The organism is Actinomyces sp. HMT897 (genome assembly GCF_016626125.1).
Classification (GTDB): Bacteria; Actinomycetota; Actinomycetes; order Actinomycetales; family Actinomycetaceae; genus Actinomyces.
In genome coordinates, this window is the sequence record NZ_CP067336.1 from 2,820,278 (window position 1) to 2,876,142 (window position 55,865).

The following is a 55,865-nucleotide window of genomic DNA, read 5'->3' on the forward strand; positions in this document are numbered from 1 at the left end:
CACACTTTCCTCGCTCGTGCGCGCCACCGCCGCCGAGCAGGCCGCTGCCCTCGCCTCCGGCGAGGTCTCCTCCCACGAGCTGACCCAGGCGCACCTGGACCGTGTGTCCGCCGTTGACGACGCCGTGCACGCCTTCCTGGACGTGGACGCCTCTAGGGCCCTGGCCGACGCCGACGCCGCCGACGCCGTACGGCGCCAGGGGGCGGCCGGTGAGCTCACCGGGGTACCCGTGGCCGTCAAGGACCTCATCTGCACCAGGGGACAGGTGACCACCGCGGCCTCACGGATCCTCGCTGGCTGGGTCCCGCCCTACGACGCCACCCTGGTGACCAACCTGCGTGCCGCCCACCTACCGGTCCTGGGCAAGACCAACCTGGACGAGTTCGCCATGGGCGGCTCCACCGAGCACTCGGCCTTCGGCCGGACCTCCAACCCCTGGGACCTGGGGCGGATCCCCGGGGGCTCCTCGGGCGGCTCGGCGGCGGCCCTGGGGGCCTTTGAGGCGCCCCTGGCGGTGGGCACCGACACAGGTGGCTCCATCCGCCAGCCCGCCGCCGTCACCGGCACCGTGGGGGTCAAGCCCACCTACGGCACGGTCTCGCGCTTTGGCGTCATCGCCATGGCCTCCTCCCTGGACACCCCCGGCCCCATGGCCCGCACCGTCCTGGACACCGCCCTGCTGCACGACGTCATCGCCTCCTACGACCCCCTGGACTCCACCTCGCTGAGTGACGCCCCCCGGGGTATGGCCGCCGTCGTGCGCGCCGCACGGGCCGGGCGCGACCTCAGCGGGCTGCGCGTGGGTGTGGTCCGCGAGCTCGACGGCGGCGAGGGCTACCAGCCCGGCGTCGTGGACTCCTTCCACGCGGCTCTGCACCTGCTGGAGGAGGCCGGGGCCCAGGTCGAGACGGTCTGCCTGCCGCACCTGGAGTACGCCCTGGACGCCTACTACCTCATTATGCCCGCCGAGGCCTCCTCCAACCTGGCCCGCTACGACGGCATGCGCTACGGCCTGCGGGTGGAGCCTGCGCAGGGCCCCGTCACCGCCGAGACCGTCATGGCTGCCACCCGCGGCGCCGGCTTCGGTGACGAGGTCAAGCGCCGCATTATCCTGGGCACCCACGTGCTGAGCGCCGGCTACTACGACGCCTACTACGGGAGCGCCCAGAAGGTGCGCACGCTCGTCCAGCGCGACTTCGCCGCCGCCTGGGACGAGGCGGACGTCCTGGTCTCACCCACCGCGCCGGTGACGGCCTACAGGTTCGGGGAGAAGGACGACCCGCTGACCATGTACAAGCTGGACGTCACCACGATCCCGGCGAACCTGGCCGGTGTCCCGGGGATGAGCCTGCCCTCGGGTCTGGTCGACGGCCTGCCGGTCGGCTTCCAGATCCTGGCCCCGCAGCGTGCCGACGACCGCCTCTACCGCGTGGGCGCCGTCCTGGAGGCCGCCCTGGAGGACAGGTGGGGCGCCCCCCTGCTCTCCCAGGCCCCCGCCCTGCCCGAGGCCGCCCCCGGCCAGGGCGCCGTATCTGAGGAGGAGAACTGATGGACGAGCTCATGGACTACGACGAGGCGGTGCGCCGCTACGACCCGGTCCTGGGGCTGGAGGTGCACGTCGAGCTGGGCACCGCCACCAAGATGTTCGACGCCGCCCCCAACGTCTTCGGGGCGCGACCCAACACCATGGTCACCCCCACCAGCGTGGGGCTTCCCGGCTCACTGCCCGTGGTCAACGGCAAGGGGGTGGAGTACGCCATCCGTATCGGCCTGGCCCTGGGCTGCCAGATCGCCGAGTCCTGCCGATTCGCGAGGAAGAACTACTTCTACCCAGACCTGGCCAAGGACTTCCAGACCTCCCAGTCCGACGAGCCCATCGCCTACGACGGAGCCCTGGAGGTCGAGCTGGAGGACGGTACCTTCTTCACCGTCCCCATTGAGCGGGCCCACATGGAGGAGGACGCCGGGAAGAACACCCACGTGGGTGGGGCTGACGGCCGTATCGAGGGCGCCAGCCACTCCCTGGTGGACTACAACCGTGCCGGCGTGCCCCTGGTGGAGATCGTCACCCGCCCTATCGAGGGCGCGGGCGAGCGGGCCCCTGAGGTCGCGGCCACCTACGTGAGGACCCTGCGCGACATCTTCCGGGCCCTGGGGGTCTCCGAGGCGCGTATGGAGCGTGGCAACGTGCGTGCTGACGTCAACGTCTCCCTGCGTGAGTCCCCCGACGCCCCCCTGGGTACCCGTACCGAGACCAAGAACGTCAACACCTTCCGCGGTATTGAGCAGGTTGTCCGCTACGAGATCCGGCGTCAGGCGGCGGTCCTCGCCTCCGGGGGGACGGTGCTGCAGGAGACCCGCCACGGCCAGGCCGACGGCACCACCCGCCCCGGTCGCGTCAAGTCCGATGCGGACGACTACCGCTACTTCCCTGAGCCCGACCTCGTCCCCGTGGCCCCCAGTCGTCAGTGGGTCGAGGAGATCCGGGCCGCCCTGCCCGAGATGCCCGCTGCCAGGCGGCGGCGTCTGAAGGCCGAGTGGTCCCTGTCCGACTCCGAGATGCGTGACGTGGTCAACGCCGGTGCGTTGGAGCTGGTCGAGGCCACCACGGCTGCCGGTACGAGTGGCCAGGCTGCCCGTAAGTGGTGGATGGGGGAGCTCTCCCGCGCCGCCAAGGAGCGTGGGGTCACGCTGGAGGACCTGCCCGTCACCCCGGCGCAGGTCGCCCAGCTCCAGTCCCTGGTGGACAGCGGACGCCTTACCGACAAACTGGCACGTCAGGTCCTGGAGGGTGTCCTGGCCGGGGAGGGTGACCCCGAGGCCGTGTCCGCCGCCCGGGGCCTGGAGGTGGTCTCCGACGACGGCGCCCTGCTGGCTGCGGTTGACCAGGCCCTGGCCGACAACCCCGACGTCGCGGAGAAGATCCGTGGCGGCAAGGTCCAGGCCGCGGGTGCCATTGTCGGCGCGGTCATGAGGGCCACCCGGGGCCAGGCCAATGCCAGGCGGGTACGTGAGCTCATTATGGAGCGGGTGAGTGCCTGAGCTGACGTCCGCAGGCTTATTCAAGGAGTGGTGTCCGGTCCGGGGGGAGGCGTGGACTCACCCCGGACCAGGGGAGAGGGGCCACGTCGTCCGGGGTGGAGGCGTGGAGGGTTGCCATAATCCTCTCGGAGCGTGCGTCGTGGCCCCGTCCGGGTCGGGGGTCTGGAGCCCCGACCGCCGTGGGGCCTGCGTCGAGGCGGCTGCTGGGCCGGACGGACATTGCGCCCGGGTCAGCTTGCGGACCCGCAGACGTCGGAAGGACGGCTCTGCCGCGCGGGTATCACTCATGCACGGGCTCCGCTGGCCCGGGGAAAACTGCGTGTCCCTCTACCTGGGGACTGCCGCGACGACGAGCCCAGCTGACCCAGGGAGGACCAGCCCCTCGAGCTCAGGTCCAGGTTGGCGCGGGTCTGGACGTGCCGGGCCGGGGGACCGGCCCCGTAGCCCAGGGGAGGACCTCCAGGGGAGGATCTTCTGAGCCGTGTAGCAGGTGCCGACGCGGCGCAACCTGGGGTGGAAGGACCGCCCCACAGAAGGCGGACGACACGTGCGATAAGGGCGCACAGGCTCCCGGCCCCGGGTCTGCCGGTGCTCTCACGGGCTGGTGGTGCAAGACACCTCCTGCGCCGCCAGCCCGTCGCTACCGGGACGGCTTGAGGCGGATGACCGTGGAGGTCAGGAGCCGTAGAGGGTTGATGTAGCTCTTCCGACCGGTGCGCGCACCCCAGTGAAGGGCGTCCACCCCGTCGGTACGGTGGCCAGCCAGGAGCGTGCCGATCACCTGCCCGGCCTCCACGTGGTCCCCGGCCTGCACGCAGGGCTCTACCGGCTCGTAGGTGGTACGGATTCCGTCGGCGTGGTCGATCGAGACCACCGGCCGCCCGGCCACGGGCCCGGAGAAGGCCACCGTCCCTGCTGCCGCGGCACGTACCGGGGAGCCTGCGGCCAGGGCCAGATCCACTCCCCGGTGCCCGCGCAGCCAGTCGTGGGCGGGCGGGTCAAAGGAGGCTAGGACGGCGACCGGGCCCCCTGTCGGCCAGGTGTAGCGCACCCGGGGTGAGCGCTGGGGGAGGGGCGCCGGGTCACCCTGACCGCTCCCTGGGACCGATACCCCCGCGGCGTCCGGCATGAGCCAGGTGGCGTCTGAGACCGTCAGCCCTGACGCAGGAACCGCCTGGCCGTGTGCGAGGACGGTGGGGTGGGCGCCAGCTGTCGTTCCCGTGACGGGCGTGCTCCCCGGGACCGGGGGCGGCTCGGGGGCCGTGGGCCGGGGCGGGCTGGCCAGCTCCGTCGGACCAACCGGCTCCGCCGGGCCAGCAGGAACCGGTGGGTTGGCCAGCTCCGTCCGGCTTGCCGGGTCGGGTGGGACAGTGAGGGTGGCTGGAGCGGACGTCCCCTGGGAGGCCGTGCCGGCTAGGGTGGGGCCAGCGGGAGCGGGAGAAGTACCCAGGTCGGGAGCACCGGGGCCAGCAGGAACCGGTGGGCTGGCCGGGCCGGGCGCGTCAACGGAGACGGTCGGGTCGCCGGGGACAACCGGGGCGGGCACCGGGGAGGACGCCAAGGACACCGTGGTGGAGTAAGGGAAACGGCCCTGGGTGGGGGTGGTCGGGGGCTGGGGCCCTGGGGCCGGGGCGATGACGTCGTGTCCGCCGCCCGGGATCATGGTCCTCTCGGCCGGGGCGGGTCGAGGCCCTACCTGTCCGGGTGGCGGATCCGGGCTGGTGGACCTGGAGTGAGGGGACGCCGCCGGTGCCGAGGACGAGAGCAGGAGCAGGGCGGCGGCCAGGAGCACCAGGCCGGAGACCCTCCGGGCGCGGGCGGGCTGGACTGGCTGAAGAATATGTGTGAAGTGTGTCATGACCATATGCTGTGCCTAGCGCGTCCCACGTTTCACCTGCGATGCCTCTACCCTGTGGACAAAGAGTTGTCCACAGGCTGAGGGCGCCGAGTGACGCCGCATGATTCCGCGGTTCCTGCCTCTAAGGGGCGCTCTTATCGAGGAGGCGAGGGGTCTGGTCGGCACTGCGGCAGGGCCTGGTAGGCGGTCGCAGGCGCCGTCCTGAGAGGCTGTGATACCCTCACGCCGCAGCGTGCTGCCTGTCATCTTGGATCGACAGGTCCCAGTGCGTTGACTACGCGTGCCCGCACCTGCGAGGGCCACCAGTACCTGGTGGGCCTGACAGGACGTCCTCTCGGATGACGCAGTCGTGGTCCCGGCCCAGCCGGGTGGCTGCGCGTCGCAGGCACCAGGCCCGTACCCGGTACCGCCCCGTCGGCGTCGGGGTCGTCCCACCTGTCCCGCACGGGTGACGGCAGGGAAGAAACCAGCCCCCGGACCCCGGCGTCAGGTCCCCGCCACGGGACGGCGGCGCCGTCGGTCCCAGAGAGACCGTGGCCCGGGCAACCTCCCGGGACCACACGAAAGGACCGTCATGGCAGTCGTGACCATGCGCCAGCTCCTCGAGAGCGGTGTCCACTTCGGGCACCAGACCCGCCGCTGGAACCCTAAGATGAAGCGCTTCATCCTCACCGAGCGCAACGGCATCTACATTATCGACCTTCAGCAGTCGGTGGACGGCATTAACGCCGCCTATGACTTTGTCAAGGAGATCGTCGCCCGTGGGGGGAACATCCTCTTCGTGGGCACCAAGAAGCAGGCGCAAGCCGCCGTGGCCGAGCAGGCCCAGCGAGTGGGTATGCCGTACGTGAACCAGCGCTGGCTGGGCGGTATGCTCACCAACTTCTCCACCGTGCACGCCCGCCTGGACCGCATGAAGGAGCTTGAGCAGATCGACTTTGACGACGTGGCCGGCTCCGGCCGCACCAAGAAGGAGCTGCTCATGATGCGTCGGGAGAAGGACAAGCTCTCCCGCACCCTGGGCGGAATCCGCGACATGGCCAAGCTGCCCGCCGCCGTCTGGGTGGTGGACACCAAGAAGGAGCACCTGGCCGTTGCCGAGGCCAAGAAGCTGGGAATCCCGGTCATCGCGATCCTCGACACCAACTGCGACCCTGACGAGGTCACCTACGGCATCCCCGGCAACGACGACGCCATCCGCTCCGTTGAGCTGCTGACCCGCGTGGTGGCCGAGGCCGTGGCGGCCGGGCTGCTTGACCCCGCCGCGGGCCGGGGCCGCACGGGCGCCAAGGAGTCCGCCGGGACCCCCGAGGACGAGCCCCTGCCCGAGTGGGAGGCCGAGCTCCTCTCCGGTACCTCCGAGGCCACGGAGAAGGCCGCCTCCGAGCAGGCCTGAGCCCCAATACTTCGTCCGTCAACTCCACGATCACCAGGAGATATCCATGGCGAACTACACCACTGCTGACATTAAGGCGCTGCGCGAGAAGACCGGCGCCGGCATGCTCGACGTCAAGAAGGCGCTCGACGAGGCCGACGGCGACATTGAGAAGGCCATTGAGATTATCCGCGTCAAGGGACTCAAGGGCATTGCCAAGCGCGAGGGCCGCTCCGCCTCCGCCGGGCTCATTGTCGCCAAGGTCGTCGATGAGGCCCAGGGCCAGGTGGGCGTCCTTGTCGAGATCAACGCCGAGACCGACTTCGTGGCCAAGAACCAGAAGTTCCTGGACTACGCCGACAAGGTCCTCGCCGCCGCCCTGGCCTCCGACGCCCAGAGCGCCGAGGCGCTGGCCGAGGTCGAGGTCGACGGCACCAGCGTCAAGGACCTCACCGACTCCATGCAGGCCGTCATCGGCGAGAAGATCGTCGTGCGCCGCCTGGCCCGCCTGACCGCGCCGCAGGTGGAGCTCTACCTGCACCGCACCAACCCCGACCTGCCCGCCCAGGTGGGCGTGCTGGTGGGCACCGACGCCGCGGCCGCCAAGGTGGCCCACGACGTCGCCATGCACGTCGCCGCCTACTCCCCGGCCTACCTCAGCCGCCAGGACGTCCCGGCTGAGATCGTGGACAAGGAGCGCTCCATCGCCGAGGAGGTCACCCGCGCCGAGGGCAAGCCCGAGAAGGCCATCGCCAGGATCGTCGAGGGACGCCTGAACGGCTTCTTCAAGGAGAACGTCCTGCTGGACCAGGCCTACGCCAAGGACCCCAAGACCACGGTCGGCAAGGTCGTCAAGGCTACCGGCGGTGAGCTGACCGGTTTCGTGCGCTTCCGCGTGGGTGCCTGAGGGCGGTCCCCTAATACCGGCCCCGAGACGGGGCGTGCCTGTGGGCGGTGCGTGACAGCGCCGCCCACAGGCACGTTCACGAGGTGGGGGACGTTCCCGTGGGCAGTCTGGTGACCTCCTGGCGGGCCCCCCGGATCTCGCGTGCTAGATCCCCTCGTGGACGATCTTCTTAATAGTCTTCTCGTCCATGCCGGTGATGTTCTCGTCGCCGCTCTCACCCTCGGGGGAGAGGAGCCACCAGGCCGCCATGGAGCCGGCGATGACGAGCAGGGCGATACCGGCCCACAGGTTGGCGTTGACCCCGCCGGTCTTGGCGTTCTCGTCAGGACCGTTGAGGAAGGCTGAGCACAGGAGCAGGTACACGCCGATAATGCCGAGCACGGCGGCGATGACGGTGCGGATGTCCGCGAGGACCTTGAGGAACGTGTTCATAGCTGTCTCCCTGGTCAGTGGAAGATGGTGTTGAGGAGGAGGACGAGGGCGGCCGAGCAGATCGCCAGGGGGACCGGCCGGCGGAACCAGGCGAGCTCGGCGCTCTTGGGGTCGGCGCGGTGCTCCTTGGGGGTCAGGGAGTAGACGAAGCCGACGAGCTCGGAGTCGGGCTTGGGCCTGGTGGCCAGCGAGACCACCACCGTCACCACCAGGTCCGTGGTGAAGGCCGCACCTGCCGCCAGGAAGGCCAGGCCCTGGCCCGGGAGGTTCAGCAGGTGCGTCCAGTGCAGGATATTGAGGGTCAGCGCCGCCAGGGTCCCTGAGACCAGGCCGATCCAGCCCGCGGTCGCCGTTGCCCGCTTCCAGAGCATGCCGACGATAAAGGTCGCGAAGAGCGGGGCGTTGAACATGGAGAACAGCTGCTGGAGGTAGTCCATGAGGTTCTCGAACTTGGAGGCGATGAACGCCGTGAGGATGGCGGTGACGGTGGCGAACGCCGTCGCGAGGTGCCCGATCCTCAGGTAGGTGGCGTCATCGGCCTTCTTGTTGATGTAGCCCTCGTAGAGATCCACGGTGAACACCGTGTTGAAGGCGGAGATATTGGCTGCCATACCGGCCATGAAGGAGGCCAGCAGGCCGGTGATCGCCAGGCCCAGGAGCCCGTTGGGCAGCACGTCACGCATGAGCAGCAGGACGGCGTCGTTGTAGGTGGCGCTGCCTGCCGGGGCCTCGGTGCCCGCGATGGTCAGCTGCTTGAGGTCGATGACCTCCCTGACCAGGACGGCGGCCACCATACCGGGGATGATCACCAGGAACGGGACCAGCATCTTGGCGAAGGTGCCGATGATCGGGGCCGAGCGCGCCGAGGAGATGGAGTCCGCCGCCATGGCACGCTGCACCTCCACGAAGTTGGTGGTCCAGTAGCCGAAGGAGAGCACGAAGCCCAGGCCGAAGACGATGCCGATCACCGACAGGACGGGGGAGCCGAAGCCGGACAGGAGCAGACCGGGCCAGGAGTGGAGCTGGGCGGCGGGGTCGGCGTAGGTGCCCTGGGCCCCGGACACCGCCTGGGTGACCTTCTCGGTGAGCCCCTCCCACCAGCCCACCCGGTGCAGGCCCAGCAGGGTCAGGGGGAGCAGGGCCACGATAATGACGAAGAACTGCAGGACCTCGTTGTAGATGGCCGCCGACAGCCCGCCCAGGCTGATGTAGGAGAAGACGATGACGGCGGCCACGACCAGCGCCACCCACAGCGGCCAGCCCAGCAGGCGGTTGATGATCGAGCCCAGCAGGAAGAGGTTGACCCCGGCGATGAGCAGCTGGGCCAGGGCGAAGGCGATCGCGTTGATCAGGTGCGCCGTGCTGCCGTAGCGCTTGAGCATGAACTCCGGCACGGAGCGGACCTTGGAGCCGTAGTAGAAGGGCATCATGACCAGCCCCAGGAACAGCATGGCCGGGATGGCGCCGATCCAGAAGTAGTGGAAGGTCGGCAGGCCGTACTTCGCCCCGTTGGCGGACATGCCCATGATCTCCACGGCGCCGAGGTTGGCCGAGACGAAGGCGATGCCGGTCACCCAGGCGGGCAGGGAACGGCCCGAGGTGAGGAACTCGTTGGAGGAGGAGGTTCGCATCTTGGCCATGAAGCCCACGGCGATGACGAAGCCGAAGTAGATGACGATGGGGAAGTAGTCGTACCAGCGGGCGTCCAGGCGGATGGAGGATGCTGCTGGCAGCAGTAAGGGGTAGAGGGTCATGGGTAGGCTCCTGCGGTGGGGACGGCGCTCGACTGTGAGTGTCTTCACGTAGCCTAGTGGCTGGCTGGGGTTTCATCCACCGGTTCGGGGGACCTCCTTCGGCCAGACGACGGGTGGCCTCCCGTCCGTGATGACGGCGGTCAACCAGGTAGTCTCTGACAGGTAGTGCGAGCGCGAGCGTGCGCGCGACCGTACCCCAGGCCGCGGACTGACGTAAGGAGACCCGTCATGACTCAGACCCCCCAGACCGATACGTCGCGCCGTCCGCGTCGTGTCCTGCTCAAGCTCTCTGGTGAGGTCTTCGGAGGCGGCAGCGTGGGGCTGGACGCCGATGTCGTCTCCGACGCCGCCCGGCAGATCGCCCAGGCCGTGCTCCAGGGGGTCCAGGTGGCTGTCGTCGTCGGCGGAGGCAACTTCTTCCGCGGTGCCGAGCTCTCCTCCCGGGGGATGGACCGCGCCCGGGCTGACTACATGGGCATGCTCGGCACCGTCATGAACGCCCTGGCTCTGCAGGACTTCATTGAGCAGGCAGGCGTGCCCGCCCGGGTCCAGACCGCGATCGCCATGGGGCAGGTCGCCGAGTCCTACATCCCGCTACGTGCCATCCGTCACATGGAGAAGGGGCGTGTGGTGGTCTTCGGGGCGGGGGCGGGCCTGCCCTACTTCTCCACCGACACCGTCTCGGCCCAGCGCGCCCTGGAGACCCACTGCGAGGAGCTCCTGGTAGGCAAGAACGGGGTGGACGGGGTCTACACCGCCGACCCGCGTACCCACCCCGACGCCGTCAGGCTGGAGCGTCTCTCCTACGACCGGGCCCTGAGCGAGGGGCTCCAGGTCCTGGACGCCTCCGCCTTCGCCCTGTGCCGCGACAACGGCCTGACCATGCGGGTGTTCGGCATGGGCGGACGTGGGAACATCACCCGGGCCCTGCTCGGGGAGAAGATCGGTACCCTCGTGTCGGTCACCGGCGAGGCCTGAGCCCCGACCTCGGTGGCCCCACCGGCCACCACCCTCAACTTCCCGCGCCCGGCGCGGTCCCACCTACCAACCACCAGTGCAAGGAAGACCAATGATCGAAGACGTCATGCTTGAGGCCGAGGACAAGATGGAGCGTGCCCTGGAGGCCGCCAGGGGCGAGCTCGCCGCCATCCGCACCGGTCGCGCCAACCCTGCCATGTTCAACGGCATTATGGTGGACTACTACGGCGCCCCCACACCCCTCCAGCAGCTGGCCTCCCTGACCATCCCCGAGGCCCGCACCGTGCTCGTCAGCCCCTTCGACCGCTCGGCCATGAAGGCTATCACCACCGCCATCCGCGAGTCGGACCTGGGGGTCAACCCCACTGACGACGGTACCGTCATCCGCGTCACCCTGCCGGCGCTCACCGAGGAGCGTCGTAAGGACTACGTCAAGCTGGCCCGGACCCGGGCCGAGGAGTCCCGGGTCCAGATCCGCGGTATCCGGGGCAAGGCCAAGAAGGAGCTTGAGACCATCAAGAAGGACGGGGAGGCCGGTGAGGACGACGTCAAGCGCGCCGGGCACGAGCTGGACTCCCTGACGAGGCGCTTCGTCGAGCAGGTCGACGCCGCCCTGGCCGCCAAGGAGGCCGAGCTCCTAGAGGTCTGAGCCCCGCCGCTGCCCCCGCCCCGACCCCCTGCTGCCGACCGTGACCGTCCTGAGAACGCTGCTGACCCCGCCGCCGACACGCAACCACGCCCCCCTGCCCTCCACCGGGCGGGCAGGGCGCAACCTGCCTGCCGCCGTCGGGGTAGCCGCGCTGCTTATCTCCGTGATCCTGGCCTCGCTGCTCATCAACAAGGTCTTCTTCGTCGGCCTGGTGGTGGTCGCGGTCTGTGCCGCCCTGTGGGAGCTGGCCGGGGCCCTGGCCCGCAAACGCATCCGCCTGCCCCTGGCCCCTCTGTGGCTGGGCACGGTCGGCTCAGCCGTCTGCGCCTGGAACGTCGGGGCGGAGGCGGCCCTCGGCGCCTACCTGGCCACCGCCGGGGCCTGCGTCCTGTGGTGCTTCCTGGACCAGGCGGAGGCTGAGACCGGTACCGTGCTGGAGGTCCCCGGGCACGACGTCCCTCGTACCGACGCGCACGACGCCGTCCGCCGTGCGCGCTCGGTAGCCGCCTCCGCCTCCGTCCTGGCCGCCACCTACCTGCCGCTCCTGGCCTCATTCGCCCTGCTGCTGGTACGCCAGGACCACGGGGTCGGCAAGGTCATTACGCTCTTCGCTCTTCCGGTGGCCAATGACACCGGCGGGTGGTTGGCTGGTATCACCTTTGGCCGGCACCCCATGGCCCCATCGGTCTCGCCCAAGAAGTCGTGGGAGGGCTTCACGGGCTCCATGGTGGCCACGGTCGCCGTGGGCGTGCTGTGCGTGTGGGTACTGGACGGGCCACCGTGGGCGGGCGCCGTCCTGGGTGCCTGCGTGGTGGTGGTGGCCACCCTGGGGGACCTGGGGGAGTCGCTCCTCAAGCGAGACCTGGGACTCAAGGACATGGGTACCCTGCTGCCCGGCCACGGTGGCATCCTGGACCGGTTGGACTCGATCCTGGTGACCGCGCCCCTCGTCTACCTTTTCAGCCTCGCCGCCTGGTGAGCGCTCCGCCGCCCCTGGCAGGGCAGGATCCGTCCTCCCCGCCGCTTCAAGCGCCTCTTAACTGGAAGGAACCTACCGCCCGTGAGCACCTTCTCCGCACGCCGCGGCCCCCAGGGCCTCGTGCTGCGCCGCCCCGTGCCCGATGGGGTGCAGGTCATGCCCACGGACCAGCCGCCGGAAGGGGCCAGGAGTCCCGACGCCAGACCAAGGCTCTCCCTCGCCGTACCCCCTGCCCGGGGCAAGGCCCCCAGGCACCTGGCGGACCTGGACCTGGCTGGGCGCAAGTCGGCCCTGCGGGCCGTGGGCCTGCCGGCCTTCCGCGCTGACCAGCTGTCGCGCCACTACTTCACCCGGTTCACGCGGGACCCCGCTGACATGACGGACCTGCCCGCCGCCCAGCGCGGGCAGCTGGCCGCCGAGCTCCTGCCCGACCTCATCCACGAGGTGGTCGCACTCAAGGCTGACGGGGGGCGCACCGTCAAGGAGCTGTGGGAGCTGCATGACGGCGTGCGGGTGGAGTCGGTCCTCATGGGCTACCGGGACCGCACCACCCTGTGCGTCTCCAGCCAGGTGGGCTGCGGCATGGCCTGCCCCTTCTGCGCCACCGGCCAGATGGGGCTGACCCGCAACCTGTCCACTGCCGAGATCGTGGAGCAGGTGCGCCACGCCGCCCAGGTCTCGGCCGCCGGGGGGCTGGGGGGCAGGCCCTCCCGCCTGTCCAACGTGGTCTTTATGGGCATGGGTGAGCCCCTGGTCAACTACAGGAACGTCATCGCCGCCCTCCACCGGCTCATCGACCCTGCTCCTGAGGGGTTCGGGATGAGCGCCCGCAGCATCACCGTCTCCACCGTGGGCCTGGTCCCCCTCATCAGGCGTCTGGCGGGGGAGGGGATGCCGGTGACCCTGGCGGTGTCCCTGCACGCCCCGGACGACGAGCTACGTGACGCCCTCATCCCGGTCAACTTCAGGTGGAAGGTCGGTCAGCTCCTGGACGCCGCCTACGGCTACTTCCAGGCCACCGGGCGGCGGGTCTCCATCGAGTACGCCCTCATCAAGGACATGAACGACCACGCCTGGCGCGCTCAGCTCCTAGCCGACGAGCTGGGCCGCCGGGGCAGGGGGTGGGCGCACGTCAATCCCATCCCGCTCAACCCCACCCCGGGCTCTATCTGGACGGCCTCCACCCCGGCGGCGCAGGAGACCTTCGTGGAGACCTTGCGGGCCGCGGGCGTTACCACCACCGTGCGGGACACGCGCGGCAGCGACATCGACGGCGCCTGCGGCCAGCTGGCCACCGAGGCGCTCAACCAGAAAAGTTCCAGGAGGAGCAGATGAGCGACATGTTCCCCAGGGCCTCACGCCTGCGGCCGGGGTACCAGCGTGAGCAGGTGGACCGCTACTTCACGACCGCCCACGAGATCTACGACGCCGGGGAGTTCGAGGAGATGGACTCCGAGGGCGTACGGACCGTCGCCTTCGACATTGTGCGCGGGGGCTACGACCCCGACGCCGTGGACGCCGCCCTGGACCGCCTGGAGACCGCCTTCCTCCAGCGCAAACGCCAGAACTTCGTGGCCAACGAGGGGCGCGAGGCCTGGATGAGCCAGGTGGCCCAGCTCGCCACCACCCTCTACCCCCGCCTCCTGCGTCCGGCCGGGGAACGGTTCGCCCCCGCCAAGGACGGTTACAGCCGTGAGGAGGTCGACGACCTCATGGAGCGTGTCGCCGCCTACTTCGACTCGGAGGCCAAGCTCACCTCCACGGAGGTCCGGGGGGCTACCTTCACCCGGGCCCGTGGACGGAACGCCTACGACGAGGCCAGTGTGGACCGCTACCTGGCCCGTGTCGTCGAGGTCCTCCTGTCGGTGGAGTGAGAGGGGCTGTCATGAGTAGTCGCACCAGGGAGGGCGCGGAGGTGGGGACGCGCCGTCTGGTCCTCCTGGGCTCTACCGGCTCGATCGGTACCCAGGCCCTGGAGGTGGTCGAGCGCCTGGCGGCTGACGGCCTCGCTCCCCAGGTGGCAGGCCTGGCGGCTGGCGGAGGACGCCTTCCTCTCCTGGCGGAGCAGGCGGTTCGTCTCGGGGTTCCTGCCCTCGCCGTCGCCTCGCAGGCCGACGACGTAGCGGAGCGTCTCCGCCACGAGCTCGCCCACGCGGCGCTACGGCTAGGACGACCGGATCCGGTTCGCACTGTCCTGACCGGACCGCAGGCTGCCGCCGAGCTCGTCGAGGCCACCGGGGTGGGGCAGGAAGGGGACACGGTCCTCAACGGGGTCACCGGCTCCGTGGGCCTGGGACCGACCCTGGCGGCCCTGCGCAGCGGGGCCCGCCTGGCCCTGGCCAACAAGGAGTCCCTGGTGGTGGGCGGGGCCCTGGTCAGGGCGGCACTGGCTCGCCCCGGGCAGGTGGTCCCGGTGGACTCCGAGCACTCGGCGATCGCCCAGGCCCTGGCCAGCGGCCGCCACGAGAAGGGACTTACCAGCCCCACCGTCACCGGTCGTTCCGAGGTACGGCGCCTGGTCCTGACCGCCTCAGGGGGCCCTTTCCGCGGGCGCGGCCGAGCCGACCTGGCGGGGGTCACCGCCGCCCAGGCGCTGAGCCACCCCACCTGGGCCATGGGCCCGGTCGTCACCGTCAACTCCTCCACCCTGGTCAACAAGGGCCTGGAGCTCATTGAGGCCCACCTGCTCTTTGACGTCCCTGCCGACGACATCGTCGTGGTGGTCCACCCCCAGTCCGTCGTCCACTCCATGGTGGAGTTCACCGACGGCGCCACCATCGCCCAGGCATCCCCGCCGGACATGCGCCTACCGATCGCCCTGGGGCTGACCTGGCCCGAGCGTCCCGACCTGGGTGGCCTGGTCACCCCCAACAGCTGGGCGGCTCCTCTCTCTTGGGACTTTGAGCCCCTGGACGAGGAGACCTTCCCGGCCGTGTCCCTGGCCCGGCAGGCCGTGCGCGCCTCCGCCACCCACCCCGCCGTCCTCAACGCGGCCAACGAGCAGGCCGTGGCGGCCTTCCTGGCGGGGCGTCTGGAGTGGCTGGATATCGTGGAGGTGGACGCCTCCGTCGTCAATGAGCACGAGGGGCTGACCGACCCGGATCTTGAGGACGTCCTGTCCGTGGAGCGGTGGGCCCGTCAGCGCGCCGAGGAGATTATCGCCCGCCGTAGCAGCACCCCCGTCAGACAGGAGATGACCACGTGAACCTCGCCTACGTCCTCGGGATCGTTGTCCTCATTATCGGGATCGGCCTGTCCGTGGCCCTCCATGAGCTGGGGCACATGATCCCGGCCAAGTGCTTCGGGGTCAAGGTCCCCGAGTACTTCATCGGCTTCGGGCCCAGGCTGTGGTCCTTCCGCCGCGGTGAGACGGAGTACGGCATCAAGGCCATCTGGCTGGGTGGGTACGTCAAGCTCGTGGGCATGCTGCCTCCGGAGAACCCGGCCCGTCCTGACAGGCGTCGCAAGGACGGCAGCCCGGGCATGGTGGCCGAGTCGCGTGCCGAGGCCCTGGAGGAGATCACCCCCGGTGAGGAGGACCGGGCCTTCTACCGTCTGAGCGTGCCCCGCAAGCTCACGGTCATGGCGGGGGGCATCCTGACCAACCTCGTCCTGGGGATCCTCCTGCTGGCCGTGTCCCTGGGCGTCGTGGGCCAGATGGGCTACACCACCACGGTCTCCACGGTGGCGCAGTGCCTGCCCGCCAACGTGGAGACCACGGACCAGTGCCTGGCGAGTGACCCCACCAGCCCCGCCCTGGCGGCCGGGATACAGGTCGGGGACACGATCCGGTCGTGGAACGGTACCCCGGTACGTACCTGGAAGGACGTCCAGGCCCAGATCGCGGCCTCCGGTACCGCCCCGACCACCGTGGTGGTCGAGCGTGACGGCAAGGAGGTCCCCCTCCAGGTCACCGCCACTCAGGTGGAGCGGACCGTCTACGACGCCTCCGGACGGGCGGTGACCAACGCTGACGGGGCCCCTGTGACCCGGCTACGGCCCTACGTAGGGATCTCGCCGACCGCCGGGAGGGTGCGGGTGGCACCCTCCGAGCTGCCGGGGGTCCTGGCCGGGGCCGTCACCAGCACCGTCAAGGCCATTGTCACCCTCCCTTCAGGGCTCTACCACGCGGTATCCGCCGGGCTGGGGCACGAGCAGCGCAGCACCAACGGCGTGGTCGGCGTGGTGGGCATGGGCCGGATCGCGGGGGAGGTCTCCAGCGCGGGTCCCGCCACCGTGCCCCTGTCGGTGCGTATCTCCTCCATGCTCGGCCTGCTGGGCTCGCTCAACCTGGCCCTCTTCGCCTTCAACCTCATCCCCCTCCTGCCGCTTGACGGCGGGCACGTGGCGGGGGCCCTGTGGGAGGGGGCCCGCCGGCGCTGGGCGCTGGCCCACGGGCGCCCTGACCCCGGGCCGGTGGACACCGCCCGGCTCCTGCCCATTGGCCAGGTGGTCTTCGGGCTCCTCATTGTCATGGCGGTGGTCCTCGTCTGGGTGGATATTGTCGCGCCCGTCTAGACTCCGCGACGCACTCCCTGGCCCCACGGCGGCCGGGATGGTCTCGCTGCGGTCCGGGTGACGAGGGTGTCGCGCGCCCTGGTCCCGCCCTCCCGCCTGGTCCCGAGGCAGGGGCCCGGGGCATCAAGATCAACGCCCAGGGGTGGCGCCCTCCCGCCTGGTCCCGGGGCAGGGAGCAGGCGGCAGGGCGGGAGGTGGTGCGTTGGCCCCGGGCGCCTGCACGCTGCTGGTCTGGGAGGTACTGGTGCCGCGGGCCTGTGCCAGCGGTCACCATGGCACTATGATTATGGGCACCACACCGGTCCCGTCCCAGAGGTTCGCATGACGCTCGTGTTCATCTGTCTTCTCGCGACAGGCCTAGGCCTCCTGGTGCTCACCAGCATCCTGGACGACTTCCTGAGCTTCCTCTTCGACGGGGTCACCCCGGCCCTGGCCACAGGACTGGGTGCCACCGGAGCCATTGGCCTGATCGGGGTCTCCCTGACCGGTCTGACTGACTCCGTCCTCATGGCCGTTGCCGCCTCGGTGGGGCTGGCCAGCGCCGTCGGGACCGTCTGGGGGTGGCACCGTCTGCGGCGGGTGGCCACCGCCGTACGCGCCCTGCCCCAGACCGAGGAGCTCATTGGGGCCGACGCCCGTGTCCTGTGGTGGCGCGGCACCACAGGCAAGGTCCTGGTCGTCTCCCCCCGCGGGGACCAGTACCAGCTCACTGCCACCGGTGAGACGGACCTGAGGTCCGGCGCCATGGTCACGGTGACCGCCACGGCCCAGGACGGCGTCGTCGTGACCAATCTGAGGGCCCTGCCCTCCTAGGGGCCTCTCTTGTACCTCGTGGTCGGGAACCTGATCGTGTCAGAGGGCCCTGTCCTCCTCGGGGCCTCTTCCTTTCCGAGCGGCTCCGCTCCTCGGCCTCTTTCAAGTGCCACAGACCCTGGCCCCTGTTGCGGTGTCCCGCGACGCACGCGGTACGACCTTATGACGTCAGTGTCCCGGCCACGGGGGCGGAGCGGTCTCCCGCGACACACACTGCGGCCCCTACCCTTATTGCTCGTCGGTTGCTAGAATACGACTCTCATCACACAAGGAGCACACATGGAGTCTATTGGAACACTCTTTTTCGGCGGGCTTGGTATTGTCCTCCTCGTCCTCCTCCTGTCGTGGTTCGTCGCCTCACGCTTCGTGGTCATCCAGTCCAACGAGGTGGGACTGGTCTCCGGTAGCGCCAAGACAGGGGACGTGACCATTATCCTGCCTGGTGGTCGGGACTTCGTCTGGCCGATCTTCCAGCGTATCCAGTTCCTGCCCATGACCCAGCAGACCGTGGCGCTGTCGGTCACCGGTGAGGACGCCAATAAGATCAATGTCTCGGTAGGGGCCGTCGCCGCTATCAAGGTCGGGGACAACGAGGCCGCGATCCGGGCGGCCGCCCAGCGCTTCCTGGGCGTGGCCCAGGCCGACGCCGCCATCGCCCGGGCCGCCACCGAGGCCCTGGAGGGGACGCTGCGCTCCATCGTCGGCAATATGACGGTCTCCGACCTCATCTCCGACCGGGCTCTTCTTCAGCAGCAGGTCCTGGAGGGCGCCGAGTCGGCCCTCGCGGTCATGGGCCTGGTCATTGACACCTTGCAGGTCAACCGCATTGAGGACGACCGGGGCTACATCGCCGCCCTGGGCCAGCCTGAGCAGGAGCGTGTCCTGCAGGAGGCGCGGGTGGCCAAGGCCCGTAACGACCGTATTGCCAACGAGGCCGAGGCCACCAGCAAGAAGGCTATCGCGGAGGCCAACCGTGACCTGGAGGTGGCCAAGGCCGCCCTGAAGAAGGAGATGGACACCGCCGCCGCCGAGGCCCAGGCCGCCGCGCCCCTGGCCAAGGCCCGCAAGGACCGTGAGATCGCCGAGGAGAAGCGCGCCACCGCCCAGGCCGAGGCCGAGCTGCGTGAGCGTGAGCTGGACACTGAGGTCCGCAAGCCTGCTGACGCCGCCCGCTACCAGCGTGAGCAGGCCGCGGCGGCGACCAGAACCGAGCAGGTCGCTGCCGCCCAGGCCGCGGCCGAGCGAGTGCGTCTGGAGGCCCAGGCCGCGGCCGAACGGGTGCGCCTGGAGGCCCAGGCCGGGTCTGAGCGGGTGCGCCTGGACGCCGCCGCCCGCGCCGAGGCCACGGCCCTGACCGCCCGCGCCGAGGCCGATGCCGTGGAGGCCCGAGGTAAGGCCGAGGCGGCTGCGACCGCCGCCAAGGGTGCCGCCGAGGCCGGGGCCACCAAGGCGATGGCCGAGGCCATGGAGCTCTACGGTGAGGCCGCCAAGGCCAAGCAGGCCCTGGACATCCTGCCCGACGTGGTGCGCGCCTACGCGGAGCCCATGAGCGCTATTGACGGCCTGACCGTGGTCTCCACTGATGGTGCGGGCAAGGTCACCCAGATGGGTGCCTCGGTCCTGCCCCAGGTGGACGCCCTGGTCAAGACCTTCCTGGGGAAGTCCGTCTCCGAGCTGGTCACCGGTCAGGCCCAGGACGAGGCCGGTAGCGACGGCGCCTGATCCGCTCGACGGCGGGGCCGGGTGGCACAGTGCCACCCGGCCCCGCCGGCTGCAGGCGCCGTGCCGTCAGCCGAGCTGCTCCAGGCTCCGCACCCAGGCGGAGCGGACAGGGTTGGCGTCGGCCATGAGGACGTCGAAGCGCTCGTCGGCGATGTCAATGACCTCGCCCAGGGCCACCCTGGCCTCGCGGGCGGGTGAGGACTCCACCCTGGCCCAGCCCCGCGCCATGAGCGTCTCGCGGTTGGCCACCCGTGAGACGCACATGACCAGCGGGCGGGAGAACCTCTCGTGGTAGGCGGACCCCAGGGCGCGCAGCTCGGCCGCCTGGGCGTCGTCGAGCTCCCCCAGGGCCAGGGAGGCGGTGTCCATATGCGCCTGCTGGTCGCCCCCGGGGGCGACATCCTGGCTCAGGAGGAGGTCCACAATGTCGGTGTAGCCGGCCATGAGGGCCTCCTGCTCGGTGGGGGAGGCGGTCAGGACCACGTCCTCGAAGGCCTGGCGCAGCTCGGCCACGGAGGTGAAGGGACGCTGCCCGGCCACGCGCTCAGCTGGCCAGGTGGCGCCCACGTACATGCTGCCGAAGGCCTCCACGAAGGTGGCCTGGTCCATGGCGTTGACCTCCTCCAGGCTCACCGCCCGGCCCTTGACCACGGCCACGTCCGGTCCCGCCTGGCGACCGACGTGGAAGAAGATCAGGTTGAGCACAATGGCGGTGATGGAGCCGATGGTCACCCCCGAGCCGAACAGGATGGCCAGCCAGTCGGGGACCATGGTGGCCATGTCCGGCTTGAAGGTCACCAGCAGGGCCAGGCCGATGGAGGTGGACACGATCGTGGCGTTGCGGTTGTCGTGCAGGTCGACCTTGGCCAGGGTCTGGAGGCCCACGACGGCGACGTTGGCGAACATCACCAGGCTCGCCCCGCCAATGACCGGTGTGGGGATGGCGGCGACGACGGCACCGGCCTTGGGCAGCACTCCCAGGACGATCATAATGGCGCCCGCGGCGGTGACCACCCAGCGGGACTTGACCTGCGTGAGGCGCACCAGGCCCACGTTCTGCGCGAAGCAGGTGTAGGGGAAGGAGTTCAGCACCCCGCCGAGCACGGTGGACAGCCCGTCGGCACGCAGGGCGGCGGCAATGTGCCGTGAGGTAATGCGCCTGCCCACGATCTCGCCGGTGGCGAACACGTCCCCGGTGGTCTCCACAGCCGTGACTGCCATCACAATGAGCATGGAGACAATGCCGGTCAGGGGGAAGGCCGGCGCGCCGAAGAAGAAGGGTGTGGTCACGCTCACGGAGTCGGCCTGGGACACCTGGGAGAAGTCGGTGTCTCCCAGCGCCCAGGCCACGGTGGTGGCGGCGACCAGGCCGACGAGGACCGAGATGGTCCCCATGAACCCCTTGAAGACCCTCTGGACGAGGACGATCGTGGCAATGGTGCCCAGGGCGTACAGGAGGCCCTTAATGGTCAACCAGGCGACGTCGGACTCGCTGGAGCCCTGGGGGGCGTAGGTGCCCCAGTTGACAATGTCCCCGGCGGAGACGCTCAGCAGCGTGGTGCCCATGACGGTCAGGAGGGTGCCGGTGACCACCGGGGGGAAGAAGCGCAGCAGCCTGGCGAAGAAGGGCGCCGCGAGGAAAGTCGCCAGGCCGGCGACAATAATCGAGCCGTACATGGCGGCCAGGCCCTCGGTCCCACCCGCTCCTGGGGAGGCCGCCAGGCCGATGGCGATGAGCGGGGAAACGGCGGTGAAGGTGACGCCCTGGATGAGGGGCAGCCGCACCCCGATCCTGGGGCCGAGCCCGGCGGACTGGATGATGGTGGCAATGCCGCAGGTGAACAGGTCGGCGTTAATGAGGTGGATCGTGGTGGCGTCGTCCAGGCCCAGCCCCTGGGAGATGACCAGGGGGACGATCACGGCCCCGGCGTAGAAGGCCAGGACGTGCTGGACGGACAGGACCGCAAGACGCTTGACCGACGGGACGGCGTCGACCGGATCCTTGACGGCGGGGGCCGCGGTGGGACGAGACATAGGGCTTCCTTGTGGAGGAGCAGGAGGTTGACCACCGCATTCTCACCCTTGCGTGTGCTGTGGGTGAAGTCGTCGGCGCCGGGTGGGTGCGGACGGGCGCCGTGCGGGCCCTGCCGCAGGTCGGCGACCAGCTCGCGGTAGCCCTCTCCGCCCGTGGGCACCGTGCGGGCCCTGCCGCGGGGGCGGGGCCTGGGATTGAGGAGGCCTACTGCGAGCTGGCGGCCCGGCGGATCCTGTCGGGGCGGGGCCTGGGCCGCGAGGCGGTCCGCCGTCGACACGGGCCCGGCTACGTGGACGGGGATCCGGGGGTGCGGCTCGAGCCCTCCTCGGGTGCCGAGCCCCCGGCTACGTGGACGGGATCCGGTAAGGCCCCGTCGTGGGGACGGGGCCCCTAAGGACGGCGACGCCGGGGCCTGGCGCGGGCCCGCGGTGGGGGAGGGGGAGCCAGGGGTGTGCCATAGTTCCCCTGTGTCTGGTACCCCGGTACGTCCTACCCGCGACGACCTGCCCCGTCCTCCCTACGACAGCGCGACCGCCGCGGTCCTGGCCGCGCTCGAGCCGCTGGGCTTCTGGCGCGAGATGACCGTGGACAACCTCCCGACCTGGCGCTCCCCCGTGGAGGACTCCCGGGCCGCCTTCCGCAGCGCCCACCCCGGGACCGACCTGACCGAGGACCACCTGACCTCCTTTGACGGCGTCGAGATCCCGGTAGCCGTCCTGTGCGACGGGGCGCGGGAGGCCGACGACGGGGCCCAGGGGGAGGGCCCGGCTACCGGCCGCCGCGGTGACCCCGGGCACGGTGGCGACTCCAGGCACGGTGACCCCGGGCGCCGTGACGGCCTGCCGGCCCACAGGCCCGGTGACGGCCCACTGGCCCAGGATCCCGGTGGTGACGAGCCCGGTGACGGCCTGCCGGCCCAGGGGCCCGGTGACGGCCTGCCGGCCCAGGAGCCCGGCCCGCTCTTTGTCTCCCTCCACGGGGGTGGGCTGGTCATGGGCAGCCGCTACAGCGGCCTGCGCACGGTGGTGCCCTGGATGCGCCGCTACGGGGGCGTCGTCGTCAGCCCGGAGTACCGCCTGGCCCCCGAGTCCCCGTCCCCGACCGCGGTGGAGGACTGCTACGCCACCGTGTGCTGGGCCGTGGACAACGCCGCCGCCCTGGGAGCCGACCCTGGGCGGGTCGTCCTGGTGGGGGCCAGCGCGGGCGGGGGGCTGGCACTGGGGGTCCTCCTCATGGCGCGCGACCGCCACGGGCCCCAGGTCCTGGGGGCCCTGGCTGACTACCCCATGCTGGACGACCGCACCGGCCAGGAGGACGGGTCGGTCTCCGGGCTCCAGTACCTGCACCAGGGCACCTGGCCCTCGGCCTACAACAACGTCGCCTGGGAGGCGGCCCTGGGCCAGCGGCGGGGGACCGGGGCCGTCAGTCCCTACGAGGCCCCGGCCCGGGCCACCTGGCTCGGCGACCTGCCGCCGGTCTTCCTGTCCGTGGCCTCGGCCGAGCCCTTCCGCGACGAGGTGGTGGCCCTGGCCAGCGCCCTGTGGCGTGACGGCGGGGTGGCTGAGCTCCACGTCTTCCCCGGTGGTACCCACGCCATGGAGGAGGTCAGTACCACCTGGCTCGCCCGGGGCCTGGGGGCGGCCCGTGACGCCTGGGTCGAGCGGCTCCTGGTCCCCGAGGATCCGGGGACCAACCTCCTGGCGGTGGCCCGGGCGGGGACCTACCCGGCCCTCAGCGAGCAGGTGCTGGCAGGGTCACCCCTCGCCCAGGGCCCGCTGGAGGGGCTCGAAGTGCTCCACCACGGCGCTGCGGTAGGCCTTGACGTCCCCTGACCGGGCGGCGTCGAGCATGGCCCGGTGGGCCCTGGCGGTGGTAATGATGTCAGCGGGGTGGGGGGCGTCCAGGAGGGGGATCGTCAGGGTGTGGACTGTCCAGAAGGCGTCCGAGAGGTGGCGGAACAGGTGGTTCTCCAAGGGGCTCAGGAGCTGGTTGTGGAAGGCCCGGTCCTGCTCGACGAAGGTGTGCCCGGCGGCGGCACGGTCCTCCATCTGGGTCACCAGGGACTCCAGGGCCTGGTCCTGGCGCCCCTTCCAGGCCTGCGTCACCCTCTCGGCGATGGCCAGGTCCAGGGTGAGGCGGACCTCGACGATGTCGCGCAGGCCCCGGTAGTCGTCACCGGGGTGCAGCAGCCCCCGGAAGACCAGGGACTCCACCATGGGGCGCATGGAGACGTCGCCGACGAACATGCCGTACCCGTGACGGACCTCGACAATGTCCAGGGCCACCAGGGTGCGCACCGCCTCGCGCACCGAGGAGCGTGACACGCCCAGGTCGGTGCACAGCTGGGACTCCGTGGGCAGGAAGTCCCCCGGCTGCAGGTGCGAGGTCAGGATGTAGTCCTTGATCGCCTGGATGGCGGTGTCCGCCTGGGTGGTGGGTGCATGCGTGAGCACGGTGTAGGCGCCGCCCGGTGTCTTCGTAGGGATCATGGTGATCGTAACTCCGTTGTTATACCGCGGTTTAAGGATGCGTCGGGTGTCGACGCGCCAAGCTCGTGTGATCTGAACCACTATCTGCTCAGGAGTATATGACAGGTGGTCAGACGTCCTCGGGCCTGCTACAGTCATCCTACCAACGTCAGACATAAGACGTCCGACTTCAGGAGAACTTCAATGACGATCTCACCTGCTTCCGCCTCCCGCCGTGACTTCCTCAAGGTATCGGGGGCCCTGGGCCTGGCGGCCGGGCTCGCCGCGACGCTGGCCGCCTGCGGTGGCAGCCAGAAGCCCACCGGCACCGGCACCGGGGCGGATCCCTCCAAGATCAACAAGGACGGCACCATCACCGCCGGTATCTCGTATGAGCTGGGCACCACCGGCTACGACCCCATGATCACCTCCGCGGCCCTGACCATCGCGGCCAACTGGCACACCCTGGAGGGGCTGACCGAGCTCCACCCCGCCACCCGCGAGGTCTACGCGGCCCTGGGCGCCGAGCTGCCCAAGAAGGTGGACGACACCACCTACGAGGTCACCCTGCGCGACGGCGCCAAGTTCTCCGACGGCACCGCGGTGACCACCGACGACGTCGTCTTCTCCTTCGAGCGCGTGCTCGAGCCCACCAACAAGTCCACCTACCTCCAGTTCCTGCAGTTCGTGGCCAAGGTCGAGGCCAAGGACGCCACCACGGTCACCATTAAGCTCAACTACCCCTTCTCGCTGGTGGCCGAGCGCCTCAGCGTGGTCAAGATCGTCCCCAAGGCCGTCGTCGAGGCCGACGCCAAGGCCTTCGACCTCATGCCCACCGGCTCGGGCCCCTACAAGATGACGGACAACAGCGCCGCCTCCCAGAACATCGTCTTCGAGCGCAACGACCACTACAACGGTCCCCACCCGGCCCTGGCCAAGACCATGACCTGGAAGATCATGCCCGACGACACCACCCGCACCAACGCCATGACCTCGAGCAAGGTGCAGGCCATTGACGCCGTGCCCGCGGCCAACCTCAAGCAGATGAAGGCCCCGGTGACCGTGGCCGCCCAGCAGGGCTTCAGCCTCCTGTTCGCCATGTTCAACCACTCCACCTTCTCCGACCCCAAGGCCCGTCAGGCGGTGATGTACGCCCTGGACTACGTCAAGATCTGCGAGACCGGCATGTCCGGGCTGGCCACCCCCGCCACCTGCTTCGTCCAGGACGGACACCCCGCCTTCAAGCAGGCCAAGACGGTCTACAGCTACGACGCGGCCAGGGCCAAGTCCCTCCTGTCCGAGGCCGGGGTGACGAGCCTCAGCCTGCTGTGCACCAACCACGGCTGGTTCTCCTCGGCCCGCCCGATCATCAAGGAGAACCTGGAGGCCCTGGGGGTGAGCGTCGCCTACGACGAGAGGAAGTCCGCGGACGCCTACCAGCTCATTGACGGCAGCCAGGGGCCCTGGGACGTCCTCATCGCCCCGGGTGACCCCTCGGTGTTCGGCAACGACGCGGACCTGCTCATGCGCTGGTGGTACGGCACCGACCTGTGGACCGAGACCCGTATGCACTGGAAGGGCTCGGAGTCCTACACGGCCATCCAGGCCCTGCTGGACGAGGCGGTCAGGCTCGAGGGTGAGGCGCAGGTCGCCAAGTGGCAGGAGATCTTCGACAAGCTCTCCGAGGACGTGCCGCTCTACCCGATCTTCCACCGCAAGACCCCCACGGCCTACGACTCCCAGACCTTGTCCGGCTTCAAGCCGATCGCGCTGACCGGCCTGTCCTTCGTGGACGTGGGATCGACCACGGCCTGACCCGGGCCCTGGCCGGGAGGCCTGGAGCCAGCGGGGGCGCGTCGCACATGTGACGCGCCCCCGACTTGTATTCGGACGTCAGACGTCAGACAATAGGAGGGTGAGTACGCCCGACCGTCACCGGCCGGGCACCTACCGGCCGGCCACCCCTGAGGTGGCGGGGCACCGAAGCAAAGGAGCATTCCTGTGTCCAACCTCATTCGCCTGATCGGACGGCGCCTGCTCGCGCTGCCGGTCATGGTGCTGGGTGTGACGCTTCTCGTGTTCGTCGTCATGTCGTTCTCATCGGCTGACCCCGCGCGCCTGGCGCTGGGGGAGGCAGCCTCTGCGGACGCCCTGGAGCAGTACCGAGTCGCCCACCACCTCAACGACCCACTCCTGCAGCGGTACTGGGACTACCTCACGGGGCTGGTCCACGGTGACCTCGGCTCCTCCTTCACCGGGGTCAGGATCTCCGACCTGGTCTCCTCGGCCTTCCCCATCACCCTCCAGCTGACCTTTATCGGCATCTTCATCGCCGTCGTCCTGGCCACCGTCCTGGGCATCGTCGCCGCCCTCTACCGCGACCGGTGGCCTGACCAGGTCATCCGCGTCATCTCCATCGCCTGCCTGGCCACCCCCTCCTTCTGGCTGGCCCTGCTGCTCATCCAGTGGTTCTCCGACGTCCCCGGCGGCACCGGGACCTTCCCCGCCCTGGTCTCCGACTGGGTCTCCTTCAGCGACGACCCGGGCACCTACGTCCGCCAGATCTTCCTGCCGGCCCTGGCCGTGGCCGTGCCCAACGCCGGGTCCCTGACCCGCGTGGTGCGCACCGCCATGGTCGAGGAGCTGGACCGCGACTACGTGCGCACCGCCATCGGCGGGGGCATCCCCAAGCACGTGGTGGTGGCCCGTAACGTGCTGCGCAACGCGCTCATCACCCCGCTGACCGTGCTGGGCCTGCGTATCGGCTACGCCATGGGCGGCGCCGTCGTCATCGAGATCATCTTCAACATCAATGGCATGGGCCAGCTCATCTTCGACGGTATCACCCGCAACGACGTCAATATCGTCCAGGGCGTGTCCATCACCGTGGCGCTGGCCTTCATCCTCGTCAACATTGTCGTCGACATGCTCTACGTCCTCGTCAACCCACGAATCAGGAGCATCTGATGCTGCACCGTCGCACGCTGGAGAGGGCCTCCGCCCCCGGGCAGCGCTTCCAGGGCTGGAAGGCGCTCCCGACCGGCTCCAAGATCGCCGTCGTCGTCCTGGGCCTCATCGCCCTCGTCGCCCTCCTCGCACCCCTGGTCGCGCCCTACTCCCCCAAGGCCACGGGGCTGGCCGCGGGACAGAACACCACCTATATCGAGGGCATCGGTGAGGTCACCTCCTCCGACCCGGTCGTGGCCCCCTCCCTGTCCTACCTCTTCGGCACCGACGCCACCGGGCGGGACATCTTCTCCCGCGCCGTCTACGGCGGCCGGGTCTCCCTGGTCGTAGGGCTGTCGGCCACCGGCCTGGCCCTGGCCGTGGCCGCCGTCCTGGGGGCCGTGGCCGCCACGGCCCGCAAGTGGATCTCCGAGACCCTCATGCGCGTGCTCGACGTCGTCATGTCCTTCCCCGGGATCGCCCTGGCGGCCGTCCTGGTGTCGGCCATGTCCACGCGCCTGCCGATCCTGCCGGTGATCATTATCTCCATCGCGATCCTCTACGTGCCCCAGCTCACCCGCGTGGTGCGGGCCAATATCATCTCCCAGTTCGGTGAGGACTACGTGTCCGCCTCCAAGGTGATGGGTGCCTCCGTCCCGTGGATCCTGGCCAAGCACGTGGCCCGCAACTGCATCGCACCGATTATGGTGTTCGCCACCGTGCTCGTGGCCGACGCCATCGTCTTCGAGGCCTCGCTGTCCTTTATCGGTACCGGTATCCAGTCCGCCAACACCCCCACCTGGGGCAATATGCTCTCCGAGGGCAAGGCCCTGCTGCTGTCCGGGCACTGGTGGCCCACCTTCTTCCCCGGGCTGCTCATCCTCATCACCACCCTGTGCCTCAATATCCTCTCCGAGGGGCTGACCGACGCCATGGCCTCCCCGCGCATCAAGGTCAAGGTCGACGTCCAGGCCGACGAGGAGGCCATGGAGACCCAGGAGGCCTGGGACGACGCCGCCGACGCCGTGGCCTCCCACGTCAGGACGGCCCAGGGCGAGGTGGTCCGGGACAGGCAGGACGTCAGCTCCCTGACCGGGGTGGGCGTCCCCGCCGTGGAGGACGTCCCCCTGGCTGAGCGCCTGGCCTCCCTGCGGGTGGCCGAGCTGGCCCGCCGTGACCGCCTCGTCTACCGGGACAGCGGCAAGGACCCGGTCCTGGAGGTCAAGGACCTGTCCATCGCCTTCCCCGCCCAGCACGGGGACGTCGATATTGTGGACCGCGTCTCCTTCTCGGTGCGTCCCGGGGAGACCATGGGACTGGTGGGGGAGTCCGGCTGCGGGAAGTCCATCACCTCCATGGCGGTCATGGGGCTGCTGCCCCCCACCGCCCGTATGCGTGGCCAGATCCTCTTCAAGGGCCGCAACCTCCTGGAGATGAGCCCCGAGGAGCACAACGCCCTGCGCGGCCACGAGATGAGCATGATCTACCAGGACGCCCTGAGCTCCCTGAACCCCTCCATGCTCATCCGCTCCCAGATGAAGCAGCTCACCTCCCGCGGCGGGACCCGCAGCGCCGAGGAGCTCCTGGAGCTGGTGGGGCTGGACCCGGTGCGCACCCTGAGGAGCTACCCGCACGAGCTCTCCGGCGGGCAGCGCCAGCGCGTGCTCATTGCCATGGCCCTGACCCGTGACCCCAGCCTGGTCATTGCCGACGAGCCCACCACCGCCCTGGACGTGACCGTCCAGAAGCAGGTCGTGGACCTCCTCAACGAGCTGCGTGAGAAGCTCGGGTTCGCCATGGTGTTCGTCTCCCACGACCTGGCCCTGGTGGCCAAGCTGGCCCACCGCATCACCGTCATGTACGCCGGCCAGGTGGTGGAGCAGGCCCCCACCAGCGAGCTGCTGACCAACCCCGTCCACGAGTACACCCGGGGGCTGCTGGGCGCCGTGCTCTCCATCGAGTCCGGCTCCAACCGGCTCCACCAGGTGCGCGGCACCGTCCCCAGCCCCTCGGAGTTCGTCGACGGCGACCGCTTCGCCCCCCGTTCGGACCACCCCACCGTCGGGCTCCACACCCGTCCGAGCCTCAAGCCGGTGGCCGGCGCGGAGAACCACTACTACGCCGTCACGCCTGAGCTTGAGGCGGTCCTCGCCAAGGAGGAGGCCCACTGATGCCGGAGAAGAACAGCACCTGGACCCCGCAGGATCCCGTTATCGAGCTGCGTGGTGCCCACGTCGTCCACAAGTCACGCACCGGCAGCCTCCTGCGGCCCGACAAGGTCCACGCGGTCAACGACGTCTCCCTGACCGTGCGCCGCGGCGAGACCCTCGGCCTGGTGGGGGAGTCGGGGTGCGGGAAGTCCACCACCGCCCGCCTCATGGTGGGGCTCCAGGCGCCTACCGCGGGCGAGGTCTACTTCAAGGGCAGGAGGTTGGGGCACCGGGCGTCCGACCGCAGGGCCCTGGGGCGCTCGGTCTCCATGGTCTTCCAGGACCCGGCCACGGCGCTCAACCCCCGCATGGTCGTGCACGACACGCTCATTGACCCGCTCAACGTCCACGGCGTCGGCAGCCCCAGGGAGCGCGAGGCCAAGGTCCGTGACCTGCTCCACCTGGTAGGCCTGCCGCCCAGCGCCCTGGACGTGCTGCCCCGGCAGATCTCCGGCGGGCAGCGCCAGCGCGTGGCCATTGCCCGCGCCCTGGCCCTGGACCCGGATATTATCGTGGCCGACGAGCCCACGAGCGCCCTGGACGTCTCCGTGCGCGCCCAGGTGCTCAACCTCCTGCAGGACCTCAAGGCGAGCCTGGGCCTGGGCCTGGTGTTCATCAGCCACGACATCAACACCGTGCGCTACGTCTCCGACCGGATCGCCGTCATGTACTTCGGCAGGATCCTGGAGCTGAGCACCACCGAGGAGATCTTCGCCAACCCCCAGGAGGAGTACACCCGCACCCTGCTGGGTGCCGTGCCCTCCCTCCTGGACCGCTGAGACGACGGCGGACCTGGCGGTACCGAGTGGGCCCTGGGCACGGGGCCCGCTCGGTACCGCCAGGGGCCTGCGCTTACCAGGGCGGGTACGCGTACGCAGCGGAGCCGCGGCCGGTACCGCCAGGGCCCGCGGCTGCCGGCACCGGGCCCCGGTGCCCGACCGCGTCCCACGGCCTCGTGCCACCCCGCAGATCCCGCAGACAGTGCACGGCGCACCCGAGCTCGCCCCGGCGCCTTCGGCCCGGGCCCCCGCCACGACCCGCCGGATGTCGTGGACGGGGTGGAGGTCGCGGACGGGGCGCGGTCCGCGGTCACCGCGATGCGACCCGCCGTCCGCTGCTGGTGCCCCGGCACGGCATGTCTGGCATAATCAGATATCCGACGTCAGACGTCGGAAACACACTCGACGAGGAGAACTACTTCTATGGACACCCGCTTCACCGGCGTCATCCCCCCGGTCGTCACCCCCTTCACCGTCCAGGGTGAGATCGACCTCGAGAGCCTGGACAGGCTTATTGACGTCCTTATCGAGGGAGGTGTCACCGGCCTGTTCTCCATGGGCTCCACCAGTGAGGTGGCCTACCTCACCGACGCCCAGCGTGATGTCGTCGTGGGACGCACCGTCGAGCGCGTCGCCGGGCGCGTGCCCGTCCTGGTGGGGGCTATCGACACCACCGCCGGCCGGGTCGTGGAGCAGGCCAGGCGTGCCGCCGCCCTCGGCGCCGACGCCATCGTGTCCACCTGCCCCTTCTACGCCCTGAACTCCGAGGCCGAGTATGCCGCCCACTTCCGGGCCGTGGCCGCGAGCGTGGACCTCCCCCTGTTCGCCTACGACGTCCCCGTGCGCCTGGGCGGCAAGAAGCTCTCCCGCGACCTCCTGGTGGGCCTGGGAAGCGAGGGCGTCCTGGCCGGCGTCAAGGACTCCTCCGGTGACGACGTCGCCTTCCGCCGCCTGGTCATGGCCAACGAGGACGCCGGCCACCCCCTGGCGCTCCTGACCGGCCACGAGCTCGTCGTGGACGGCATGCTCCTGCTCGGGGCCGACGGCGTCGTGCCCGGGTACGGCAACGTCGAGCCCCGCCCCTACCGTGACCTGTGGGACGCCGCCGTCGCGGGGGACTGGGCCCGGGCCCGCCGGATCCAGGACGAGATCGCCCGGAACTTCGAGTGCGTCTTCGCCGTCACGGGCCGCTCCGGGGACGCCACCGGGGTCGGGGCCTTCAAGACCGCCATGGCGGCCCTGGGCACCATTGCCACCGCCACCATGGCCTTCCCCGTCGAGCCCCTGGAGCCCGCCAACGCCCAGGCCGTCCTGGCCGTCCTGAGGAAGAACGGGCTCCTGTAGGGCCCCTGCGTACGGCCCGGGTCGGGCTGTCCGCGCAGGTGGCGACCACGTAGCGGGGCGGTGCGCGCATCGCCGCCCCGCTACGCTGGGACCTGGAGCCAGACGCCCCACCCGGACACGGAATCGAGAGGACCGAAGGTCATGAGTACCACCGACGCCGCCCCGCCCCTCTCCACGCCCCTGGTCGTGGGGGTGGACCTGGGCGGGACCAAGATGGCGGCCGCCCTGGTCACCGCGGACGGCGCGCTGGCCGGCCCCCTGGCCTCCGTGCCCACCCCCGCCCGCAGCGGCCCGGAGGCGGTGCTCGACGCCATTGCCTCGGTGGTCGACACCGTCGTGTCGGCCGGCACCCACCAGGCCCCCGGCGCGCCGGTGGCCGTCAGCGCCGTGGGCGTGGGCAGCGCGGGCGTGGTCAACGTCTCCACCGGCACGATCGTCTCGGCCACCGACGCCATCACCGGCTGGACCGGCACGTCGGTCGCCACCGGGGTCCGCTCCCGCCTTGTCGCCCAGGGCTACGGGGACATGCCCGTCCACGTCGAGAACGACGTCGACGCCTACGCCGGGGGAGAGGCCTGGCTAGGTGCCGGACGCGACGCCGGCTCGGTCCTGGTCGTCGCCGTGGGGACCGGGGTCGGCGGGTCCGTGGTCATTAACGGCACCACCGTGCGCGGCGCCCACTACGTCGCCGGGGAGATCGGGCACGTCCCCGCCCCGGGGGCTGAGAACGAGATGTGCACCTGCGGGCGCCGTGGCCACCTGGAGGCCATTGCCGCAGGCCCCCAGATCCACCGCCGCTACCTGGCCGCGGGCGGGGACCCGGAGGTGGCCAACGCCTTCGAGGTCGAGCAGCGGGCCGACGCCGGGGACCCCATCGCCTCCCTGGTCTACCGTGACTCCGCCATCGCCCTGGGCAAGGTCCTGGCCGGGGTGGTCGCCGTCCTGGACCCCGAGCGCGTGGTCCTCTCCGGGGGCCTGGCCCGCGCCGGGGAGCTGTGGTGGGCGCCCCTGCGCGAGACCTTCCGCGCCGAGCTCATCGACCCCCTGGCGGACGTACCCCTCGTACGCGCCGAGCTGGGTACCAACGCCCCCATTATCGGCGCCGCCCGCGGCGCCCTCAGGCTCCTGGGCGCCACCGCCTGAGAGCGCCCGCCGGGACCCCCCCACTGCCAAAGGAAGACACATGACCAGCCTCCACCCCGTCCTCGCCGCCCTCAAGGGGGGCCTGATCGCCTCCGCCCAGGCCTACCCCGGTGAGCCCATGCGCGACCCCCGTACCATGGACGAGGTCGCCCAGGCGTGCGTGGCCGGGGGCGCCGTCGGCATCCGCGCCCAGGGCCTGGCGGACCTGGCCCTCATTAACCAGCACGTGGACGTCCCCGTCATCGGCCTGTGGAAGGACGGCCACGACGGCGTCTTCATCACCCCGACCCTGTCCCACGCCATTGCCGTGGCCGCTACCGGCAGCCAGATCGTGGCCCTGGACGCCACCCGGCGTCCCCGCCCCGACGGCCTGACCCTCGCGCAGACCGTCGTCGGCCTCAAGGACGTCTTCCCCGAGATCCTGGTCATGGCGGACTGCGGGTCCCTGGAGGACGCCCGGGCCGCCCAGGACGCGGGTGCCGACGTCATCGGCACCACCCTGGCCGGGTACACCGGGGAGCGGCCCCGCACCGAGGGTCCCGACATTGAGCTCATTGACCAGGTCGCCGCCATCGCCCAGGTCCCCCTCATTGTGGAGGGACGGGTGCACACCCCCGCCCAGGCCGCCCAGGCCATGGACCACGGTGCCTTCGCCGTGGTGGTCGGGACCGCCATCACCCACCCGACGACGATCACCTCCTGGTTCGTGGAGGCGGTCACCCGACGCTAGGACGTCGGGCACACAGACCTTGTGAGGCCGCCGGGTACGGCGGACCTTCTCAAGGGTGGGGAACACCGGTGGGGCGTGTCTGTCTGGACGCGCCCCACCGGCGTCCCGTCCCGGGGCCGTCCGGGCTCCACGTAGCGCGTTCCCGGGGCCGGGTAGGGGGGCGCTGCGCCCCGTAGCGTGGGCGACCTGTGCAGGCCAGGTGGGGTCGGGGCGGGCGCCGGGGCGGCGGGGTACCCGCCGGGACGTGTGACTGGCGCTACGCTACGGTCCCTCCGGGGCGCCACCCGGGCCGTGATCCGCGTCCGCCACGCCGGGATAGGGGCGTCATACCTGGCAAAATGGACTTTCTGCGCATAACGTGACACCAGCGGCGCCGCCATCGAGGCGCCGACCGACTACCGAGAGGCAACACATGTCCGTCAACCGCACTGAGCTCATTGCCGCCATCGCTGAGAAGGCTGGTCTGACCAAGACCGACGCCGACACCTTCCTCGGCGCCTTCCAGGACGTCCTGGTGGAGAACGTCGCCAAGGGTGAGGCCGTCAAGATCACCGGTCTCATGGGGGTCGAGCGCGTCGAGCGCGCCGCCCGCACCGGTCGCAACCCGCGCACGGGCGAGGAGATCCAGATCCCGGCCGGCTACGGCGTCAAGCTCACTGCCGGCTCCGCCCTCAAGAAGGCCGTCCAGGCCTGAGCCCTACCCGCGTCCCCGACGCGGTCCAGCAGCGCGTCACCCAGCGGTGGCGCGCTGCTCTCGTCTACCTCCTCCCGCGCCAGCGGCCCTGGCCCCGTCCTGGCCGTGGTGCCCGACGGCGGCCGGGGCGGTGGGGCGGCCGGGCGGTCCTGACGCCACCCCGGACCGCGTCGGCCACCACCCCGGTTACCGGGCCGATGGCCGCCTGCCCGTGGGCGCCCCCTCCCCGGCACCGCGGAGAGGGCGCAGCCGCCTCGTCCTCGAGGAGGAGGCCAGCACCCGGCGTCCGCCCTACCGTAAGGGCATGACAGACGTCACGGTGAAGCCGTCCCCCGACGGCGTCCCTAGCCGCTCCTCCCCTCCTGCACCGGGTGCCACTGCGCCCTACGCGCACGGTGCGCCCCCAGCTACCAGCGCCGTCACCCTCCAGGGCCTGTACAAGGCCTACGGACAGACCCTGGCGGTGAACAACCTCTGGCTGGAGATCCCCGCGGGCAGCCTCTACGCCATGGTGGGCCCCAACGGCGCCGGCAAGACCACCACCCTGTCCATGGCCACCGGCCTGCTCACCCCCGACTCCGGGCGCGCCCTCGTCCACGGGGTGGACGTGTGGGCCGAACCCGTCCGCGCCAAGGCCCTCATCGGGGTCCTGCCCGACGGCCTGCGCACCTTCGACCGGCTCAACGGCCTGGAGCTGGTCACCTACTCCGGGCTCCTGCGCGGCACGGACCGGGACACGGTGGTACGTCGCGCCACCGAGCTCCTCCACGTGCTGGAGCTGTGGGAGGCCGGGACCACCATGGTGGCCGACTACTCCGCGGGCATGCGCAAGAAGGTCCACCTGGCCTGCGCCCTGGTCCACTCACCCAGCGTCCTGGTCCTGGACGAGCCCTTCGAGGCCGTGGACCCGGTCTCCGCCCAGACCATCCAGGCGATCCTGACCGACTTCGTGCGCGCAGGCGGCACCGTGGTCATCTCCAGCCACGTCATGGCCACCGTGGAGCGCCTGTGCGACCACGTGGCCGTCATTAACGCCGGACGGGTCGTGGCGGCGGGGACCGTCGCCGAGGTGGCCGACGGCATGGACCTGGACCAGCGCTTCGCCCAGCTCGTGGGCGCCCGGGTACGGACGGAGGGGCTGTCATGGCTGCGACCCTCGTCCGACTGAGGTGGCGTCTGACCCTCAACGCCGTGCGGAGCAGCGTCTGGGCCGTTATCGGCCTCCTGGCGGGCGGGGCGTACGCTATCGGCGCAGTCAGTGTCCTGACCGGTGGGGCCGTCCTCCTGGGGGCCGCCGGTGACGTCACCAGCGTCTCCCTGGTCCTGGGGGCCCTCGGTGCCCTCCTCGTCGCGGGGTGGACCCTTGTCCCGCTGCTCCTGACCGGCCAGGACGGGACCCTGGACCCCCGCGCCCTGGCGGCCTGGGTCGCCCCCTCCCGCACCCTGGCCCGGGGCCTGCTCGTGGCGGCCGCCTGCGGGCTGCCGGGCCTGGCCACCGGCGTCGTCTGCCTCCTGCCGCTGCTGGTGTGGGCCCTGTCCGGGCAGTGGGCGGCGGTCGCCTCCGCCCTGGTCATGGCCCCGGTGGCCCTGGCCACCTGCGTGATCCTCTCGCGCGTGGTCGTCACCGCCGCCGGACTGTCCACCACCCGCAGGGGCCGGGACAGGGTCGCCCTGGTGGCAGTGGCGGCGGTGCTCCTGGGCTCACTGGTCCCGAGCCTGCTCAACGGCCTGGCCCTGGGCGAGGGGCTGGAGGCGCTGCGCCCCGTGGCCCGCGCGGTGGGGCTGACCCCCCTGGGGTGGACCTTTGCCGTGCCGGGCCTGGTGGCCACCGGTCAGTGGGCCCTGGCCGCGGCCTGCGCCCTGGGGGCGGTGGCGCTCCCGGTGCTGCTCATGGCCCTGTGGTACCGGGTCGTCCGCCGCGTCATGGTGACCCCCGTCAGCGGCTCCGGCCCCTCCCACGGCTACGTGGTGGTCACCGGGAAGCCGGACAGGTCCTCGTCGGCAGCCGGTCCCGCCGGTGACGCAGCCGGCACCGACGCCGTCAGCCTGGTGGACGTCCTGCCCTGGGCCCGGCGCCTGGGTCGTCTCATGCCCGTCCCCGCCGCCGCCGTGGCCGCACGCTGCCTGCGCTACTGGCGCACCGACCCGCGCTACCTCGCCCAGCTCCTGGGCCTGTGCCTGGTCCCCGCGCTGCTCGTGGTCGTGGCGGTCATGGGCCCCGCGGCGGGCACCAGCGTGGTGGAGCACCTGGCCTGGGGCGGCGCCCCGGCCGGGCTCCTGGCCCTGCCCGTCGTGCTCGGTCTCCTGACAGGATGGAGCCTCCACGACGACCTCGGCTACGACTCCACCGCCCGGTGGAGCCACCTCAGCGCCGCCCTGTGCGGGCGTGACGACCTGCTGGGCCGTATCGTGGCCGCCGCCCTGTGGCAGATCCCCGTCATCGTGGTGTCCACGCTCCTGGTCGCGGGGTGGACAGGGCACTGGCGCTGGGTGCCCGTGGTCCTGGGGACGGCCCTGGCCCTCCTGGGCTGCGCCTACGGCTGGTCCGCGGTCACGAGCGTCCTCATGCCCTACGAGGTCAACGCCCCGGGGGACAGTCCCCTGCGCTCGCGGACCAGCGGCACGGCGCTGCTGGCCTCCCTGGTCCAGATGGCGGGGTGGGTGGTCCTGGCCGCCGTCACCGCCCCGGTCTGGGGGGCCGGGATCCTCGTCGTCCTGGCCGGCTCCTGGGCCTGGGGTACGGCGGTGGCCCTGCTGGGCCTGGGGTGGGGGCTGGCCGGCACCTGCCTGGGCGTCCACCGTGCGGGCGTACTGCTGGAGCGGCGCGGGGCCCGGCTACTGGCCACCATCCGTTCCTGGCCCGGGCACGACCAGCCCGGCTGAGGGCCCAGGGACCGGCCTGACGTCGCCCTCGGCGGCGCGACCAGCCTGGCAGGGGCCCGGGACCAGTCCGCCAGGACCCACCGGCAGGGCGTCAATAACGTCCTGGCTGACTCAGTGGCATACGATTCAATCAGAAGCACGCACTGAGGTGTGCTTCGCGCGCCCAGCGCCCCGTACGTCCACATAGTGAAGGAAGCACCGTGGAGCTCATTGTCCTGGACACCGCGGAGGCCATTGCCTCCCGCGCCGCCGACGCCATTGAGGCCCTCCTGGCCTCCAAGCCCAACGCCATCCTGGGGACCGCCACCGGTTCCAGCCCGCTGCCCCTCTACGACGAGCTCACCCGCCGCTACGAGGCCGGGCGCATCTCCTTCGCCCAGGTCGAGGGCTTTATGCTCGACGAGTACGTGGGCCTGCCCGAGGGGCACCCCGAGCGCTACGCCACCTTCATGGAGCGCAACCTGCGCTCCCGCGTGGACATGCGCCCCGGCTCCCTGCACGGCCCCGACGCCCTGAGCGAGGACCTCCAGGCCGCCTGCGACGCCTACGAGGCCGCCATGGCCGCCGCCGGCTACTGCGACCTGCAGATCCTGGGCATCGGCGCCGACGGCCACATCGGCTTCAACGAGCCCGGCGGCCCCCTGGACTCCACCACGCACATCGATGAGCTCACCGAGCAGACCCGCCGTGACAACGCCCGCTTCTTCGACGGCGACATCGACGCCGTCCCCACCCGCTGCATCACCCAGGGGCTGGGCACGATCATGAAGGCGCGCAAGCTCGTGCTCATCGCCACCGGTGAGAACAAGGCCGAGGCCGTCGCCCACCTGGTCGAGGGGGAGATCGACCCCCGCTGGCCCGCCACCGTCATGCAGAACCACGCCGACGCCCTGGTCCTGGTGGACCCGGCGGCAGCCAGCCTGCTCAGGCAGCGGCACTGAGCCGCCGGTCCCGCTGCCGCCAGACCGGCGCCCGTCCGCCAGACCTGTCCGCCAGACCCGTCCTGCGGACCGGAGGCGGCCAGGCGCCGGTCTGGCGCGGGGAGAAGGACTCGTGCGTGATGTGGCCCACCGGAGAGCCTGCCCACAGCAGGCAGTCCTGAGGCGACGCCGACGACGCCCTAGACTAGACTTATCAATATGGCAGGCCAGCGTGTGATCCCGGACCCGACGAGCAGCGTCGACCCCGGTGCGCCCGGCGGCCCCGGGGACGAGCCCTCCCAGGGCGTCGGGACGGCCGTCCTGGAGCGCGAGGAGCTCCAGTCCACCGATGACGGCGACGCCGACCGCTTTGCCCACTACGTGCGTAAGGACAAGATCGCCGCGGCGGCGGCCACCGGACGCCCCGTCGTCGCCCTGTGCGGCAAGGTGTGGACGCCCGGGCGGGACCCGTCGCAGTACCCGGTGTGCCCCACCTGCAAGCAGATCTACGAGCAGATGCGCTCCGGGGACGAGGGCGGGCCGTCCCGCCGCTTCCCGCGCTTCCCCTTCGGCCGAGGCGGCCAGTGAGCCCGCGGCGCAGCCAGGCCGCCCACCCCAACCAGCCCTCGATCTTCGCCGCGGAGAACCTCTCCCCGGCGTACCCGCAGCGTGCAGCCTGGGGCACCTCACGTCCGCTGCGCGCCTGGCAGGCCGCGGCCCTGGAGAGGTACCTGGCCGCCATGCCGCAGGACTTCCTGGCGGTCGCCACCCCCGGGGCGGGCAAGACCACCTTCGCCCTGCGCGTGGCCGTGGAGCTGCTGCGCCCCGGTGAGGTCCACCAGGTCACCATCGTCTGCCCCACCGAGCACCTGAAGTTCCAGTGGGCGGAGGCCGCCGCCAAGGTCGGTATCCGCATCGACCCCTCCTACACCAACTCCCAGGCCACGCTCGCCTCCCACTTCGACGGCGTCGCCCTGACCTACGCCCAGGTCGCCGCCAACCCCAACCGGCACCGGGCCCGCACGGCGGCCACCCGCACCCTGGTCATCCTCGACGAGATCCACCACGGCGGGGACGCCCTGAGCTGGGGGGACGCCATCCGTGAGGCCTTTACCCCGGCACGTCGGCGCCTGGCCCTGACCGGGACCCCCTTCAGGAGCGACACGGCGCCGATCCCGTTCGTGCGCTACACCGAGGACTCCGCCGGCGTCAGGCGCTCGCGGGCCGACTACGCCTACGACTACTCCGACGCCCTGCGCGACGGGGTGGTGCGCCCCGTGATGTTCCTGTCCTACACCGGCCAGATGCGGTGGCGCACCAGGGCCGGGGACGAGGTCGCCGCCCGCCTGGGCGAGCCCCTGACCAAGGACATGGAGGCCCAGGCCTGGCGCACCGCCCTGGACCCCGCGGGGGAGTGGATCCCCGCGGTCCTGGCCGCCGCCGACCAGCGCCTGACCGAGGTACGCCGTCAGGTGCCTGACGCCGGGGGGCTGGTCATCGCCGCCGACCGGGAACGGGCCCGGGCCTACGCGCGGGCGCTGCGCTCCATCACCGGCCAGGCGCCCACCGTGGTGCTCTCCGACGACACCGGGGCCTCCAGCCGGATCGAGTCCTTCGCCGCCTCCAGGGACCGCTGGATGGTGGCGGTACGCATGGTCTCCGAGGGGGTGGACGTGCCCCGCCTGGTGGTGGGCGTCTACGCCACCTCCGCCTCCACGCCCCTGTTCTTCGCCCAGGCGGTGGGGCGCTTCGTGCGCTCACGTGCCCGGGGGGAGACCGCCAGCGTCTTCCTGCCCTCCGTCACCCCGCTGCTGGCCCTGGCCGGTGAGATGGAGGTGGCCCGTGACCACGTCCTGAACGCCCCCGGGAAGGACGACGCCTCCCTGCCCTCCCCCGAGGAGCGGCTGCTCGCCGAGGCCAACCGGACCGAGCAGGCCAGCTCCGACCTCCTGCCCGGGTTCGAGGCCATGGGCAGCCAGGCCGAGTTCGACCGGGTCCTGTTCGACGGCGGCGAGTTCGGCACCGGGGCCGTGGTGGGCAGCGTGGAGGAGCAGGAGTACCTGGGCCTGCCGGGGCTCCTGGAGCCCGAGCAGGTCACCGCCCTGCTGCGCCAGCGCCAGGACAGGCAGATCGCCTCCCAGAGGAAGCAGGCCTCCGCGGCCAGGCGGCAGGAGGGCTCCGGGGCGGACGACGCCCGACGCCGGGCCGCGGCCCGCAGGGAGCTCTCCGGCCTCGTGGCCGCCTGGGCCCGTCGCTCCGGCCAGCCCCACGGTGTGGTCCACAACGAGCTGCGCCGCGTGTGCGGCGGCCCGGAGGTAGCCGCCGCCTCCACCGAGGAGATCGAGAAGCGGGTGGAGACCCTGCGCCGCTGGTTCGTGGGCAGACGCTGAGACACGCCCCGCCCCGCGGGGGCTACCTGCCCGCCCGGGTGGAGGCCACCCTGAAGGACTCACACGTCCCGCCCCCACGGGGCTACCTGCCCGCGGGCGGTCGGGGCGCGCATAGGGTGGGGAGTATGCAGCGCCTCCTGACCACGCCCACCGGTACCACCCTGTGCGTGGAGCAGACCGGGGCCGCCACCGGGCCCCTCGTCCTGGCCCTGGAGGGGCACAGCGCCCAGCTCATCCAGACCCCTTCCGCCTGGGCGCGGACGCTGGCCGGCGCAGGCTGCCACGTGGTCCGCGTGGACAACCGCGACGTCGGGCGCTCGCAGCGCTTTGACGTCCCCGGCCAAGACGCCTACACCCTGGTGGACATGGCCCAGGACGTCCACGGGCTCCTGGAGGTGCTCGACGCCGGTCCGGCGGTGGTCTGCGGGCACTCCATGGGTGGGGCGGTGGCCCAGCTCCTGGCCCTGGACCACCCCGAGGACGTCGTCGGCCTGGTGCTCATGTCCACGTGGGCGGCAAGCGCCCCGGCCGCGCCCAGGTCCGCCGTGCCCGCCCCCTTCACTGACGAGGAGGGCTTCGTGGCCTACGAGCAGGTGGCCCTGCCCCGGGGCGCCGGGAGCCGCTACCCCCTGGTCCCCTCCCAGGTCGAGGCCCTGGCGCGGGCCATGTGGGCCCGTGGCGTGGACTGGGACGGGATCGAGCGCCAGTCCCTGGCGATCAGCCGCACCCCGCCGTGGGCCCACCGCCTGGCCGAGCTGGCCGCGCGATGCCGGGCCGGGGAGCTGGGGGTGGACATTGTCCACGGCACGCAGGACACCACCGTCGATCCTGCCGCCGCCGCGGCGCTGCACCAGGCCCTGCCCGGTTCCCGCCTCCACCTCGTGCCCGGCATGGGGCACCTGTGGCCCGCGGCCCTGGCCGTGCCGGTCGCCGAGGCCGCCCTCGCCCTGGTCCCGTCCACCTCCTGGCCGGGTCCCTAGTGCTGGACGGCAGTGCGTCCGTCCAGGTCCACGTGGTGGGTCGGGACGGCTGCCTCGCCCTCGCTCAGGCGCCAGGCGTCATAGGGCAGCTCGGCACGTGAGACCCGGTGGCGCTCCGCCGCGGCCGCCAGCGCCGCGGCACCCCGGTGCTCCTCCACGATCCTGCCCTGGTCCACCAGCATGACCTGCAGGGGGCGGGCGCCGGCGTCCTCCAGGGCGCACAGCGCCTCGATCTCGCTCACGGCGGAGACAATGAGCTCCTCGCAGGCGCTGCCGGACTCGTCGCGCACACGCCCCGCCCACTTGCGGCCGCCCACCGTGGACTTGCCGCCCTCGGAGAACTTGGCGACCTCCGCCATCTGCCCGTCAGCGCCCTCCCGCTCGACGAGCTTGTAGACCAGGGCCGCCGTCGGGCGCCCCGAGCCGGTGACGAGCTTGGTGCCCACGCCGTAGGAGTCCACCGGGGCCGTACCCAGCGCGGCGATCGCGTACTCGTCCAGGTCGTTGGTCACCGTGATCCTGGTCCCCGTGGAGCCCAGGGCGTCGAGCTGGGCGCGGACCTTGAAGGCCTCGGCCACCAGGTCCCCGGAGTCCAGGCGTACCGCCCCGAGCTCACCGCCGGCGGCGCGGGCGGCGGCCACGGCCCGCTCCACCCCCCGCTCAATGCCGTAGGTGTCCACCAGGATCGTGGTGCCCGCCCCCAGGCTCGCGACCTGCGCGGCGAAGGCCTCCTCCTCGCTGTCGTGCAGCAGGGTGAAGGAGTGGGCGGAGGTGCCGTAGGTGGGGATGCCGTACAGCAGGCCGGCCTCCAGGTTGCTGGTGCCCACGAACCCGCCCACCACGGCGGCGCGGGCGGCGGCCACGGCGGCCTGCTCGTGGGCGCGCCTGGCCCCGAAGTCCACGCAGGGCCGCCCGTGGGCGGCGATCGTCATGCGGGAGGCCGCTGCGGCCACGGCGCAGTCGTAGTTGTAGACGGACAGGGCCAGGGTCTCCAGGATGCAGGCCTCGGCAAAGGTCCCCTCCACCGTCAGCAGGGGGGAGCCCTCGAAGTAGCACTCCCCCTCGGCGTAGCCGCGGATCGTGCCGGAGAAGCGGTAGCCGCGCAGGTAGTCCAGGGTGGTGTCGTCAACCACCCGGGTACGGTGCAGGAAGTCGATCTGCTCATCGGTGAAGGTGAAGGCCTCCACCGCGTCCAGGAGACGCCCGGTGCCGGCCACGACGCCGTAGCGGCGGGAGGCCGGCAGACGCCTGCCGAAGAGCTCGAAGACGCTACGGCGTCCGGCCGTGCCCGAGCGCAGGGCGCCCTGGAGCATGGTGAGCTCGTACATGTCGGTCAGGAGGGACGTCGACGGGCGGGGGGCAGCGGCATGCGTTACTGTCATGACACCACCCTAGCGACTGCCTGTCCTCGCCGGAAGACGCCTGGCGGGCCCGGATCCGTCCCGGTCTCGCTGAGCGCGCAGAGACGCTGCGGCCGCACGTGGGCCAGGCCACGTACCCTGGATGGTATGTCAGCATCCGCGCCTGTCATGGAGCCCGAGACCCGGTCCCGCGCCCAGCACCTGTGGCGCACCGTCGTCCATGACGACCCCGTCAACACAATGGACTACGTCACATGGGTCTTCCACTCCTACTTCGGCTACCCCGTGCCGCGGGCCCACCACCACATGCTCCAGGTCCACACCCGGGGCCGGTCCACCCTGTCTACCGGGCCGCGGGAGCGCATGGAGGTGGACGTGACCGCCATGCACTCCTACGGCCTGCGCGCCACCATTGAGCCCGTCGCCCCCGGCGACGGTGCCGACGCCACGGAGCGGTCCTGATGCGCGCCTTCGAGCCCGTGGCCGAGGGCTGGTCCAGCGCCCTGGAGCCCTGGGAGAGGGAGGCCGTGGTGGACATGCTCTCCCAGGTGGAGGACCTCCTCCTGTCCGACGCCGCCAGGGCCCCGTCCCCCGCCCCGCTGTACACCGGGTCACGGGTCGGGGAGAGCCCGCGTGACCACGAGATCCTGGTCTCCCTGGACTTCGCCGTCCAGGAGCCCACCGGGCCCGCCCGCCCCACCGGGCCCGCCGGTCGGCACCAGGCGGGCGGACGGGACACGGCTCCGACGGGCCCGGCACCCCTGACCCCGGCCGGGGCCCCCGGGAGCGCTGGCACGGCCTCCGGCCACGACGGCGCCACCAGCCGCCACGACGGCCCGGGCAACGGCGTCGGTGACGGCTCCCCGTTCCCGCCCCGTCTGCCAGCACTGGAGGCGCTCCTGCCGGACGCCTCGGAGGATCCGGACCTGGCGGTGGACGTGGCCAGTGTCACCCGTGACCGCCTTCGGGCAATGAAGACCGAGCGGATCGGGGCGGTCCTGGCTGAGCTCCAGGAGCCCAGCGGCCGCGACGGCACCGTCCTGGTACGGCGGGGTGAGGAGGGGGCCTGGCTGGGCGCCCTCAACGACACCCGCCTGGTCCTGGCCACCTTCCTGGGGATCCACTCGGCCCGGGACGCTGAGCGCGTCCACGCCCTGGCCTGGCACGGCGTCCCCGCCGCCAAGGGCACGAGGGCCCACGGCAGGCGGGTGGCGGCACTGAGCTACGAGATGCTGACCTGGTGGCAGGAATCACTGCTGTGCGTGCTCTTGGGGAGGTCGCCGGGCGCATAGGGTCGCAGCGTGGATAACGCAGCCATCGGAATGTTCGACTCTGGGGTCGGCGGCCTCACGGTGGCTCGCGCGGTCCTGGACCAGCTCCCCGGTGAGGAGCTCCTCTACATCGGCGACACCGCCCACACCCCCTACGGCCCCCGGCCCATTAGCGAGGTCCGCGCCCTGGCCCTGGGCATTATGGACGAGCTGGTGGACTCCGGGGTCAAGATGCTCGTCATCGCCTGCAACACGGCCTCCGCCGCGGTCCTCCACGACGCGCGCGAGCGCTACACCCTGGGGAAGGGCGTGCCCGTGGTCGAGGTCATCCACCCCGCCGCCCGCGCCGCCGCCCGCGTCACCCGCAACGGACAGGTCGGTCTCATCGCCACCCGGGGGACCGTGGACGCCCACGCCTACGACGACGCCCTGGCCGCCGTCCCCGGTGTCACCCTCACCAGCCAGGCCTGCCCCCGGTTCGTCGAGCTCGTGGAGAGGGGGGTCACCACCGGGGCGGAGGTGCTCGACGTCGCCGAGGACTACCTGGCCCCCGTCAAGGCCGCCGGGGTGGACACCCTCATCCTGGGCTGCACCCACTACCCGCTCCTGGCCGGGGCGATCTCCTACGTCATGGGGGAGGAGACCACCCTGGTGGCCTCCTCCGACGAGACTGCCAGGGACGTCTACCGCACCCTGGCCGCCCGCGACCTCCTGCGCCCGGCCGACGCCCCCGCCCCGCACCACGAGTTCCGGGCCACCGGGGACGCCCAGTCCTTTGAGCGGCTACGACGCCGCTTCCTGCCGGACATTGAGCGGGTGACCCGGGCCGGCGGCCGCCCCGCCACCGGGAACCCGGCCCCCGACGGCCCCGTGGGCGCCACCGGCCACCGGCCGCCGTCCCCGGGTCTGCCGGTACCCCCTCCCGGTCCCGCCGCCCGCCCGGGGCAGGGCACCCCCGTGGCCGCCCTGCCCCAGGCGTCCACGCCCCTGCCCGTCCTGGCCGCGCCCCAGGCCACCGCCTCCCCTGATGGCTCCCCCGACCTGAAGGACCGTCCATGAAGCTCACGATCATCGGCTGCACCGGCTCCATGTCCGGCCCACGTGCCGTGGCCTCCTCCTACCTGGTCCAGGCCTGGGGGCGGGGCCCGGACGGCGGACGGCGCCGGTTCTCCGTGGTCCTGGACCTGGGGCCGGGCTCCATGGGGCAGCTGCTCAACCACCTCGACCCCGCCGAGCTCGACGCCCTGGCGATCTCCCACTGCCACGCCGACCACATGGTGGACATGGTGGGGATGCACGTCTACCGGCGCTGGAACCCTGCTGGGCCCCTGGACCCCGTGCTGACCCTGGGGCCCACCGAGCTCATGGGGCGGCTGCGCGGCGTGGACGGCGTCGGCCCGGAGGAGTCCTACGCCACCGAGTTCAGCTTCCACGCGGCCGTGCCGGGTACGCCGGTCCGGGTGGGGCCCCTGACCATCACGCCCTTTGCCGCGTGCCACCCGGTGGAGGCCTACGGCTACCGGGTGGAGGGTCCCCGTGAGACCGGGACGGGGGTGGCGAGCCTGGCCTTCACCGGGGACACCGACATGTGCGAGGGCATCGTGGCCATGGCCCGGGGCGTGGACCTCCTGCTGGCCGAGGCCGCCTTCGTGGAGGGACGTGACACGGTGCGCGGCATGCACCTGACCGGGCGCCGCGCCGGGCAGCTGGCGGCGGGCGGGGGAGCGGGCCGTCTGGTCCTGACCCACATCCAGCCCTGGACGGACCCGGCCGTGCCCGTGGCCGAGGCCGGGGAGGTCTACCCCGGCCCCGTCGACGTCGCCGCCTCGGGCGCCTCCTGGGAGATCTGAGCCGTGGGGGACAGGCGGGGACGAGCCGACCCGGACGGCGGTGGCCGACCGGTCCCCTCGGGGGGCCGGATCACCTACGTCCCCGTGCTGCCCGACGGCCAGGACTGCCCCTGGGTGCGTGAGCGTGCCACCCGGTGGTGGCTGGTCGTGCCCGCCGACCTCCTGGCGGTGGTGCTCGTGGCGGTCTTCGGCGCCGCCTCCCAGCGAGCAGGGGGGCAGGCACCGGCCTGGGTGCTCCAGGGGGTGGCGAGCCTGGTCCCGGGATGGCTGGCGGCCTGGGCGCTGCGCCGACGGGGCGGAGACCACCTGGAGCTGGCGTGGCCCGACGGCGCCCTGGTGGTGGGGGTGACCGCCTTGACCTGGACGGTGCTGCACGTGCTACTCGACGGTCTTACAGGCCTGGGATCCTGGGTAGCGGTCACATCGGTCTTCCTAGTGGTGTTCCTTGGTGGATGGCGCTGGCTCTACGGTTTTGTGCGGGCTCATGACTCCCTGACTCCCCGGGGGGTGGCCCGGAGGATCGCTGCGCAGGACGCTGAGGCCGGGGAGCCGCGAGCCGCCCGGTAGCCGTTCCCGCTGTACCCGCCCCGGTTCCGGCCCCGGTGGTTCGTCTCCGCCTCCCCGCCCGGCCGCCGGCCCCGCTCCTGGGTCGTTGCGTTTTCCGGCCTGGTGTCGCGGGTACGGAGGCGTCGGGCTTGCTACCGTGTACCCCATGAGGCAGCGACGCTCTGTCCGTCCACACGACCCCAGGCGCCGGTTCCGTCTGGCTGTCACCGGTGTCCTCCTCCTCGGCGTCCTCGGGGGGATCGGTGCGTATACGCTCAGCCACTTAGGGCAGGCTCTTCCCGGGACCACGGTGGCCGGGCAGGACGTCTCCGGAATGGACCGCGCCCAGGTCGAGGACCTGGTCACCCGGCGCGCCGCGACGGCGACCGTGACAATCAGCGTGGAGGGCACGACGCTGACGGTGCCCCTGGGGGACCTGGCCCAGGTCGATGCGTCGGCCACCGCCGGCGCCGCGGTTAACGGTAACGCCTCCCCCTGGCGCCTCATCCGCTCCCTGGTCAGCCAGCGGGAGACCGGCGTGGTGGCCCACATAGACCCCCAGGGCGTCACCGACCTGCTCCACAGGCTCAACTCCTCCCTGGCCAGCCCGCCCCAGGACGCCACCGTCTCCTGGGACGAGGCCAGCGGCTCGTTCGTGGTGGCACCCGGGGTGCCCGGCAGCACCGTCGGGCGCGGCGACCTGGAGGCCGCCGTCCAGGACGCCGCCGACGTCCTGGCTGACGCCCGCAGCACCCTGGAGCCGGTCCAGGGCGAGCCCGAGGTGACCACGGCAGAGGCCCAGGAGGCGGCCCAGGCCGCCACCGCCATGCTGTCCACCGACCTGTCCGTGAGCGTGGGTGAACGGTCCCACACGCCGTCGGCCTCCCAGAAGGCTGCCTGGATCGAGTTCCCGCTCAGCGGGGGCACGGTGGTACCCACCGTCTCGGCCGCCAAGGTGGGCCAGTGGGTGGACACGATCGTCGCCAAGGTGGACCGGGCGCCCGTCAACGGCGTCAACGACGTGGGCTCTGACGGTGACGTCCTCCAGCTGGCCCGTCCGCCCCTGCCGGGGCGCACCGTGGACAACGCCGCCGCCGTGACCGCCTCCCTGGTCCAGGGCCTCCAGAGCGGCCAGGCCGTGACCAGCGCGCTGACCTGGACCGAGACCCCTGCGGGCACGGACGAGCGCGTGGTTCCCTCCGGCCCGGAGCGCTTTGCCTACCGGGCCCGGGGGCACGAGAAGTGGATCGACGTCAACCTCACCGACTCCACCCTCACCACCTACGAGGGCCGGGAGGTGGTCCACGGCCCCGTCCTGGTCAACCACGGGGACGCCGACCACCCCACGTCCACCGGCACCTACCGGGTCTCCCAGCGTCAGGCCCAGCAGGACGTCGGCTGCTCACCGGAGGAGTCCTCCTGCCAGCGCGACGTGCCCTGGGTGGTCTCCTGGGACCAGGGCGCCCTCCACGGGGCGCCTGACACCCAGGACTTTGGCGTGGGGACGGACGGGTCTGCCCACGGCTACGTGACCATGCCCGTTACCGACGCCCAGGCGGTCTGGGACTGGTCGGAGGTCGGTACGGTGGTGGTCGTCCACGACTGAGCGGCCGACGGCTCGGCCGGGACCACGAGCTGGGGACTACGGCTCGGCCGGGACTTACGAGCTGGGGACTACGGCTCGGCCGGGACTTACGAGCTGGGGACTATGGCCCGGCCGGCTACGGGATGGCAGGCCGCAGCAGGCCCGCCCAGGCGGACGGGGCCGCTCCCGGACCAGGTGGGCCCGGCGTCACCCGGCTCGCCGGGCACGGGCGGACGGGGCCGCTCCCGGACCGGGCGGGCCCGGAGGCCAGCGCGGACAGCCAGAAAGCTGCCAGGCTCCCGGACCAGGCGGGCCCGGCACGCGGGTGCGCCCGCCCTCAGAGGAGCCGGGCCAGGACCGGGGCGAGGTCGCGCAGGGCCTGCCCGCGGTGGGAGATCGCGTTCTTCTCCTCAGGGCTCATCTGCGCCGTGGTGCGCCCTGAGCCGCCGGGGGCGTCCTCGCTGGCGGGTACGAACACCGGGTCGTAGCCGAAGCCGCCCTCACCGCGCGGGGCCGTCAGGAGCCGCCCCTCCATGGAGCGCTCGACCACCGTGACCACCGGGGTCTGCGCCAGGAGGCCCCCGCCCGGTGACGTCGCCCCGCCCCAGGTCCTGCCGCCCGGGGCCCACCCCCGGGGCACCGCGAGCACGGCGGCGCAGGTGAACCGCGCCCGACGGTGCGGTGCGCGGATGTCACGGAGCTGGTCCAGCAGGAGGCGCAGGTTCGCGGTGTCGTCGCCGTGGCGTCCGCACCAGCGGGCGGAGAAGATGCCCGGGGCCCCGCCCAGGACGTCCACGCACAGGCCTGAGTCGTCCGCGACGGCGGGCAGCCCGGTGGCCTCGGCCAGACAGCAGGCCTTGGTGCGGGCGTTGGTGGCGAAGGTCAGGCCGTCCTCGACCGGCTCGGGGGCGTCCAGGGAGGCGGCGGAGACGACCGCCTCCGGGGCCAGGCCCGGGACCAGAGGGGCCAGGATGGCTCGGAGCTCACTGAGCTTGCCCTGGTTGTGGGTGGCCAGGACCAGGCGTGCGCCCTGAGGTACCCGTACGGTGGGGGAGGTAGCGTTCACGCCTCCGCCTCCGGGTCTGCCGCGTCCGTGGAGGAGACGGTGAAGGTCTGCCCGTAGGGGCCCGCCAGGGCGCGGTACTGCAGGGCGGTCAGCTCGGCGTTGCCCTTGGCCGCCAGGTCCAGGAGGGCGTCCAGCTCGCCGCGGTCAAAGGGGGCGTGCTCGGCGGTGCCCTGGATCTCGATAAAGCGTCCGCTGCCGGTCTGGACCACGTTCATGTCCGTCTGGGCGCGCACGTCCTCCTCGTAGGGCAGGTCCAGGCAGGGGACGGAGTCGATCATGCCCACCGAGACCGCTGACAGGGAGTCCGCCAGGACGGGCCTGCCGCCGTGGGGCTTGACCAGGCCCTTGGAGGTGCCCCAGGCCACCGCGTCGGCCAGGGCCACGTAGGCCCCGGTGATCGCGGCGGTGCGGGTCCCGCCGTCGGCCTGGAGGACGTCGCAGTCCAGGGCGATGGTGTTCTCCCCCAGGGCGGACACGTCGATAACGCCCCGCAGGGAACGCCCGATGAGCCGGGAGATCTCGTGGGTGCGCCCACCGACCCTGCCGCGCACCGACTCGCGCCCGGAGCGCTCGGAGCCCGCCCGTGGCAGCATGGCGTACTCGGCGGTCACCCAGCCGGCACCCCCTCCCTTGCGCCAGCGCGGTACGCCCTCGGTGAAGGAGGCGGCGCACAGGACGCGGGTGCGGCCGAAGGTGACCAGGACGCTGCCCTCGGCGTGGTCGAGCCAGTGACGGGTGATGGTGACGGGACGTAGCTCGTCGGTGGCGCGTCCGTCCTTGCGGGAGGGGTCAGTCATGGTGCCAGGTTACCCGTCGGCGCCGCGGCGTCCCGTCCTCCTGGTGGGCTATGGCCCCGTGCCCCGCCGTTGGGTAGCCTCGTGGCAAGCCCGGTCGGCACCGCTCCTGGTCGTGCCCAGGCCGGGCGGACCGGAACCGAGTACTGACGGAGGCTGTCATGACCTACGTGAACATAACGGCGCTCACCTTCCCCGCGGGCGCCCAGGAGGAGATCGAGAGGCGCTTTGCCGCGCGCCAGCGCGGCGTGGACGCCTCGGCGGGCTTCCAGGGCTTCGAGCTGCTGCGCCCGGTGGTTGGGGAGGACCGCTACTTCGTGGTGACCAGGTGGGACACGCGTGAGGACTACGAGAGGTGGCTGGCGGCGCGCCCGGTCGACGGCCACCAGGACGACGTGCGTCGGGGCATGAGCGTGGAGGTCCTCGGCTTCGAGGTCGTCCAGCTGGGGTAGTGAGTCCGTCGGCGGCGGACGCGGCGTGTGAGAGGAGAGGACCTATTGACGACGACTGTCATTGTCCAGGAGAGCGTCGAGCACTACGAGCCCCCGCAGAGGGCGACGGCCAACCTTGAGATCGGCTTTGCTGAGTTCAGCCGGGAGCAGGCGCACCAGCGGGTCTCCGAGGTGCTCGGTGACGTGCGCGCCCAGGTGGAGGGGATGTACGACGGGAGCAGGGGGCCGGTGACGTGGTACTCCGTCTCCGGCGCCAGGACATGGGTCCGCAAGGACGACGACGGCACCAGGTTTCGCGAGGAGGTCGTGGTGAAGGCCAAGTTCAGGGACTTCCCCCGGCTCGGCTCCTGGCTGGACTCCGTCCTGCGACGTCAGGGTGTGCGCCTGAGGTCCGTCACCTGGTCCGTTACCGAGCGTCGGCGCAAGGAGCTTGAGGCCCAGCTGCGGAAGGCTGCCGTGAGGGCGGCCATGGGCAAGGCGGAGCAGTACGCCGCGGCTGCCGGTATGCGCGTCGTCTCGGTCAGGACGATCGCCGACCGGGGCTACCTCGCTAAGGGCGCCGGTTACTCCGGTGCGGCCGCGGCACCGAGCCGGGGCGGGAAGGCTCCTGGGGCGGGCACCACCTCCGACACCTACCAGTTCAGTCCGGAGGACATCCTGATGAGCGCCTCCGTCGAGGCTGAGTTCCTGGCGGAGTGAGTTATACCTCACCCTGTTGGGCCGGAAGAAGGCCGACCCCGTCAAAGGGGCCCGTCCGGGCTCCGGGACTGCCAGCGCCACCCTGGTCCTTCAGAGGCTCTGTCCACCCGGGGCCCGGGCCGCGGGCCCGTGGTGCGCGAGAAGGGACTCGAACCCTCACGCCCGAAGGCACCAGGACCTAAACCTGGGGCGTCTACCAGTTCCGCCACTCGCGCTCGCCGGGACAGCCTACCTGATGGGACCAGGCCCTCTGCGCCCGGCCCCGGCGCCAGCAGGTGCGAGCCTGCCCCGGGGCGCGGGATGCTCGCGCCCCAGGGCAGGGCTGGTGCTCGGCGCCGGGCGCGCACTCGTCAGGCCGGGGCCTCTCCGGCACGCTACCGGCCGCGGCCTGCGCGGTCGCTGCCTGGCGCCGCAGGCCGCTCAGGCAGCCAGGGACAGGGCGTCCCGGGCCGCGTCCAGGCGCGCCAGGGCCCGCTCCAGGCGGGAGGGGGCGACGCCGTCGCCCAGGGAGCTCACCTCGGCGTGGGCGGCGTCCAGCTCGCGGAGGGCGGCCTTAAGGTCGCGCGTGCGCGGTGCGGTGGTCATGGTGTGCCTCATTGTCAGTCTCTCCTTCTCGTCGTGCTGGCCCGCAGGCCGCCCCGGGCGGACGGCAGGTGGATCCTGCGACCCGGGGGAGGGCCCCTGACGGCCTGGTAGCCGTGGTGCCCCAGGGCGTCGCCGCACTGGGCAGGGGCTCACGCGGAGGGAAACGCCGAAGCGTCGGCGGGTGTTCCCAGGGGCTTGGCTCCGAGCAGTGGCCGCTGCGTCCGGTCGTGGACCGCAGGGCGGGCGTCGCGCCCGTGCTGGATAGGCCGTAGCCTGTCCGCGTGGTACACCGCCAGGGACTCGAACCCTGAACCCGCTGATTAAGAGTCAGCTGCTCTACCAATTGAGCTAACGGTGCGACGTCGGTACGAGGACCGACGGTGCCCCCTTGTGAGGAGCCGTACACCGCCAGGGACTCGAACCCTGAACCCGCTGATTAAGAGTCAGCTGCTCTACCAATTGAGCTAACGGTGCGACGCTGCCAGACGTGATGGCCTCGCAACGGATGGGAACTCTACGGGCACCGGGTCGGGTTGTCCAGCCCGGGAACGGCGAAAACCCTGGAATGTGCGGTAAATCTCATTGCTTGCGGTCCGTGCGACGCTCCCTGGCGGCCTGGCGGGCCCTCTTCTGGGCCTCCACGGAGGCCTGGCGGACCCGGTCGCGTCTGGACAGCCCCGGGGAGGCCGGGGGACGCCCGGCGTCAGCCACCTCCTGGGCCTCGGGCTCGCTGATCCTGCCGGTGCGGGAGAAGCTGCGGAACTGTGCCAGCCTGCGGGCGTCCTCCTCGCCCAGGCGGCTCCACAGGGGCAGGCCGAGCTTCTTCCTCTCCCGGAGCCGTTGCACCACCTGCCAGCCCATGAGGGCCACGAGGCAGAAGGTCGCCGTGCCCCACAGGCCGTTCGCGGCGCGGTCGGTCAGGATAATGACGGCGCCGCTGGCCGTGCCCGCCAGCAGGATCGTGACGAGGACGACGGCGCTCAGGGACAGCCAGTACCTCTGGGCGGGGCTGGGTCGCATGGTTGCTCCTAGGGGCTGAAGGGTGTTGGTCAGGGGGCCGGGGCGGGTCCGGCAGGCGTGGGAGGACCGAGGTGGGCCATGCGGTCCGTGGCCTCCAGGAGGGCGCTCAGCGTCTCCGGCTCGCTGAGGGCGTGCCCGGAGGCGGGGGTCACCACGAGCTCGGCCTGGGGCCAGGCGCGGTGCAGGGCCCAGGCGGTGCCCATGGGGCAGGGGATGTCGTAGCGGCCCTGGACGATGGTGCCGGGGATCCGGTGGGTGGCCAGGACGTCCGCCCCGGCAATGAGCTGGCCGTCCTCCATCCAGCCGCGGTGGATGAAGAAGTGGTTCTCAATCCGTGCGAAGGCCGTGGCGAAGGCCGGATCCTGGACCTCGTCAATATGGTTCTGGTCGCGAAGAAGGGTGGAGGTGGCGGCCTCCCAGGTGGTCCAGGCCCGGGCGGCCGGGCCGTGGACCGCGGGGTCGGGGTCGCCCAGCAGCTCGTGGTAGCGCCGTATGTAACCACCAGGGGCGACGTCGGGGCCCGCCGCGGCGACGAAGGCCTCCCACTGGTCGGGGTAGATCATGTCCGCGCCCGCGCCCTCGTAGTACCAGTCCAGCTCACGCGCGCGCAGCGTGAAGATCCCCCGTAGCACCAGCGCCAGGACGTGCTCAGGGTGCCTCTCGGCGTAGGCCAGGGCCAGCGCCGACCCCCAGGAGCCGCCGAAGACCAGCCAGGAGCTGATCCCCAGGTGCGTGCGCAGGAGCTCCAGGTCGGCCACCAGGTGCCAGGTCGTGTTCGCCGACAGGTCCGCCTCCGGCGCCCACGCGGGCGGGCGGGAGCGTCCGCAGCCGCGCTGGTCGGTCAGCACGATCCGGTAGCGGGCGGGGTCGAAGCAGCGCCGGTGCCAGGGGGAGCAGCCGCCGCCCGGGCCGCCGTGCAGGAAGACCGCCGGCAGGCCGTCGGGGTTGCCGCACTCCTCGTAGTAGACGCTCTGGCCGTCACCGACGTCCAGCATGCCCGTGGCGTAGGGCTCGATCGGGGGGTAGAGGCGGCGTCGACCCGCGTCCGGCCGTGGTCGCGTCCACGTGGGCGAGGAGGTGGGGTGACTCATAGGGGCATTGTGTCACCGGTGGTGCCGGCCCATGACCGGGGCGGGGCCGCTGGCCGCTGGGGGGCGGTGGCGGGCGGCCGGAGGATCACGTACCTCGTTTCCCGGCGCGGTGAGAGGACCACGTGGGGCATCTCACGGTAGTCTAGGGTCGTGACCAAGCCGATCGTGACCCTGGCTACCTCCGCCGACTTTCCGAACCTTGACGAGGACGACCGTGGCCTGTCTGACGCCCTGCGCGAGCGCGGCATCGAGCCCCGTGTGGCCATCTGGGACGACCCCGCCGTGAACTGGGACGACGCCGGTGTCGTCGTCATGCGCAGCGTGCGCGACTACGCCACGAAGGACAAGTACGCCGCCTTCCTGGAGTGGGCCCGCTCCCTGTCCCGCGTGGCCAACCACTCCGACGTCGTGACCTGGAACTCTGACAAGCACTACCTGGGGCGCCTGGCCGACCTGGGCGTACCCATGATCCCCACCACCTGGCTGGAGCCCACGGCGGGCCTGTCCAAGCACCAGGTCCACACCCGCTTCCCCGCGCAGGGGGACTTCGTGGTCAAGCCCGCCATATCCTCGGGCGGGCGGGGCACCGGCCGCTACACGTCCACGCACGCCGGGAGCCGCTCCCAGGCCATTAACGACGCCATGCACCACCTGCGCCACGGCCGCTCCGTCATGGTCCAGCGCTACCTGCAGCAGGTGGACCGCGGGGGGGAGATCTCCCTGGTCTACTTCAACGGCATCCTGTCCCACGCCGTGGACAAGGCCCCTATGCTCCACCCCCGCTTCCGCTCCACCGACGAGGTCCACGAGGAGGTCGTGACGGCCCGGGAGCCCAGTGAGCAGGAGTGGCTGTGGGGCGAGCGGGTCCGCAAGGCCATCCACGGTCTCATTAAGGAGCACGCCGGGCGTGATATCCAGCTGCTCTTCAACCGCGTGGACATGGTGGGCGACGGCCAGGGCGGCTTCTACCTCATGGAGGTCTCCCTCATTGACGCGGGCCTCTACCTGGGCTCGACACCGGACGCCCTGGACAACTTCGCCGACGCCATCGCCCAGCGTGTCTTCTGGTAGGCTCCCTCCATGCGCACCATCCTTAATGTCATCTGGGTAATATTCGGCGGTTTCTGGCTGTTCCTGGGCTACTTTTTGGCCGGGGTCATTGCCTGCGTACTCATTATAACCATACCTATTGGAGTGGCCTCCTTCCGCATTGCCGGGTACGCCCTGTGGCCCTTCGGCCGTGAGGTCGTCCCCACCCGGAGTGCGGGGGTCGTGAGCGGGATCGCCAACGTTGTGTGGTTCCTGGTGGCCGGACTCTGGCTGGCCCTCGGGCACCTTATTACCGCGACCCTGCAGGCGATCACGATTATCGGCATCCCCCTGGCCGTCGCCAATATCAAGATGATCCCGGTGACCTGCTTCCCCTACGGCAAGCAGGTGGTCAGCACCCGCTGGCGCTGACCGCGGAGGCGCTCCCGGCCCAGGGACGGGCCCGGTGCGTGCGGGACCGGTCCGGCAGGCGCGTCACGGTAGGGCACCGACAGCCGGGCCCGTCTGCGCGGTCCCGCCAGGTGGGCCCGCCCACGTGCGGATCCGGTGGTGTGGGACGGGGTCTGCGAGCTGGCCGGGTCGGTCATGGCGAGGTGCCGCCCCGCACTGCCCCCGGTTCCGGCCCGCGGGGCGCTCCTGTGCGGGCAGCCGCGCCTGCCTCAGCGTGCCGGTCGCGTCATGGCCCAGTAGTCGGGCATGTCCGCGGGAGGCCTCAGGGTGGTGGCGTCCTCAAACCCGTGACGGGTGTAGAGGCGTGCGGCGGCGCGGGTCGTGGCCTCCAGGTGGGCGACGGCGTGGTCGGCGTCGACCCGTTCCAGGCCGTGGCGCAGCAGTGCCGAGCCAGTACCGGTCCCACGAGCGGTAGGTGCGACGGCGATCATGTACAGGTACCAGTGCGGGTCGCGGGGGCTGGCGGACTCACACAGGGCGGCGTCGAGCCGGATGAGCTCCCAGGCGTCGCCCAGGACCTCCAGGTCCAGTCCCTCCGGCAGCTCCTCGGGGTCCGGCAGGGGGCGGTTGGTCCCGGTCTCCTGCCGGGGCGCGTCCCACAGGGCGGTCCCCAGGATCCTGTCCTCGGCGTCCACGGCCAGGTCCACCACGGCAGGTGCCTGCGGGTCCAGGTAGTGGGTGGACAGCTCGACCCGGTGCAGGTGGTCCAGGGCCGCGTACGGGTCCGGGGCCGCGGCCGTAATAGCGCTCATGAGCGGGTCGGCTGCGAAGACGCCTGTCAGCAGGCTGGTGACGGCGTCAAGATCCTCGGGGACGGCGGGACGGATCGTGACGGTAGGGAGGGGACCCGGCATGACGCCATCCTGCCCCGTCATTCTGGGCGGAGCCTGAGTGGCGCGGGCCTACCGCCCGCGCACTACAGGAGTGGCTGCGCGTCACCGGCGGAGCCTGAGTGGCGGGCCTACCCGGCCTCGGTGGGGACAGGTTCCTGGAGTGGCAGGGCTGGCCCCGCACGCCACCGGCAGACGCGAGGGGCCGCAGGCGGGGCCCTAGCGGGGAGGGCGCCGTCCCCCGTCCCAGATCCCGGCTCAGGGCCTGGTGGGGTCCTCGGCCTCCAGCGCGGGGGCGAGCAGGCGCCGGAAGGAGTCCACCCGGGCCCGGCGCACCACCAGCGCACCTGCCTCCTGGGCGGGTCCCACGGCCCCGGCGGCCCACTCGTCCAGGGCGCACTCGAGCTGGTCGGCCTCGTGGGTGCAGCCGCGCGGGCAGTCCCGGGCCACCTCCACCAGATCCGGGAAGCCCCGCAGCACGTCGGCGCTGGAGACGTGCGCCACTCCGAAGGAGCGTACCCCGGGGGTGTCAATGACCCAGCCGCCACCGGGCAGCTGGAGGGCCTGGAGGGAGGCCGAGGTGTGCCGTCCGCGCCCGGTGACCTCGTTGACGCCCCCGGTGGCCCGGTCCGCGCCGGGGACCAGGTTGTTAATGAGGGTTGACTT

The 55,865-nt window shown here is 71.5% G+C and carries 52 protein-coding genes and 3 tRNA genes (2 of these 55 running past the window's edge); 39 read left to right on the forward strand and 16 right to left on the reverse strand.

Going from position 1 to position 55,865, the window contains the following annotated elements:
• Nucleotides 1-1,549: the 3' portion of an Asp-tRNA(Asn)/Glu-tRNA(Gln) amidotransferase subunit GatA gene (gene gatA, locus JJJ15_RS10905; protein ID WP_200510750.1), read on the forward strand. Its footprint begins 11 nt before the window's first position; 1,549 of the gene's 1,560 nt are visible here — the last part of the coding sequence; its start codon lies off the left edge, out of view; its stop codon occupies nt 1,547-1,549.
• Nucleotides 1,549-3,042, forward strand: coding sequence for an Asp-tRNA(Asn)/Glu-tRNA(Gln) amidotransferase subunit GatB (gene gatB / locus JJJ15_RS10910; RefSeq protein ID WP_106108674.1), 1,494 nt, complete (start codon nt 1,549-1,551; stop codon nt 3,040-3,042). The genes gatA and gatB overlap by 1 nt, the downstream gene beginning before the upstream one ends.
• Nucleotides 3,043-3,682: 640 nt before the next feature.
• Here the strand turns inward: gatB and JJJ15_RS13280 are convergent.
• Entirely contained in the window at nt 3,683-4,900 is a 1,218-nt protein-coding gene (locus tag JJJ15_RS13280; protein ID WP_246742043.1) for a M23 family metallopeptidase, read from the reverse strand.
• A 574-nt stretch (nt 4,901-5,474) separates the two neighbouring features.
• Between JJJ15_RS13280 and rpsB the strand changes: the two genes are divergently transcribed.
• Nucleotides 5,475-6,296 carry a 30S ribosomal protein S2 gene (gene rpsB / locus JJJ15_RS10920; RefSeq protein WP_106108676.1) on the forward strand — a complete coding sequence of 274 codons (822 nt, stop codon included), beginning with the start codon at nt 5,475-5,477 and terminating at the stop codon, nt 6,294-6,296.
• Between the two features lie 46 nt (nt 6,297-6,342).
• Complete coding sequence (gene tsf / locus JJJ15_RS10925) at nt 6,343-7,182, forward strand: translation elongation factor Ts (RefSeq protein ID WP_200510751.1); 840 nt, start codon at nt 6,343-6,345, stop codon at nt 7,180-7,182.
• Between the two features lie 144 nt (nt 7,183-7,326).
• Here the strand turns inward: tsf and JJJ15_RS10930 are convergent, their stop codons facing one another.
• Both JJJ15_RS10930 and JJJ15_RS10935 read right to left on the reverse strand, forming a co-directional pair.
• On the reverse strand, nt 7,327-7,614 hold the full coding sequence (locus JJJ15_RS10930) for a hypothetical protein (protein ID WP_106108678.1): 288 nt from the start codon (nt 7,612-7,614) through the stop codon (nt 7,327-7,329).
• Between the two features lie 14 nt (nt 7,615-7,628).
• Nucleotides 7,629-9,368, reverse strand: coding sequence for a sodium:solute symporter family protein (locus JJJ15_RS10935; RefSeq protein ID WP_200510752.1), 1,740 nt, complete (start codon nt 9,366-9,368; stop codon nt 7,629-7,631).
• Between the two features lie 228 nt (nt 9,369-9,596).
• Between JJJ15_RS10935 and pyrH the strand changes: the two genes are divergently transcribed.
• The 9 genes from pyrH (at nt 9,597) to JJJ15_RS10980 (ending at nt 19,027) form a co-directional block, all read left to right on the forward strand.
• On the forward strand, nt 9,597-10,346 hold the full coding sequence (gene pyrH, locus JJJ15_RS10940) for a UMP kinase (RefSeq protein ID WP_106108680.1): 750 nt from the start codon (nt 9,597-9,599) through the stop codon (nt 10,344-10,346).
• Between the two features lie 91 nt (nt 10,347-10,437).
• Complete coding sequence (frr, locus tag JJJ15_RS10945) at nt 10,438-10,995, forward strand: ribosome recycling factor (RefSeq protein ID WP_106108681.1); 558 nt, start codon at nt 10,438-10,440, stop codon at nt 10,993-10,995.
• A gap of 40 nt (nt 10,996-11,035) precedes the next feature.
• Complete coding sequence (locus JJJ15_RS10950) at nt 11,036-11,974, forward strand: phosphatidate cytidylyltransferase (protein WP_246742044.1); 939 nt, start codon at nt 11,036-11,038, stop codon at nt 11,972-11,974.
• Between the two features lie 120 nt (nt 11,975-12,094).
• Nucleotides 12,095-13,309, forward strand: coding sequence for a 23S rRNA (adenine(2503)-C(2))-methyltransferase RlmN (gene rlmN / locus JJJ15_RS10955; RefSeq protein WP_246742283.1), 1,215 nt, complete (start codon nt 12,095-12,097; stop codon nt 13,307-13,309).
• Nucleotides 13,306-13,848 carry a DivIVA domain-containing protein gene (locus tag JJJ15_RS10960; protein WP_106108682.1) on the forward strand — a complete coding sequence of 181 codons (543 nt, stop codon included), beginning with the start codon at nt 13,306-13,308 and terminating at the stop codon, nt 13,846-13,848. Before rlmN ends, JJJ15_RS10960 begins: the two co-directional genes overlap by 4 nt.
• Nucleotides 13,849-13,859: 11 nt before the next feature.
• Nucleotides 13,860-15,179, forward strand: coding sequence for a 1-deoxy-D-xylulose-5-phosphate reductoisomerase (dxr, locus tag JJJ15_RS10965; protein ID WP_200510753.1), 1,320 nt, complete (start codon nt 13,860-13,862; stop codon nt 15,177-15,179).
• Entirely contained in the window at nt 15,176-16,492 is a 1,317-nt protein-coding gene (locus JJJ15_RS10970; RefSeq protein WP_200510754.1) for a site-2 protease family protein, read from the forward strand. The genes dxr and JJJ15_RS10970 overlap by 4 nt, the downstream gene beginning before the upstream one ends.
• 321 nt (nt 16,493-16,813) lie before the next feature.
• Nucleotides 16,814-17,305 carry a nodulation protein NfeD gene (locus JJJ15_RS10975; protein ID WP_200510755.1) on the forward strand — a complete coding sequence of 164 codons (492 nt, stop codon included), beginning with the start codon at nt 16,814-16,816 and terminating at the stop codon, nt 17,303-17,305.
• Between the two features lie 279 nt (nt 17,306-17,584).
• Nucleotides 17,585-19,027, forward strand: coding sequence for a flotillin family protein (locus JJJ15_RS10980; RefSeq protein ID WP_200510756.1), 1,443 nt, complete (start codon nt 17,585-17,587; stop codon nt 19,025-19,027).
• A 66-nt stretch (nt 19,028-19,093) separates the two neighbouring features.
• Here JJJ15_RS10980 and JJJ15_RS10985 read toward each other — a convergent pair whose 3' ends face one another.
• The gene (locus tag JJJ15_RS10985) at nt 19,094-21,061 is read right to left on the reverse strand and encodes a solute carrier family 23 protein (RefSeq protein ID WP_200510757.1); all 1,968 of its coding nucleotides are present in this window, start codon (nt 21,059-21,061) and stop codon (nt 19,094-19,096) included.
• A 59-nt stretch (nt 21,062-21,120) separates the two neighbouring features.
• Between JJJ15_RS10985 and JJJ15_RS10990 the strand changes: the two genes are divergently transcribed.
• Both JJJ15_RS10990 and JJJ15_RS10995 read left to right on the forward strand, forming a co-directional pair.
• On the forward strand, nt 21,121-21,456 hold the full coding sequence (locus JJJ15_RS10990) for a hypothetical protein (RefSeq protein WP_200510758.1): 336 nt from the start codon (nt 21,121-21,123) through the stop codon (nt 21,454-21,456).
• Between the two features lie 73 nt (nt 21,457-21,529).
• Complete coding sequence (locus tag JJJ15_RS10995; protein WP_246742045.1) at nt 21,530-22,894, forward strand: alpha/beta hydrolase fold domain-containing protein; 1,365 nt, start codon at nt 21,530-21,532, stop codon at nt 22,892-22,894.
• Here the strand turns inward: JJJ15_RS10995 and JJJ15_RS11000 are convergent.
• On the reverse strand, nt 22,817-23,551 hold the full coding sequence (locus JJJ15_RS11000; RefSeq protein WP_200510759.1) for an FCD domain-containing protein: 735 nt from the start codon (nt 23,549-23,551) through the stop codon (nt 22,817-22,819). The two genes, JJJ15_RS10995 and JJJ15_RS11000, sit on opposite strands and share 78 nt — an antisense overlap.
• A 183-nt stretch (nt 23,552-23,734) precedes the next feature.
• On the opposite strand from JJJ15_RS11000, the gene JJJ15_RS11005 reads away from it, so the two are divergent.
• The 14 genes from JJJ15_RS11005 to JJJ15_RS11070 all read left to right on the forward strand — a co-directional run bounded on the left by JJJ15_RS11005 (nt 23,735) and on the right by JJJ15_RS11070 (nt 40,549).
• Nucleotides 23,735-25,345: an ABC transporter substrate-binding protein gene (locus tag JJJ15_RS11005; RefSeq protein ID WP_200510760.1), complete on the forward strand. Its 1,611-nt coding sequence runs from the start codon at nt 23,735-23,737 to the stop codon at nt 25,343-25,345.
• Nucleotides 25,346-25,531: 186 nt separating this feature from the next.
• Nucleotides 25,532-26,497, forward strand: a complete 966-nt coding sequence (locus tag JJJ15_RS11010; RefSeq protein ID WP_200510761.1) for an ABC transporter permease — start codon at nt 25,532-25,534, stop codon at nt 26,495-26,497.
• Nucleotides 26,497-28,647, forward strand: coding sequence for a dipeptide/oligopeptide/nickel ABC transporter permease/ATP-binding protein (locus tag JJJ15_RS11015; RefSeq protein WP_200510762.1), 2,151 nt, complete (start codon nt 26,497-26,499; stop codon nt 28,645-28,647). The genes JJJ15_RS11010 and JJJ15_RS11015 overlap by 1 nt, the downstream gene beginning before the upstream one ends.
• A complete protein-coding gene (locus JJJ15_RS11020; RefSeq protein WP_106108693.1) occupies nt 28,647-29,465 on the forward strand; it encodes an ATP-binding cassette domain-containing protein in 819 nt (272 codons plus the stop codon). The genes JJJ15_RS11015 and JJJ15_RS11020 overlap by 1 nt, the downstream gene beginning before the upstream one ends.
• Nucleotides 29,466-29,888: 423 nt before the next feature.
• Nucleotides 29,889-30,809 carry a dihydrodipicolinate synthase family protein gene (locus JJJ15_RS11025; protein WP_200510763.1) on the forward strand — a complete coding sequence of 307 codons (921 nt, stop codon included), beginning with the start codon at nt 29,889-29,891 and terminating at the stop codon, nt 30,807-30,809.
• A gap of 141 nt (nt 30,810-30,950) precedes the next feature.
• A complete protein-coding gene (locus tag JJJ15_RS11030; protein WP_200510764.1) occupies nt 30,951-31,952 on the forward strand; it encodes an ROK family protein in 1,002 nt (333 codons plus the stop codon).
• 40 nt (nt 31,953-31,992) lie between these two features.
• Entirely contained in the window at nt 31,993-32,682 is a 690-nt protein-coding gene (locus JJJ15_RS11035) for an N-acetylmannosamine-6-phosphate 2-epimerase (RefSeq protein ID WP_200510765.1), read from the forward strand.
• A gap of 412 nt (nt 32,683-33,094) precedes the next feature.
• On the forward strand, nt 33,095-33,376 hold the full coding sequence (locus JJJ15_RS11040; protein WP_200510766.1) for an HU family DNA-binding protein: 282 nt from the start codon (nt 33,095-33,097) through the stop codon (nt 33,374-33,376).
• Between the two features lie 304 nt (nt 33,377-33,680).
• Nucleotides 33,681-34,544, forward strand: a complete 864-nt coding sequence (locus tag JJJ15_RS11045) for an ABC transporter ATP-binding protein (protein ID WP_200510767.1) — start codon at nt 33,681-33,683, stop codon at nt 34,542-34,544.
• The gene (locus JJJ15_RS11050; protein WP_200510768.1) at nt 34,520-36,259 is read left to right on the forward strand and encodes a transporter; all 1,740 of its coding nucleotides are present in this window, start codon (nt 34,520-34,522) and stop codon (nt 36,257-36,259) included. Before JJJ15_RS11045 ends, JJJ15_RS11050 begins: the two co-directional genes overlap by 25 nt.
• A 200-nt stretch (nt 36,260-36,459) precedes the next feature.
• Nucleotides 36,460-37,200, forward strand: a complete 741-nt coding sequence (gene nagB / locus JJJ15_RS11055) for a glucosamine-6-phosphate deaminase (protein WP_200510769.1) — start codon at nt 36,460-36,462, stop codon at nt 37,198-37,200.
• A gap of 216 nt (nt 37,201-37,416) precedes the next feature.
• Nucleotides 37,417-37,767, forward strand: coding sequence for a DUF3039 domain-containing protein (locus JJJ15_RS11060; protein WP_246742284.1), 351 nt, complete (start codon nt 37,417-37,419; stop codon nt 37,765-37,767).
• Complete coding sequence (locus JJJ15_RS11065) at nt 37,764-39,569, forward strand: DEAD/DEAH box helicase (RefSeq protein ID WP_200510770.1); 1,806 nt, start codon at nt 37,764-37,766, stop codon at nt 39,567-39,569. The genes JJJ15_RS11060 and JJJ15_RS11065 overlap by 4 nt, the downstream gene beginning before the upstream one ends.
• A gap of 125 nt (nt 39,570-39,694) precedes the next feature.
• Nucleotides 39,695-40,549 carry an alpha/beta hydrolase gene (locus JJJ15_RS11070; protein WP_200510771.1) on the forward strand — a complete coding sequence of 285 codons (855 nt, stop codon included), beginning with the start codon at nt 39,695-39,697 and terminating at the stop codon, nt 40,547-40,549.
• Here JJJ15_RS11070 and JJJ15_RS11075 read toward each other — a convergent pair.
• Nucleotides 40,546-41,931, reverse strand: a complete 1,386-nt coding sequence (locus tag JJJ15_RS11075) for a nicotinate phosphoribosyltransferase (protein WP_200510772.1) — start codon at nt 41,929-41,931, stop codon at nt 40,546-40,548. The two genes, JJJ15_RS11070 and JJJ15_RS11075, sit on opposite strands and share 4 nt — an antisense overlap.
• Before the next feature lie 126 nt (nt 41,932-42,057).
• Between JJJ15_RS11075 and clpS the strand changes: the two genes are divergently transcribed.
• From clpS to JJJ15_RS11105, 6 genes are all read left to right on the forward strand, one after another.
• Nucleotides 42,058-42,372, forward strand: a complete 315-nt coding sequence (gene clpS / locus JJJ15_RS11080; RefSeq protein WP_200510773.1) for an ATP-dependent Clp protease adapter ClpS — start codon at nt 42,058-42,060, stop codon at nt 42,370-42,372.
• Entirely contained in the window at nt 42,372-43,202 is an 831-nt protein-coding gene (locus tag JJJ15_RS11085) for a DUF2017 family protein (RefSeq protein WP_200510774.1), read from the forward strand. Before clpS ends, JJJ15_RS11085 begins: the two co-directional genes overlap by 1 nt.
• A gap of 30 nt (nt 43,203-43,232) precedes the next feature.
• The gene (gene murI, locus JJJ15_RS11090; RefSeq protein ID WP_246742286.1) at nt 43,233-44,240 is read left to right on the forward strand and encodes a glutamate racemase; all 1,008 of its coding nucleotides are present in this window, start codon (nt 43,233-43,235) and stop codon (nt 44,238-44,240) included.
• Nucleotides 44,237-45,031, forward strand: coding sequence for an MBL fold metallo-hydrolase (locus tag JJJ15_RS11095; protein ID WP_200510775.1), 795 nt, complete (start codon nt 44,237-44,239; stop codon nt 45,029-45,031). The genes murI and JJJ15_RS11095 overlap by 4 nt, the downstream gene beginning before the upstream one ends.
• A gap of 3 nt (nt 45,032-45,034) precedes the next feature.
• Nucleotides 45,035-45,598 carry a DUF3054 domain-containing protein gene (locus tag JJJ15_RS11100; protein ID WP_246742046.1) on the forward strand — a complete coding sequence of 188 codons (564 nt, stop codon included), beginning with the start codon at nt 45,035-45,037 and terminating at the stop codon, nt 45,596-45,598.
• Nucleotides 45,599-45,743: 145 nt separating this feature from the next.
• The gene (locus tag JJJ15_RS11105) at nt 45,744-47,183 is read left to right on the forward strand and encodes a L,D-transpeptidase family protein (protein WP_200510776.1); all 1,440 of its coding nucleotides are present in this window, start codon (nt 45,744-45,746) and stop codon (nt 47,181-47,183) included.
• 316 nt (nt 47,184-47,499) lie between these two features.
• Here the strand turns inward: JJJ15_RS11105 and JJJ15_RS11110 are convergent, their stop codons facing one another.
• On the reverse strand, nt 47,500-48,228 hold the full coding sequence (locus JJJ15_RS11110; protein WP_200510777.1) for a non-canonical purine NTP pyrophosphatase: 729 nt from the start codon (nt 48,226-48,228) through the stop codon (nt 47,500-47,502).
• Nucleotides 48,225-49,025: a ribonuclease PH gene (gene rph, locus JJJ15_RS11115; protein ID WP_200510778.1), complete on the reverse strand. Its 801-nt coding sequence runs from the start codon at nt 49,023-49,025 to the stop codon at nt 48,225-48,227. The genes JJJ15_RS11110 and rph overlap by 4 nt, the downstream gene beginning before the upstream one ends.
• 158 nt (nt 49,026-49,183) lie before the next feature.
• Here rph and JJJ15_RS11120 point away from each other — a divergent pair, with 158 nt between their 5' ends.
• Both JJJ15_RS11120 and JJJ15_RS11125 read left to right on the forward strand, forming a co-directional pair.
• Nucleotides 49,184-49,474, forward strand: coding sequence for an antibiotic biosynthesis monooxygenase (locus tag JJJ15_RS11120; protein ID WP_200510779.1), 291 nt, complete (start codon nt 49,184-49,186; stop codon nt 49,472-49,474).
• Between the two features lie 45 nt (nt 49,475-49,519).
• Nucleotides 49,520-50,173: an SIMPL domain-containing protein gene (locus JJJ15_RS11125; protein WP_200510780.1), complete on the forward strand. Its 654-nt coding sequence runs from the start codon at nt 49,520-49,522 to the stop codon at nt 50,171-50,173.
• Nucleotides 50,174-50,303: 130 nt separating this feature from the next.
• Here JJJ15_RS11125 and JJJ15_RS11130 read toward each other — a convergent pair.
• The 6 genes from JJJ15_RS11130 to pip all read right to left on the reverse strand — a co-directional run bounded on the left by JJJ15_RS11130 (nt 50,304) and on the right by pip (nt 52,869).
• A tRNA-Leu gene (locus JJJ15_RS11130) sits at nt 50,304-50,388 on the reverse strand.
• A 205-nt stretch (nt 50,389-50,593) separates the two neighbouring features.
• Nucleotides 50,594-50,758, reverse strand: coding sequence for a hypothetical protein (locus tag JJJ15_RS11135; protein WP_246742047.1), 165 nt, complete (start codon nt 50,756-50,758; stop codon nt 50,594-50,596).
• A gap of 282 nt (nt 50,759-51,040) precedes the next feature.
• A tRNA-Lys gene (locus JJJ15_RS11140) sits at nt 51,041-51,116 on the reverse strand.
• A gap of 43 nt (nt 51,117-51,159) precedes the next feature.
• Nucleotides 51,160-51,232 (reverse strand) — tRNA-Lys (locus JJJ15_RS11145).
• A 105-nt stretch (nt 51,233-51,337) separates the two neighbouring features.
• Nucleotides 51,338-51,778 carry a hypothetical protein gene (locus JJJ15_RS11150; protein ID WP_200510781.1) on the reverse strand — a complete coding sequence of 147 codons (441 nt, stop codon included), beginning with the start codon at nt 51,776-51,778 and terminating at the stop codon, nt 51,338-51,340.
• 29 nt (nt 51,779-51,807) lie between these two features.
• The gene (gene pip / locus JJJ15_RS11155) at nt 51,808-52,869 is read right to left on the reverse strand and encodes a prolyl aminopeptidase (protein ID WP_200510782.1); all 1,062 of its coding nucleotides are present in this window, start codon (nt 52,867-52,869) and stop codon (nt 51,808-51,810) included.
• A gap of 150 nt (nt 52,870-53,019) precedes the next feature.
• Between pip and JJJ15_RS11160 the strand changes: the two genes are divergently transcribed.
• Both JJJ15_RS11160 and JJJ15_RS11165 read left to right on the forward strand, forming a co-directional pair.
• Nucleotides 53,020-53,940 (forward strand): glutathione synthetase, encoded by a 921-nt coding sequence (locus tag JJJ15_RS11160; protein WP_200510783.1) that lies wholly within the window; start codon nt 53,020-53,022, stop codon nt 53,938-53,940.
• A 9-nt stretch (nt 53,941-53,949) separates the two neighbouring features.
• Nucleotides 53,950-54,330, forward strand: a complete 381-nt coding sequence (locus tag JJJ15_RS11165) for a YccF domain-containing protein (protein ID WP_200510784.1) — start codon at nt 53,950-53,952, stop codon at nt 54,328-54,330.
• A 248-nt stretch (nt 54,331-54,578) separates the two neighbouring features.
• Here the strand turns inward: JJJ15_RS11165 and JJJ15_RS11170 are convergent, their stop codons facing one another.
• Nucleotides 54,579-55,223 carry a GNAT family N-acetyltransferase gene (locus JJJ15_RS11170; RefSeq protein WP_200510785.1) on the reverse strand — a complete coding sequence of 215 codons (645 nt, stop codon included), beginning with the start codon at nt 55,221-55,223 and terminating at the stop codon, nt 54,579-54,581.
• Between the two features lie 234 nt (nt 55,224-55,457).
• Nucleotides 55,458-55,865: the 3' portion of a ribosome small subunit-dependent GTPase A gene (locus tag JJJ15_RS11175; RefSeq protein WP_246742048.1), read on the reverse strand. It continues 891 nt past the right edge of the window; 408 of the gene's 1,299 nt are visible here — the last part of the coding sequence; its start codon lies beyond the right edge, outside the window; its stop codon occupies nt 55,458-55,460.

Excerpts from the sequence above, each read along its gene's own strand:
- pyrH (WP_106108680.1), top strand. The coding sequence starts at position 9,597 with ATGACTCAGACCCCCCAGACCGATACGTCGCGCCGTCCGCGTCGTGTC.
- tsf (WP_200510751.1), top strand. The coding sequence starts at position 6,343 with ATGGCGAACTACACCACTGCTGACATTAAGGCGCTGCGCGAGAAGACC.
- rpsB (WP_106108676.1), top strand. The coding sequence starts at position 5,475 with ATGGCAGTCGTGACCATGCGCCAGCTCCTCGAGAGCGGTGTCCACTTC.
- JJJ15_RS11005 (WP_200510760.1), top strand. The coding sequence starts at position 23,735 with ATGACGATCTCACCTGCTTCCGCCTCCCGCCGTGACTTCCTCAAGGTA.
- JJJ15_RS11105 (WP_200510776.1), top strand. The coding sequence starts at position 45,744 with ATGAGGCAGCGACGCTCTGTCCGTCCACACGACCCCAGGCGCCGGTTC.
- JJJ15_RS11050 (WP_200510768.1), top strand. The coding sequence starts at position 34,520 with ATGGCTGCGACCCTCGTCCGACTGAGGTGGCGTCTGACCCTCAACGCC.
- JJJ15_RS10935 (WP_200510752.1), bottom strand. The coding sequence starts at position 9,368 with ATGACCCTCTACCCCTTACTGCTGCCAGCAGCATCCTCCATCCGCCTG.
- JJJ15_RS11135 (WP_246742047.1), bottom strand. The coding sequence starts at position 50,758 with ATGACCACCGCACCGCGCACGCGCGACCTTAAGGCCGCCCTCCGCGAG.
- JJJ15_RS11095 (WP_200510775.1), top strand. The coding sequence starts at position 44,237 with ATGAAGCTCACGATCATCGGCTGCACCGGCTCCATGTCCGGCCCACGT.
- JJJ15_RS10930 (WP_106108678.1), bottom strand. The coding sequence starts at position 7,614 with ATGAACACGTTCCTCAAGGTCCTCGCGGACATCCGCACCGTCATCGCC.
- gatB (WP_106108674.1), top strand. The coding sequence starts at position 1,549 with ATGGACGAGCTCATGGACTACGACGAGGCGGTGCGCCGCTACGACCCG.
- frr (WP_106108681.1), top strand. The coding sequence starts at position 10,438 with ATGATCGAAGACGTCATGCTTGAGGCCGAGGACAAGATGGAGCGTGCC.
- JJJ15_RS11120 (WP_200510779.1), top strand. The coding sequence starts at position 49,184 with ATGACCTACGTGAACATAACGGCGCTCACCTTCCCCGCGGGCGCCCAG.
- JJJ15_RS11020 (WP_106108693.1), top strand. The coding sequence starts at position 28,647 with ATGCCGGAGAAGAACAGCACCTGGACCCCGCAGGATCCCGTTATCGAG.
- JJJ15_RS11045 (WP_200510767.1), top strand. The coding sequence starts at position 33,681 with ATGACAGACGTCACGGTGAAGCCGTCCCCCGACGGCGTCCCTAGCCGC.
- rph (WP_200510778.1), bottom strand. The coding sequence starts at position 49,025 with ATGACTGACCCCTCCCGCAAGGACGGACGCGCCACCGACGAGCTACGT.
- JJJ15_RS11000 (WP_200510759.1), bottom strand. The coding sequence starts at position 23,551 with ATGATCCCTACGAAGACACCGGGCGGCGCCTACACCGTGCTCACGCAT.
- JJJ15_RS11170 (WP_200510785.1), bottom strand. The coding sequence starts at position 55,223 with ATGCCGGGTCCCCTCCCTACCGTCACGATCCGTCCCGCCGTCCCCGAG.
- JJJ15_RS11085 (WP_200510774.1), top strand. The coding sequence starts at position 42,372 with ATGCGCGCCTTCGAGCCCGTGGCCGAGGGCTGGTCCAGCGCCCTGGAG.
- JJJ15_RS11165 (WP_200510784.1), top strand. The coding sequence starts at position 53,950 with ATGCGCACCATCCTTAATGTCATCTGGGTAATATTCGGCGGTTTCTGG.
- JJJ15_RS10960 (WP_106108682.1), top strand. The coding sequence starts at position 13,306 with ATGAGCGACATGTTCCCCAGGGCCTCACGCCTGCGGCCGGGGTACCAG.
- JJJ15_RS11040 (WP_200510766.1), top strand. The coding sequence starts at position 33,095 with ATGTCCGTCAACCGCACTGAGCTCATTGCCGCCATCGCTGAGAAGGCT.
- JJJ15_RS11025 (WP_200510763.1), top strand. The coding sequence starts at position 29,889 with ATGGACACCCGCTTCACCGGCGTCATCCCCCCGGTCGTCACCCCCTTC.
- JJJ15_RS11035 (WP_200510765.1), top strand. The coding sequence starts at position 31,993 with ATGACCAGCCTCCACCCCGTCCTCGCCGCCCTCAAGGGGGGCCTGATC.
- dxr (WP_200510753.1), top strand. The coding sequence starts at position 13,860 with ATGAGTAGTCGCACCAGGGAGGGCGCGGAGGTGGGGACGCGCCGTCTG.
- JJJ15_RS11150 (WP_200510781.1), bottom strand. The coding sequence starts at position 51,778 with ATGCGACCCAGCCCCGCCCAGAGGTACTGGCTGTCCCTGAGCGCCGTC.
- JJJ15_RS11075 (WP_200510772.1), bottom strand. The coding sequence starts at position 41,931 with ATGACAGTAACGCATGCCGCTGCCCCCCGCCCGTCGACGTCCCTCCTG.
- JJJ15_RS10985 (WP_200510757.1), bottom strand. The coding sequence starts at position 21,061 with ATGTCTCGTCCCACCGCGGCCCCCGCCGTCAAGGATCCGGTCGACGCC.
- JJJ15_RS11070 (WP_200510771.1), top strand. The coding sequence starts at position 39,695 with ATGCAGCGCCTCCTGACCACGCCCACCGGTACCACCCTGTGCGTGGAG.
- JJJ15_RS13280 (WP_246742043.1), bottom strand. The coding sequence starts at position 4,900 with ATGACACACTTCACACATATTCTTCAGCCAGTCCAGCCCGCCCGCGCC.
- clpS (WP_200510773.1), top strand. The coding sequence starts at position 42,058 with ATGTCAGCATCCGCGCCTGTCATGGAGCCCGAGACCCGGTCCCGCGCC.
- JJJ15_RS10980 (WP_200510756.1), top strand. The coding sequence starts at position 17,585 with ATGGAGTCTATTGGAACACTCTTTTTCGGCGGGCTTGGTATTGTCCTC.
- JJJ15_RS11030 (WP_200510764.1), top strand. The coding sequence starts at position 30,951 with ATGAGTACCACCGACGCCGCCCCGCCCCTCTCCACGCCCCTGGTCGTG.
- JJJ15_RS11015 (WP_200510762.1), top strand. The coding sequence starts at position 26,497 with ATGCTGCACCGTCGCACGCTGGAGAGGGCCTCCGCCCCCGGGCAGCGC.
- murI (WP_246742286.1), top strand. The coding sequence starts at position 43,233 with ATGTTCGACTCTGGGGTCGGCGGCCTCACGGTGGCTCGCGCGGTCCTG.
- JJJ15_RS10975 (WP_200510755.1), top strand. The coding sequence starts at position 16,814 with ATGACGCTCGTGTTCATCTGTCTTCTCGCGACAGGCCTAGGCCTCCTG.
- pip (WP_200510782.1), bottom strand. The coding sequence starts at position 52,869 with ATGAGTCACCCCACCTCCTCGCCCACGTGGACGCGACCACGGCCGGAC.